The organism is Sphingomonas faeni (assembly GCF_003053745.1).
Lineage (GTDB): Bacteria > Pseudomonadota > Alphaproteobacteria > Sphingomonadales > Sphingomonadaceae > Sphingomonas > Sphingomonas faeni.
The window spans coordinates 57,672-114,127 of record NZ_QAYE01000009.1 but is presented as its reverse complement, the minus strand read 5'-3'; the positions used below and the strand labels follow the sequence as shown (position 1 = coordinate 114,127).

Annotated in this window: 53 protein-coding genes, 2 tRNA genes and 1 pseudogene (1 of these 56 only partly in view); 34 read left to right on the top strand and 22 right to left on the bottom strand. The window is 65.7% G+C overall.

What is annotated here, in order from left to right; translation table 11 throughout:
- Positions 1–451: 451 nt before the first annotated feature.
- A complete protein-coding gene (locus C8J25_RS16360; RefSeq protein WP_167397740.1) occupies positions 452–931 on the bottom strand; it encodes a helix-turn-helix domain-containing protein in 480 nt (159 codons plus the stop codon).
- Between the two features lie 89 nt (positions 932–1,020).
- Here C8J25_RS16360 and C8J25_RS16355 point away from each other — a divergent pair, with 89 nt between their 5' ends.
- The 9 genes from C8J25_RS16355 to C8J25_RS16320 all read left to right on the top strand — a co-directional run bounded on the left by C8J25_RS16355 (position 1,021) and on the right by C8J25_RS16320 (position 5,138).
- The gene (locus C8J25_RS16355) at positions 1,021–1,302 is read left to right on the top strand and encodes a transcriptional regulator (RefSeq protein ID WP_107955451.1); all 282 of its coding nucleotides are present in this window, start codon (positions 1,021–1,023) and stop codon (positions 1,300–1,302) included.
- A 35-nt stretch (positions 1,303–1,337) separates the two neighbouring features.
- Positions 1,338–1,796 carry a hypothetical protein gene (locus C8J25_RS16350; protein ID WP_107955450.1) on the top strand — a complete coding sequence of 153 codons (459 nt, stop codon included), beginning with the start codon at positions 1,338–1,340 and terminating at the stop codon, positions 1,794–1,796.
- Entirely contained in the window at positions 1,793–2,125 is a 333-nt protein-coding gene (locus tag C8J25_RS16345; RefSeq protein WP_107955449.1) for an Ogr/Delta-like zinc finger protein, read from the top strand. The genes C8J25_RS16350 and C8J25_RS16345 overlap by 4 nt, the downstream gene beginning before the upstream one ends.
- Before the next feature lie 111 nt (positions 2,126–2,236).
- A complete protein-coding gene (locus C8J25_RS16340) occupies positions 2,237–2,692 on the top strand; it encodes a hypothetical protein (RefSeq protein ID WP_107955448.1) in 456 nt (151 codons plus the stop codon).
- The gene (locus tag C8J25_RS20810; RefSeq protein ID WP_167397739.1) at positions 2,689–2,841 is read left to right on the top strand and encodes a hypothetical protein; all 153 of its coding nucleotides are present in this window, start codon (positions 2,689–2,691) and stop codon (positions 2,839–2,841) included. Before C8J25_RS16340 ends, C8J25_RS20810 begins: the two co-directional genes overlap by 4 nt.
- Complete coding sequence (locus C8J25_RS16335) at positions 2,841–3,029, top strand: hypothetical protein (protein WP_107955447.1); 189 nt, start codon at positions 2,841–2,843, stop codon at positions 3,027–3,029. The genes C8J25_RS20810 and C8J25_RS16335 overlap by 1 nt, the downstream gene beginning before the upstream one ends.
- 1 nt (position 3,030) lies before the next feature.
- A complete protein-coding gene (locus C8J25_RS16330; protein WP_107955446.1) occupies positions 3,031–3,219 on the top strand; it encodes a hypothetical protein in 189 nt (62 codons plus the stop codon).
- Positions 3,220–3,304: 85 nt separating this feature from the next.
- Complete coding sequence (locus C8J25_RS16325) at positions 3,305–3,637, top strand: hypothetical protein (RefSeq protein WP_146173363.1); 333 nt, start codon at positions 3,305–3,307, stop codon at positions 3,635–3,637.
- A 163-nt stretch (positions 3,638–3,800) separates the two neighbouring features.
- The gene (locus tag C8J25_RS16320; protein WP_107955444.1) at positions 3,801–5,138 is read left to right on the top strand and encodes a site-specific integrase; all 1,338 of its coding nucleotides are present in this window, start codon (positions 3,801–3,803) and stop codon (positions 5,136–5,138) included.
- 21 nt (positions 5,139–5,159) lie between these two features.
- Here C8J25_RS16320 and C8J25_RS16315 read toward each other — a convergent pair.
- Positions 5,160–5,235: transfer RNA gene (locus C8J25_RS16315), tRNA-Thr, on the bottom strand.
- Positions 5,236–5,369: 134 nt separating this feature from the next.
- On the opposite strand from C8J25_RS16315, the gene C8J25_RS16310 reads away from it, so the two are divergent.
- Positions 5,370–6,536, top strand: a complete 1,167-nt coding sequence (locus tag C8J25_RS16310; protein ID WP_107955443.1) for a PAS domain-containing protein — start codon at positions 5,370–5,372, stop codon at positions 6,534–6,536.
- A gap of 97 nt (positions 6,537–6,633) precedes the next feature.
- Entirely contained in the window at positions 6,634–11,229 is a 4,596-nt protein-coding gene (locus tag C8J25_RS16305) for an NAD-glutamate dehydrogenase (RefSeq protein ID WP_425275475.1), read from the top strand.
- 156 nt (positions 11,230–11,385) lie between these two features.
- Here the strand turns inward: C8J25_RS16305 and C8J25_RS16300 are convergent, their stop codons facing one another.
- The 7 genes from C8J25_RS16300 to C8J25_RS16270 all read right to left on the bottom strand — a co-directional run bounded on the left by C8J25_RS16300 (position 11,386) and on the right by C8J25_RS16270 (position 19,796).
- On the bottom strand, positions 11,386–12,492 hold the full coding sequence (locus tag C8J25_RS16300) for a PepSY-associated TM helix domain-containing protein (RefSeq protein WP_107955441.1): 1,107 nt from the start codon (positions 12,490–12,492) through the stop codon (positions 11,386–11,388).
- Positions 12,493–12,682: 190 nt separating this feature from the next.
- Entirely contained in the window at positions 12,683–13,366 is a 684-nt protein-coding gene (locus tag C8J25_RS16295) for a Fe2+-dependent dioxygenase (RefSeq protein ID WP_107955440.1), read from the bottom strand.
- 58 nt (positions 13,367–13,424) lie between these two features.
- The gene (locus tag C8J25_RS16290; protein ID WP_107955439.1) at positions 13,425–15,911 is read right to left on the bottom strand and encodes a TonB-dependent receptor; all 2,487 of its coding nucleotides are present in this window, start codon (positions 15,909–15,911) and stop codon (positions 13,425–13,427) included.
- Between the two features lie 71 nt (positions 15,912–15,982).
- Complete coding sequence (locus tag C8J25_RS16285; RefSeq protein ID WP_107955438.1) at positions 15,983–16,240, bottom strand: ribbon-helix-helix domain-containing protein; 258 nt, start codon at positions 16,238–16,240, stop codon at positions 15,983–15,985.
- A gap of 7 nt (positions 16,241–16,247) precedes the next feature.
- Entirely contained in the window at positions 16,248–18,071 is a 1,824-nt protein-coding gene (gene cobT, locus C8J25_RS16280) for a cobaltochelatase subunit CobT (RefSeq protein ID WP_107955437.1), read from the bottom strand.
- Positions 18,072–18,075: 4 nt separating this feature from the next.
- Positions 18,076–19,080: a cobaltochelatase subunit CobS gene (gene cobS / locus C8J25_RS16275; RefSeq protein WP_056052421.1), complete on the bottom strand. Its 1,005-nt coding sequence runs from the start codon at positions 19,078–19,080 to the stop codon at positions 18,076–18,078.
- Between the two features lie 191 nt (positions 19,081–19,271).
- Positions 19,272–19,796 carry a J domain-containing protein gene (locus tag C8J25_RS16270; protein WP_107955436.1) on the bottom strand — a complete coding sequence of 175 codons (525 nt, stop codon included), beginning with the start codon at positions 19,794–19,796 and terminating at the stop codon, positions 19,272–19,274.
- Between the two features lie 122 nt (positions 19,797–19,918).
- Between C8J25_RS16270 and C8J25_RS16265 the strand changes: the two genes are divergently transcribed.
- The 6 genes and pseudogenes from C8J25_RS16265 (at position 19,919) to C8J25_RS16240 (ending at position 24,193) form a co-directional block, all read left to right on the top strand.
- A complete protein-coding gene (locus tag C8J25_RS16265; protein ID WP_093398431.1) occupies positions 19,919–20,206 on the top strand; it encodes a BolA family protein in 288 nt (95 codons plus the stop codon).
- On the top strand, positions 20,206–20,913 hold the full coding sequence (locus C8J25_RS16260; RefSeq protein WP_107955435.1) for a glutathione S-transferase: 708 nt from the start codon (positions 20,206–20,208) through the stop codon (positions 20,911–20,913). The genes C8J25_RS16265 and C8J25_RS16260 overlap by 1 nt, the downstream gene beginning before the upstream one ends.
- A gap of 148 nt (positions 20,914–21,061) precedes the next feature.
- Positions 21,062–21,511, top strand: coding sequence for an NUDIX hydrolase (locus C8J25_RS16255; RefSeq protein WP_107955565.1), 450 nt, complete (start codon positions 21,062–21,064; stop codon positions 21,509–21,511).
- Between the two features lie 4 nt (positions 21,512–21,515).
- On the top strand, positions 21,516–22,415 hold the full coding sequence (locus tag C8J25_RS16250; protein ID WP_107955434.1) for a pirin family protein: 900 nt from the start codon (positions 21,516–21,518) through the stop codon (positions 22,413–22,415).
- A gap of 141 nt (positions 22,416–22,556) precedes the next feature.
- Positions 22,557–23,426 (top strand): annotated as a pseudogene (locus tag C8J25_RS16245) (alpha/beta fold hydrolase); the annotation flags it as partial.
- A 287-nt stretch (positions 23,427–23,713) separates the two neighbouring features.
- The gene (locus tag C8J25_RS16240) at positions 23,714–24,193 is read left to right on the top strand and encodes an RcnB family protein (protein WP_107955433.1); all 480 of its coding nucleotides are present in this window, start codon (positions 23,714–23,716) and stop codon (positions 24,191–24,193) included.
- Positions 24,194–24,254: 61 nt separating this feature from the next.
- On the opposite strand, the gene C8J25_RS16235 is transcribed toward C8J25_RS16240, so the two are convergent.
- Positions 24,255–25,355: a DUF2332 domain-containing protein gene (locus C8J25_RS16235; RefSeq protein WP_107955432.1), complete on the bottom strand. Its 1,101-nt coding sequence runs from the start codon at positions 25,353–25,355 to the stop codon at positions 24,255–24,257.
- Between the two features lie 46 nt (positions 25,356–25,401).
- Here C8J25_RS16235 and hisG point away from each other — a divergent pair, with 46 nt between their 5' ends.
- The 13 genes from hisG (at position 25,402) to C8J25_RS16170 (ending at position 37,961) form a co-directional block, all read left to right on the top strand.
- A complete protein-coding gene (gene hisG / locus C8J25_RS16230) occupies positions 25,402–26,070 on the top strand; it encodes an ATP phosphoribosyltransferase (protein ID WP_244187161.1) in 669 nt (222 codons plus the stop codon).
- A gap of 133 nt (positions 26,071–26,203) precedes the next feature.
- A complete protein-coding gene (gene hisD, locus C8J25_RS16225; protein WP_107955430.1) occupies positions 26,204–27,499 on the top strand; it encodes a histidinol dehydrogenase in 1,296 nt (431 codons plus the stop codon).
- 211 nt (positions 27,500–27,710) lie between these two features.
- Complete coding sequence (gene nusB, locus C8J25_RS16220) at positions 27,711–28,166, top strand: transcription antitermination factor NusB (protein ID WP_107955429.1); 456 nt, start codon at positions 27,711–27,713, stop codon at positions 28,164–28,166.
- Positions 28,167–28,280: 114 nt separating this feature from the next.
- The gene (gene thiL, locus C8J25_RS16215) at positions 28,281–29,174 is read left to right on the top strand and encodes a thiamine-phosphate kinase (protein ID WP_107955428.1); all 894 of its coding nucleotides are present in this window, start codon (positions 28,281–28,283) and stop codon (positions 29,172–29,174) included.
- A 91-nt stretch (positions 29,175–29,265) separates the two neighbouring features.
- Positions 29,266–31,422 carry a sodium-translocating pyrophosphatase gene (locus tag C8J25_RS16210; protein WP_107955427.1) on the top strand — a complete coding sequence of 719 codons (2,157 nt, stop codon included), beginning with the start codon at positions 29,266–29,268 and terminating at the stop codon, positions 31,420–31,422.
- Between the two features lie 242 nt (positions 31,423–31,664).
- Entirely contained in the window at positions 31,665–33,620 is a 1,956-nt protein-coding gene (locus C8J25_RS16205; protein WP_107955426.1) for an alpha/beta hydrolase family protein, read from the top strand.
- A gap of 102 nt (positions 33,621–33,722) precedes the next feature.
- A complete protein-coding gene (locus C8J25_RS16200) occupies positions 33,723–35,201 on the top strand; it encodes a DNA methyltransferase (protein WP_107955425.1) in 1,479 nt (492 codons plus the stop codon).
- 166 nt (positions 35,202–35,367) lie between these two features.
- Positions 35,368–35,586 carry a translation initiation factor IF-1 gene (gene infA, locus C8J25_RS16195; protein WP_031441079.1) on the top strand — a complete coding sequence of 73 codons (219 nt, stop codon included), beginning with the start codon at positions 35,368–35,370 and terminating at the stop codon, positions 35,584–35,586.
- A 48-nt stretch (positions 35,587–35,634) separates the two neighbouring features.
- Positions 35,635–36,201, top strand: coding sequence for a Maf family protein (locus tag C8J25_RS16190; RefSeq protein ID WP_107955424.1), 567 nt, complete (start codon positions 35,635–35,637; stop codon positions 36,199–36,201).
- The gene (locus tag C8J25_RS16185; RefSeq protein WP_107955423.1) at positions 36,194–37,141 is read left to right on the top strand and encodes a ribonuclease; all 948 of its coding nucleotides are present in this window, start codon (positions 36,194–36,196) and stop codon (positions 37,139–37,141) included. The genes C8J25_RS16190 and C8J25_RS16185 overlap by 8 nt, the downstream gene beginning before the upstream one ends.
- Positions 37,138–37,323 (top strand): DNA gyrase inhibitor YacG, encoded by a 186-nt coding sequence (locus C8J25_RS16180; protein WP_107955422.1) that lies wholly within the window; start codon positions 37,138–37,140, stop codon positions 37,321–37,323. Before C8J25_RS16185 ends, C8J25_RS16180 begins: the two co-directional genes overlap by 4 nt.
- Before the next feature lie 53 nt (positions 37,324–37,376).
- Positions 37,377–37,452, top strand: a tRNA-Phe gene (locus tag C8J25_RS16175).
- Positions 37,453–37,586: 134 nt separating this feature from the next.
- A complete protein-coding gene (locus C8J25_RS16170; RefSeq protein ID WP_244187160.1) occupies positions 37,587–37,961 on the top strand; it encodes a hypothetical protein in 375 nt (124 codons plus the stop codon).
- 213 nt (positions 37,962–38,174) lie between these two features.
- Here the strand turns inward: C8J25_RS16170 and C8J25_RS16165 are convergent, their stop codons facing one another.
- From C8J25_RS16165 to C8J25_RS16145, 5 genes are all read right to left on the bottom strand, one after another.
- Positions 38,175–39,242: a 5-(carboxyamino)imidazole ribonucleotide synthase gene (locus C8J25_RS16165; protein WP_107955421.1), complete on the bottom strand. Its 1,068-nt coding sequence runs from the start codon at positions 39,240–39,242 to the stop codon at positions 38,175–38,177.
- Between the two features lie 13 nt (positions 39,243–39,255).
- A complete protein-coding gene (purE, locus tag C8J25_RS16160; RefSeq protein ID WP_107955420.1) occupies positions 39,256–39,711 on the bottom strand; it encodes a 5-(carboxyamino)imidazole ribonucleotide mutase in 456 nt (151 codons plus the stop codon).
- A 263-nt stretch (positions 39,712–39,974) separates the two neighbouring features.
- A complete protein-coding gene (gene gpmA, locus C8J25_RS16155) occupies positions 39,975–40,661 on the bottom strand; it encodes a 2,3-diphosphoglycerate-dependent phosphoglycerate mutase (RefSeq protein WP_107955419.1) in 687 nt (228 codons plus the stop codon).
- 123 nt (positions 40,662–40,784) lie between these two features.
- Positions 40,785–41,903, bottom strand: a complete 1,119-nt coding sequence (locus C8J25_RS16150) for a M14 family metallopeptidase (protein WP_107955563.1) — start codon at positions 41,901–41,903, stop codon at positions 40,785–40,787.
- 11 nt (positions 41,904–41,914) lie between these two features.
- Complete coding sequence (locus tag C8J25_RS16145; protein WP_056063889.1) at positions 41,915–42,541, bottom strand: DUF4136 domain-containing protein; 627 nt, start codon at positions 42,539–42,541, stop codon at positions 41,915–41,917.
- 157 nt (positions 42,542–42,698) lie between these two features.
- Between C8J25_RS16145 and ykgO the strand changes: the two genes are divergently transcribed.
- Both ykgO and C8J25_RS16135 read left to right on the top strand, forming a co-directional pair.
- The gene (gene ykgO, locus C8J25_RS16140; RefSeq protein WP_003046794.1) at positions 42,699–42,824 is read left to right on the top strand and encodes a type B 50S ribosomal protein L36; all 126 of its coding nucleotides are present in this window, start codon (positions 42,699–42,701) and stop codon (positions 42,822–42,824) included.
- 4 nt (positions 42,825–42,828) lie between these two features.
- Positions 42,829–43,443 carry an HAD family hydrolase gene (locus C8J25_RS16135; RefSeq protein WP_107955562.1) on the top strand — a complete coding sequence of 205 codons (615 nt, stop codon included), beginning with the start codon at positions 42,829–42,831 and terminating at the stop codon, positions 43,441–43,443.
- A 110-nt stretch (positions 43,444–43,553) separates the two neighbouring features.
- Here C8J25_RS16135 and C8J25_RS16130 read toward each other — a convergent pair whose 3' ends face one another.
- The gene (locus tag C8J25_RS16130; RefSeq protein ID WP_244187159.1) at positions 43,554–44,168 is read right to left on the bottom strand and encodes a L,D-transpeptidase family protein; all 615 of its coding nucleotides are present in this window, start codon (positions 44,166–44,168) and stop codon (positions 43,554–43,556) included.
- A gap of 204 nt (positions 44,169–44,372) precedes the next feature.
- Between C8J25_RS16130 and C8J25_RS16125 the strand changes: the two genes are divergently transcribed.
- Entirely contained in the window at positions 44,373–45,077 is a 705-nt protein-coding gene (locus C8J25_RS16125; RefSeq protein ID WP_056063892.1) for a murein L,D-transpeptidase catalytic domain family protein, read from the top strand.
- Positions 45,078–45,096: 19 nt separating this feature from the next.
- On the opposite strand, the gene C8J25_RS16120 is transcribed toward C8J25_RS16125, so the two are convergent.
- The 6 genes from C8J25_RS16120 to C8J25_RS16095 all read right to left on the bottom strand — a co-directional run bounded on the left by C8J25_RS16120 (position 45,097) and on the right by C8J25_RS16095 (position 55,372).
- Positions 45,097–46,173, bottom strand: coding sequence for a glycosyltransferase family 2 protein (locus C8J25_RS16120; protein WP_244187158.1), 1,077 nt, complete (start codon positions 46,171–46,173; stop codon positions 45,097–45,099).
- A gap of 29 nt (positions 46,174–46,202) precedes the next feature.
- Positions 46,203–48,713 (bottom strand): DegT/DnrJ/EryC1/StrS family aminotransferase, encoded by a 2,511-nt coding sequence (locus C8J25_RS16115; protein WP_107955418.1) that lies wholly within the window; start codon positions 48,711–48,713, stop codon positions 46,203–46,205.
- A gap of 138 nt (positions 48,714–48,851) precedes the next feature.
- Positions 48,852–50,765: a CocE/NonD family hydrolase gene (locus C8J25_RS16110; RefSeq protein ID WP_107955417.1), complete on the bottom strand. Its 1,914-nt coding sequence runs from the start codon at positions 50,763–50,765 to the stop codon at positions 48,852–48,854.
- Positions 50,766–50,854: 89 nt separating this feature from the next.
- Positions 50,855–51,154: a hypothetical protein gene (locus C8J25_RS16105; protein WP_060525867.1), complete on the bottom strand. Its 300-nt coding sequence runs from the start codon at positions 51,152–51,154 to the stop codon at positions 50,855–50,857.
- Positions 51,155–51,201: 47 nt separating this feature from the next.
- On the bottom strand, positions 51,202–54,033 hold the full coding sequence (locus tag C8J25_RS16100; RefSeq protein WP_107955416.1) for a M16 family metallopeptidase: 2,832 nt from the start codon (positions 54,031–54,033) through the stop codon (positions 51,202–51,204).
- Between the two features lie 118 nt (positions 54,034–54,151).
- Positions 54,152–55,372 carry an acetyltransferase domain-containing protein gene (locus tag C8J25_RS16095; RefSeq protein WP_107955415.1) on the bottom strand — a complete coding sequence of 407 codons (1,221 nt, stop codon included), beginning with the start codon at positions 55,370–55,372 and terminating at the stop codon, positions 54,152–54,154.
- Positions 55,373–55,450: 78 nt separating this feature from the next.
- On the opposite strand from C8J25_RS16095, the gene C8J25_RS16090 reads away from it, so the two are divergent.
- On the top strand, positions 55,451–56,456 hold the start of the coding sequence (locus tag C8J25_RS16090) for a TonB-dependent siderophore receptor (RefSeq protein WP_244187157.1). It continues 1,094 nt past the right edge of the window; 1,006 of the gene's 2,100 nt are visible here — the first part of the coding sequence; it begins with the start codon at positions 55,451–55,453; its stop codon lies beyond the right edge, outside the window.

Genomic DNA, 56,456 nt, shown 5'->3' with positions numbered 1-56,456 from the left:
ACGAGAAAGCGCCAAATTTCTTTTTTTGGCAATATGCTTTACTTCAAAAAATAGCATTGACTGATATTCGCTATTTTTGTCTCAACTTTCAGGTTGATCAGGAAGTACACGTCCCGTCATCAGCATATTGCGTTTTCTGTACGTAACAACTGCAGTCACGTTCCGTCGTGCGACGTTGGGTTTGCCAACTTTCCATTCACATCTTTAGTAACTAGATTTTTGCTCACGCTCAGTTGCCCAATCTCACCGCCGCGCGTCTTTGCCCGCACCCTGATAATCATTGCCGCCCCCTCGCTCCCTCGGACTAGATAAACAAAGCTCTATTTTTGTAGGATATCCTGCCTTACGGTTGAGAACGAAACAGGAACAGAATGAGTAGAGCATATGGCGTCAGTCTTCCAGTCACAGCCCGCGTGCGAACGTGGATGCGACCGGTGTGAAACCACCTGTGCTATGCTTGCTGTCGTACGGGACGATCGCCATGACCGTCTTCAGGTTCGTCTGGACGCGCACCGCCGACGTCCGTCTCCTCAAACACGAGTGGCCCTCGAACGAGCCCGAGCCCTTTGGGAAGCAGCCGTGCGAGCTCATGCGCGAGAGCTTCCTGCGACAACCCTTCCGAAGCCTTTAAAACGCCAAGAAACATGCGCTCCAGCGCCCGTATATCCGGGAGCAGGACTTGCATTGTGGCGATCTGCGCGTTCGGCTTAGCGCTCGGTGGCGGCGCATCTTCGCCCGGATCGTCGATCTCACCGGTAAGGTACTCGGAGGTAGTGCCAAGGGCCCGAGCGATCTTGTGGATATAGGTGGATTGCGCGCTGATACCGGCTTCGAGTTTGCCGATCGTCGGTTGAGTAACGCCTACCTGCTTCGCCAGCGCGGCTTGAGAGAGCCCTCGCGCCTTGCGCCGTTCAGTGATCCGCTCGCTCATTTGCATACCGATTGAATATTCCAACAGGAATTAGAGACCAGCAACTATTGCGCATTGACCAATCTATTCTTTTAAGAATATATGGCGGCATGCAGTCTCAACTGACACCCCAGCAAGCGTTCAATGAAGCGCTTCAGCGCGCCGGCTCACAGGTCGCGCTGGCGATAGTCATTGGCAAGAAGCAGCCAGCGATATCCAAGCGTCTTAATGGCTCTTGCCGCGCTGAGCCCGATGAGGCCGTGGCGATCGAACGTAAGCTCGGCGTGTCGCGTCACCTCCTTCGTCCCGATATCTTCGGAGAGTTAGCGGCGGAGATTGGCAGCGTCGATTGTAATCGCCTCGCGGTTTTCCAGTCGAAGGCCGCTCGATGACTAAGCCACGTATTCCCGACAGCTTTCCCGACGCTATGGGCAAGGTCCTCGCGCAACTCGGTCGCGAACGCGCGGCTGCGGTCGTCGGTAAATCGGTAAGCACGGTCTACGAGTGGGCGAAAGAAGACACGCCAACGCTCCCGTCGCTGATGGAGGCCCTCGCTCTCGATACCGCGCATCGGCTTGCTGGGGGCGAGGACGCACCTTTCCGCGACGCCTTCAGCCATCAGCTCGATATCGAAGTTGATCAGCAGGACGCCTGCCGCCGCGCGCTTATCGACGACTCGGTCGAGTTCATTGGCGAGGCAGGCGATCTGCAAGCCGCTCTTTTCATTGCCGTTCAACCCGGCGCTTCCCCGCTCGATCTCCATCGCGCGCTGGTCGAGGTAACGCAGGTTGAAGGCGTCGTGCGCCGCATACGTCGGCGCCTGCCCCGTTTCCTTCGTCCTGCCATGTCGACCGGGCCGGGGAATACCGGGGGGACCCATCAGTGACTAAGACGAAGAGAAACTACACGCCGCGCGTACCCGCAACGGTGTGCCCACACTGCCTGACGCGCTCGATCGCATACGACTCCGTCCAGCTCGACGTGTTCACGCGCGAGATCCGCTACGTCTGCCAAGATGCCGATTGCCTCCACACCTTCGTGGCGCAGCTCGGCATCTTCCGGACGGTGCGGCCGAGCATGAAGCCAAACCCCGCGATCACGGAAGCGATCCTGCCGCACGGGCAGTGGCGCTCGAAGCCCGCGAACGATGACCAGCGGGTGCCTGCCAACGACGATCAGCCTGACGCGGCGGAGGTCCTGCCTTCCCCGACCTGATCCCGTGACCTGATCCCCGCGGCCTCGGCCGCAAACGTCCTGAACCATCCCCCCGCCATCCGGAAGCACCCGCTTCCGGCGCCGCTACCCCCTTGCCGAAAGGAATGCCCAATGATGCACGCTTTCCCGCGTACATTCACGATGCCGATGCAGCGAGGCGAGCGCGCCGCGACCGCCAGCGCCGCGGCCCTGACGCCTGCCGTGTACCTCCGCCTGCGCCGCGAGGCGGCTGGCATGTCGATCAAGGAAGTCGCCGGCATGCTGGCGCGGAACGCCGACGAGGTCGCACCTGCGCTCGACCTGATCTACGTGCTGGAAACGCCCGGCAATACGGCACGTCACCCCGAGACGCTAGAAGCCCTTCGCAGCGTCTTCCCGTTCGATCCGGACGTGTACCGCCAGCTTGCTACCGATCCGGTCGACAGCCACCCCCGCATCTGCCGTGGCTGCGGTTGCAGCCATTGGGATCCCTGCACGAGTGACGAGCATGGCGCGTGCGCCTGGGCAACCGATACCGCTTGCACGGTCTGCCTGCCCGACACCGTGCCGGTGGAGTGCTGCCAGTGATCGCCGTCGAAACCAGCGCCACGCAGCTCGAGCGCGCCATGCGCCGCCGTCGCATCGCCAAGATCGTCCTGGCGATCCTGTTCGCAGTCATCTGGATCCCCGTCGCGATCGTCATGCTCGTCGCCGGCACATCGGATCGGCGTCGCTGATGCTGCACGATGTCCTCACGGGCGTAGCGCTGACCGTATTCGGCAGCGTAGGCGCGACGGCGATCGGCGTGATCGCCGCGACGGTAGCCCCGCAGTGGAGCCGGATCTGCCGGCTGGCACTCGGCAACGTCGAGCCCGCATTCAAACCCCTGCCCGCGACGCCGTTCGCCAAAGCGGCTCGCTCGTGACGTGGGCGACGTCGCAGTCTGTGGCGGCGACCGTGCCCTCTTCCAAGGGCTCGGCCGCACCGGAAAGCAGTGCGACGTCCTCGCCGTCCGCAAGGCTTTCGCCTCGGTCCGCTTCGACGACGGACAGGCCATCCTCTGCCTCGCCAAGGATCTTCACCCGATCCAGCGACGCCCGCCGCCCATGTTCTGACCCGCTCGCCGCTCTTGGCGAAACGCTTTCTACAAGAACGGCCGCTGGCGCGACCGCTCGATCCCCTCGCACCAACAGGATCTCCATGATGATCAGCGCCGCTCCCCCCGAAGCTCGCCAGTCTCAATCATCGCCACAACCGAGCAACTGTTCCCCAATCCGGGAACAGCGCGGCCTCCCAATCGAAATGCCCCGGATGATGGGGCTTCAAACCGCCTACGAGATCTTGGGCGGAAAAAAGGCTTTGGCAGATGTCTTAGGCGTTTGCGTCCGCAGCCTAAATTATAAGCTGAACGCCGATCGTGGCGTGTCGAACCTCGACCTGTTCGTCACTGCGAAGACCCTCGAAACCCGCGGCAACAAGATGCTGGAGCACGCTGCCAAGCTACGCGCCGTGCTTGCCGAGGCGAAGGGCTGATGAACGCCCCCTCACTGATCAAACTGTCCCGCAAGCTGATGCGAGCGGCCGACGTCGGGAAAGGCGTCCGGATCGAGTCTCCCGACCTCGACCTACTCGGAAGCCTCGGGCTCTTCGACATCATCAATCGCGCTGTAGCGGACTACCTGAAAGAACAGACACAATGCCGCGACGCACTCCGCCGGTTTACCAGAGAGGGAAATACTGGCTCGCCCATGACGAACGGGCAGACGGAACCCTTCGGAGCCCCAACCTATACATCTGGTGGTACGACAGTGGAACGCGACGCGAGCGCAGCACGTCGACGGCTACAAGCGACGTAGCAGCGGCCATTCTGGAACTCGACAAGGTCTACCTTGCCGACAAGGGCGAAGCGCCGGCCTTCTGTCACGCATGCGGCCAGCCGCTCGCGCAGGCGCAGGCGTATCTCCTGACGGACGCCATCGCAGATTATAAGATAGAGTGGGGCAACACGCGCGCTTCGGCTGACACGATCTCGGGTCGCCTGGCGCACGCCGTGGCGTTTCTCGACGCTGAGCATGCTCTTGGCGCGGAAGGTCGGTTCGGTCACTCGACGAGCTGCGCGACAGCGTGCGGCACCGTCTTCGTCAACGCCTTCCGCGCCTGGTCCCGGCTGCAGCCAGTCGAATGGCGCAACGGCAAGGGCGAAGTCACCGTGTCGCGTCCGCGCTCACCAGCCGCGACCGAGGCGTCGATCGCGCAGCTGATCGCCGTCTTGAACCATGCCGCGAACGCGGAGCCGGCGCGCTCTGATAAGCGACCGATCTACAAGCCCCTCCCCGCCCGCCAGGTGCAACGCCAGCGCCGCACCCGAATCGGTGTCGAGGAACTGGCGAAGATGTTCGCCTACGCGGCCGAGCCCGATCGCCAGCGCGGTTCGCTTCACGCGTTCCTCGTCGCATCGGTCTGCACGATCGCGCGGCCTGGTGCTGTCGTCGACATCAACGTCGCGCCCGACCGCGAGCAGTGGTGGCCGGGCGCGCCGACGCTCGACCTCAACCCGCAAGGGCGCACGCAGAACAAGAAGCATCGCGCCGTCCTGCCGGTGCTGCCGCTGCTCGATCGCTGGCTGCGCGAGGAATACGAGACGTACATGGCGCTGCCGATACCGGACCGTGCCGGCCGGGGCTGGCTTGTGAACTATCACGGCCGCGCCATCCAGGACGTCGATCGCGCGTGGGATACGATGCTGACGAACCTCGACATGCCTGCCGGCCGCGAGTGGCGTCCATACCTGCTGCGCCACAGCCTCGCGACCCTCGTCCGTAACAACGGCGCGAAGAAGTGGGATCTGGAGGGGTTCATGGGCCACCGCGACGGAAGCCAGACCGAGGTCTACGCGATCGGCGAATTCCCCACCGTCGTGCGCGCCCTGAATCGCATCATCGCCAAGATCGAGAAGCTGGCTCCGGGCTCGACGCACCGGAACCCTACCGGAACCCGCGTTGCCGAAAAGTCGGCTGGAGACAGAAAAATGTGAGTTAAATCAACCACTTGTCGATGGTGCCGCTTACAGGACTCGAACCTGTGACCCCCGCATTACGAATGCGATGCTCTACCAGCTGAGCTAAAGCGGCCCGACGACGGATGCATCCGGTCGAGGGGGCGGCAACTACCAGCGGTTTTGCGGGCTGACAAGCGGTTTGCGAGTTTACTCCGTGTTTACCAAGCGCGGTGCACAAGCACGGTGACGATACGGGGATCTTTGGGCATGACGACGGCGCGCAGCGTAGAGGATGGACGCGCAGTGGGCGCGGATAGCGTGGCGCTAGCGCGGGATGCGTCACGGGCAACCGCGGACGCCGGCGCGCGCGATTCGACCGATGCTGGCGTCAACGACGTGATGTTCGATCTTGGGGGTGACGAGCGGCGTATGCACGTGCGCGCCTACAACCATTGGGTGTCGCTGCTGAAGGATCGGCCCTACCCGTCGATCGCCGATCTCAAGCCCGAGACGATCACCGATTTCGGGCCACACAGCGTGCTGCTCGATTTCAGTCAGGGCATGGGCGATCCGAAGATCGCGTATCTCGGACGGGCGCTGCGCGAGGAGTGCGGGCTGGAGGGGCCGATCGCGACGATCGCCGACGTGCCGAGCCGATCGCTGCTGTCGCGGCTGACCGATCATTATCTCCAGATCATCGCCAATCGCGCGCCGATCGGCTTTGAAGCGGAATTCGTCAGCAGCCGGGGACGGACGACGCTGTACCGTGGGATCCTGATGCCGTTTGCGTCGGGCCCATCTGCGTCGAGAGGCGTGACGATCGATTTCATCTACGGCGTGATCAATTGGAAAGAGCTCGCGGACGCCGATCTTCAGGCGGCGCTGTCCGCCGAGCTCGATGCCGCCGTTCACGCGACGCCGAATGGCTCGGGCACGACCGCGCAGGTGTGGGCGGATGGGCCGAGCGGTGGCTTCGATGTCATGCCTACCGAGCCGGAGCCCGCGGCCTTGCCGGCGCTGGTGCTGGATGACCCTTTGCCCGCCGACTATGTGCTCGTTGGGCGGCTAGGCGAGCAACTGGCGATCGCGCGCGAGAATGCCGCGCAGGTCCGCGCAGCCGAAGCGCGAAGTCGGGCGGCGCTGCACCGGACGCTGGGTCGCGCGCATGATCTCGCAGTCGGGGCCGAGCAGGACGGCGATGATTTCAGCGCGATACTTTCTGCTGCCTGCATGTCGGGTGAGACGGACGCGATGACGCAAATCGTCGCGCTGGTCTTTGGCGCGAATTTCGAGACGGCCCGGTTGGAGACGTTCGCGGCGGTGTTGCGACACGCCCAGCGGCATCAGGTGCCAGCAGGCGGTTTTGCAAGCTTTCTCGGCGGTTTCGACGGAGATCTCGCCGCAATCGCGGCTGCCGAACGGACGGCGTTCTAGGTGCGCTGCAGCATTCGCCTTCGCACCTGCCACAAGGGTTGAGATAGGCGATTAGCGGGCGCATAGGCCCTGACCTATGGCGAACCAATCGTTGAACATGCTCACCGAAACCCTCGCGGGCCGGTTGACCGAACGGGCCCTTCCGGGCGAACTCAGGGACTTCGGTGCGAGCGAGGTCGCGCAGGCCGCGGCGTTCGTGGCCGCGACCGCCGCGCACCGCGACGACGGCGCGCCGGCAATCGCGATCGAACCGATCAGCGGCGACGATACGCGGCGGCGGATGCGCCTCGCGATCGTCAACGACGACATGCCGTTCCTGGTCGATTCGATCGCGGCGGCGATCGGCGCGCAGGACATCGCGGTCGACCGGATCATCCACCCCGTCGTCCGCACGACGCGCGCACCCGACGGCACGCTGCACGCGATCGACGCCGACGGCCAAGGCGCAGGCCGCCCCGAATCGATGATCTATCTTGAGATGGAGCGCGCAGATGCGCGCGACCGTCGCGGACTGATCGAGGACCTCACCGCCGTATTGGCCGACGTCCGCGCGGCGGTGACCGACTGGCGCGCGATGCAGGCGGCGCTCGACGACGATATCGCGATGCTACCCGAGGGCGAAGGCGCCGCTCTGTTGCAGTGGTTCCTCAATGGACATCTGACTCTGCTCGGGCACCAGATCTGGCATCGTGACCGGAGCGGCCACGCTGCTCTCGGTATTGCGCGCAACGAACACCGCGTGCCGATCCTTGCCGAGGCCTCGCGCGCACTCGCGATCAAGTGGTTCGAGGCGGGCAACGATGCGCCGTTGTTGCTGAAGTCGAACCTGATCTCGACCGTGCACCGTGCGGTGCCGCTCGACCTCGTCGTGGTGCCGGTGATGGAAGGCGCGACGGTCGCCGGGCTGTCGATCTACAGCGGCCTGTGGACCAGTGCCGCGCTCGCCGCGATGCCGCGCGACGTGCCGGTGTTGCGCACGCGGCTTGCCGCGATGAAGGCAAAGTTCGGGTTCGATCCGCGTGGTCATGCCGGCAAGGCGCTAACGCATGCATTCACGGCGTTGCCGCACGACCTCGTGATTGCGTTCGCGCCGGATGCGCTGGAGGATCTGGCGCTGACGGCGATGAGCATCGCGGATCGGCCACGGCCGGCGCTCGTGTTGGTCGAGTCCGCGCTCGGGCGGCATCTGTTCGGGTTCGTGTGGTTGCCGCGCGACGATGTCACCACCGGCCGACGGGTCGCGATCGGCGACATGCTGGCCGAAGCGGCGAATGCGAGCGTGCTCAACTGGTCGATCGCGCTGGAGGACGGCGAGGTCGCGATGATCCGCTACACGCTCGATCTGCGCGGCGATGGCCGGATGCCCGATGTCGCGCCGCTCGCGCTCCGGTTGCAGCGAATGGTGCGCGGCTGGGTGTCGGACGTCGAGGCCGCGCTGGTCGAGACGTTGCCGCCCCCGCGTGCCGCCCGTCTGGCGCTAAAATGGGCCGCAGCGTTCCCGCAGAATTATCGCAACCTCAGCACCCCTGCGGAGGCTGCCGAGGATATCCAGCGGATCGCCGCGCTGGCCGATACGGACGCGCGTGGCGTGCGCCTTGTCCCTGGTGAGGCCGGTGCCGATCCACAGCTGAAGATCTACAAGCTGGGTGGCGCCCTACCCCTGTCGGACGCCGTACCGGTGCTGGAGAATTTCGGCTTCCGCGTAATCGGCGAATTGCCGACGCGGTTGCGCGACGACAGCGTGCCGTTCGTGCATGACTTCGTGCTGGAGGCGAATGACGCGGCGCAACAGAGCGACGCGCTAGTGCTCGAAGGCGCGATCGCGGCGGTGCTGGAGGGCGCGGCCGAGAACGACGCGTTCAACCGGCTGATCGTCGAACTCGGGATGCGTCCCGAGGCGATCGTACTGTTCCGTGCGTGGTTCCGGTATCTGCGCCAGGCGGGGCTGCCGTATGGCCTGACCACCGTGGTCGATGCGCTCCGTCGTGCACCTAAGGTCGCCGCGGCATTGATCGCGCGGTTCACTGCGGTCCATCATCCGGAGCACCCGGGCAATGCGATCGAGGCGGACCAGGCGATCGAAGCCGGGCTCGACGCGGTCACCGCGATCGACGACGACCGTATCTTGCGCGCGTATCGCAACCTGATCGCGGCGACTCTGCGCACCAACGCGTTCACGCCCGCACCGTCCGAGGCGCTCGCATTCAAGCTCGACAGCCATCTGATTCCGGGGCTTCCCGCGCCCGTGCCTTGGCGCGAAGTCTGGGTGTATTCGCCCCGCGTCGAAGGTATCCACCTCCGCGCCGGCCCGGTCGCGCGTGGCGGCCTGCGCTGGTCCGACCGTCGCGACGATTTCCGTACCGAAATCCTTGGGCTGATGAAGGCCCAGCGGGTCAAGAACGCCGTCATCGTGCCGACAGGCGCGAAGGGTGGCTTTTATCCAAAGCAACTCCCCGCCCCGTCGAACCGCGACGCGTGGCTCGCCGAGGGTACCGAGAGCTACCGGATCTTCATCCGCACGTTGCTGTCGATCACCGACAACATCGTCGAGGGCAAGGTCGTTCACCCGGACGGCGTGACGATCCTTGACGGCGAGGACCCGTATTTCGTCGTTGCCGCTGACAAGGGCACCGCGACGTTCAGCGACGTGGCGAACGCGCTCGCGCTCGAACGCGGCTACTGGCTGGGCGACGCGTTCGCCTCCGGTGGCTCGGTCGGGTACGACCACAAGGCGATGGGGATCACCGCCAAGGGCGCGTGGCTGAGCGTCCAGCGTCACTTCGCCGAGCGCGGCCTCGACGTGCAGAGCGAGAGCATCACCGTCGTCGGCTGCGGCGACATGTCAGGCGACGTGTTCGGCAACGGCATGCTGCTGTCGAAGACGCTGAAGGTCATCGCGGCGTTCGATCATCGCCATATCTTCCTCGATCCCGATCCCGATCCCGCGACCAGCTGGGACGAGCGCAACCGGATGTTCGCGCTGCCGCGGTCGAGCTGGGCGGACTACGACGCCAGCCTGATCTCGAAGGGCGGCGGCGTATTCGCACGTACCGCAAAGGTCGTGAAGCTGTCGCCTGAGGTCCAGGCAGCGCTCGGCATAACCGCGAGCGAGATGGAGCCGGGCGCGCTGATCTCGGCCATCCTCAAGGCGCCGGCGGACCTGCTCTGGTTCGGCGGCATCGGCACCTATGTGAAGGCGGCATCGGAGGCGAACGTCGCGGTCGGCGATCCGGCCAACGACCGGTTGCGAGTCAACGCCGAGGATTTGCGCGTGATCGCGATCGGCGAAGGCGCGAACCTCGGCGTCACGCAGGCGGCGCGTATCGCGTTTTCGGCACGCGGCGGGCGGATCAACACCGACTTCATCGACAATTCGGCGGGCGTCGACTGCTCGGATAACGAGGTCAACATCAAGATCGCGCTCAACCGCGAGATGATCGAGGGGCGGCTCGACTATGAGGACCGCAACACGCTTCTCGCCAGCATGACCGACGACGTCGCGCACCTGGTGCTGGAGGACAACCGCCTCCAGACGCTCGCGCTGTCGATCGCCGAGGCGGACGGCGCGGTCGCGGTGCCGAGCTATGTCCGCGTGATCGAGATCTTCGAGGGTGGCGGCAGGCTCGATCGCGCCGTCGAGGGGCTAGCGTCGAACGATATCCTGCTGCGGCGCGGCCAGGATGGTCTCGGCCTCACGCGGCCTGAGCTGGCGGTGCTGCTAGCGACCGCCAAGCTCGGGTTGCAGGACGCGATCGAGCATAGCGACATCGCGAATGACGACGCGCTCAAGCCCGACCTGCATGCTGCTTTCCCGGCGGCGATGCGCGAGCGGTTCGGGACGGCGATCGACGAACATCGGCTGCGGCCCGAGATCGTCGCGACCAAGCTCGCCAACCGGATCGTCAACAGGCTGGGCATCCTCTACCCGTTCGAGCTGGCGGAAGAGGAAGGCGCGGCGATGGGCGATATCGCGGCGATGTTCGTCGTCGCCGAGCGCCTGTTCGACCTGCCGGCACTGTGGGCGGAGATCGAGACGGCCGTCATGCCCGAGGCGGCGCGGATCGCGCTGTTCGACGAGGTGGCGGTCGCAACCCGCTCGCAGATCGCCGACCTGTTGCGCGTATCGGCGCCGGGCGCCGTGCCGGGCGAAGTCCTCGCGCGACTGGCGAAGGGCATCACGCAGCTCGACAGCCAGACCGCGGCGTTGCTGCTCGAAGAGGCCAGCGCGCAGAGCAATCGTATCGCAGGGCAGCTCGAAGCGGTCGGTGCGCCGGGTGATCTGGTGCGGAAAGTCGTTCGCCTGTTCGAGATGGACGGCGCGGTCGGCTTGGCCGATCTCGGCGAGCGGATGTCGCTCGACGAGGCGGTGGTGACGCGGGCGTTCACGCATCTCGGGCAGGCGCTGGGGCTCGACTGGGCGCAGGCGAATGCGGCGCGGATCAGTCCGACCGATCCCTGGGAGCGGTTGCTGGTCGCCGGGCTGGCACGCGATTTCCAGCAGTTGCGGCTGGAGTTCCTCGCGCGGTGCGGTGCGCAGGATCCGCAGGGTGCGGTCGAGAAGTGGCTGCTGACGAATGCGGCGCGGGTGGCGCAGTTCAAGGCGGTGATCGACCGTGCGCGCCATGCGGCGGTGCCGAACGCGGCGATGCTCGCGCAGATCGCCGGCCAAGCGCGGGTGCTGCTGGGGCGGTAACTGCTGCCCCTCTCCCCTGAGGGGAGAGGGAGGGGCCCGCGTGCTCTTGCGCGTGGGAGGGTGAGGGGTGTGAGGCTCGGGACTTGAATCCCAACGGCCCCTCTCCCTCCCGTCGCCAAGAGGCTCCTCCTTCCCTCTCCCCGGAGGGGAGAGGGACTAGGCCGTCCGCCGGGCCGCGAGCTCCGCCTTCCACTTGCGTGCGCGCACCCACATGATCACGCCGGTCACCGCCAGTACCGCGGGCAATATCCCGCCCAGAAAAATCACGATCTGCCACAGCGCACCCATGTCGGTGCCATCGTGGATCCGCCGCATCCACCGCGCCACGCCACCCCGCGGCCGCGCCGGTGCCGCAGTCGCGCCGCCGGTGTCGTCCGCCACCTTCACCCCGACCGGCGCGCCGCCGCCCTGAAACGTCACCGTCCAGTCCGCGCTGAGGTCGGTCGGCCACGTGACACTCCGCAACGGCGCATTGTCGACAATACCGCGCGCCTTGCCGATCGCCACCGCCAGCGGCTGCGCGGGCGACGCCAGCGGTTTTGCGCGCATCATCGCGCCGCGATCGGGACCGCCTCTCGGCCGCGACGTCTCGCCGGTGAGCTTCCCGAAAACCTGCGGGAACGAGATCCACGCACCGGTCAACGACAGCACGAACAGCGGCAGCGCGATCCAGAACCCGAACAGGTGATGCAGGTTCGTCTCGACGTCGCGGTTCCGTCGGAACCGCAATCCGCGCGTCCACTTCCCGACGGTCGGCCACCACAGCCACAGGCCGGTAAAGCACGACACCATCATCGCGATACCGATCCAGCCGACGATCGAGCGTCCGACACCGGGCAGTTGCAGGCTTCCGTGAAGGACGTGGAGGAACCGCACGAGCCCGCCGTTCGACGGCGACACCTCCAGCACGCGTGCGGTCGGCGGATCGAGATACACCATCGTCCGCTGGGGAGGCCCTGGCCGGGTCGGTGCGCGGGCCGAACTGGCCGCGACGACCACCGGACCGCCGTCGTCGGGCATCGTCAACGTCGCGATCCGCTCGCCATGCTTCAACGCGGCGCGCGCCGAGGCGACATAGCTGTTGGGCCCGATCACGGTCCTCCCCGAGACCGTATAGCGCGCCGGATCGACGATCCGGTCGAGCGCGTCGTGCCACACCAACGCCGCTCCGCTGAGCGACAGCGGAATGATCAGGATCGCCAGCACCAGCCCGATCCACTTGTGGACCTGGAACCACGCGCGCCGCATCGCCAGCTTGCTCATTATCTACTCCCTGTGTGGGGAGCGTGGCATGGGGGGCCGGCTCAAGTCCACAACCCTTGCCACACAGGCAACATGCTCCCCTCCCTGGAAGGGAGGGGTTGGGGGTGGGTTGGCCCAATTTGGTCGCGGCACTCGATATGCGGAAACCGCCCCCCCCCCTGCCCCTCCCTTTCAGGGAGGGGAGCAGAAGTCAGGCGTCCGCCCAGCGGCGGAGGAGGTTGTGGTACACGCCGGTCAGCCGCACCGTGGCCGGATCGCCTTGCCCTTGCGCGGCCGCGACCGCCTGCACGCCCTGGTCGAGATCGAACAGGATCCGTCGCGCGCCATCATCACGCACCATCGACTGCAACCAGAAGAACGACGCGGTACGCACCCCGCGGGTGACCGGCGTCACCCGGTGCAGGCTGGAGGCGGGATACAGCACCATATGCCCGGCGGGCAGCTTGACCGACTGCGGCCCGAACTGATCCTCGATCACCAGCTCGCCGCCGTCGTAGGTCGCGGGGTCGTCGAGGAAGAGTGTTGCCGACAGGTCGCTACGAATGCGAAAGTCCGTGCCGCGCTTCATCCGGATCGCGTTGTCGACGTGCAGCCCGAAATCCTGTCCGCCGGCGTAGCGGTTGAACAGCGGCGGGAACACTTTCAGCGGGAGCGCCGCCGCGACGAACAGTGCGGACCGGCCGAGCGCATCGAGGACCATCCCGCCAGCCTCGCGCGCGGCGACCGAGTCCTCGGGGAGTTGCTCGTTGCGCTTTGCTAGCGCGCTCTGGGGCCCCGACGTGGCATTGCCGTCGATCCACTCTGCTCGGTCGATCAGCGCGCGGACACGGGCGACGCCGGCAGCATCGAGGACATCGGGGATCGCAATCAACATGGCATCACTCTAGAATGCGGCGGCGACACCGGCAAACTGCCCGCATCGCCGCCAAGCCTCACAAGCTGTAGAAGAGCGTCAGCCGCACCGAGCGCGCCTCGCCCGGCGTCGCCCAGCCATTGTTGCGGATGCCGGTGTAATATTTCTCGTTGGTGAAGTTTTGCACGTTGAGCTGCGCGGTCAGGCCGTTGCCCACGGTGTACGACAGGAACGCGCGATGCGTCAGGTAATCGGCCGAGTGGAAGACCGGCGTCACCACGGTGGTCGGCGCGAGCGGGGTGGCCAGCGCGCTGTTGTTGAGCGCGAACGCCCCCTGATAGGTCAGGCCGTAGCCGAGCTGGAGACCGAACGGCAGCGTGTAGGTGGTGAACAGGCTGCCCGAATGCTTCGGCGTGTTGGTGAGCTGCTGGTCCTTCTGCGTATCGAGGATCGCGGCCGAGTTGCCGCATGGGTTGGTCGTCGTCGTGGTCGTGCCGACGGTCGTACGGACCGGACCCGGATTGGCGAGACAGAAGTTCGAGACGCTCTGGATGACCTTCGCCTTCAGATACGTGTAGTTGGCGAAGATCGAGAACGCGTGCGAGATGCTGCCGCTGGCGCCCAGCGCGATGCCGTCGACGCGCGAACGGCCGTCGTTGACGCCCAGCGTCGTGACGATCGGGTCGTTCGTGGCGACACGGTAGTTGGTACGCTCGTTGCGGAACACCGCCGCCGTCAGTTGCAGCTTGCGCGAGAACAGGTCCGCCTTGGCGCCGAGTTCGTAGTTCACGGCCTTTTCCGGCTTCACGTCGCATGGGTCGAGCTGGCCCGCGGGTGCATTGATCAACGTACCACAGCCGAGCCGGACGGTCGCCGAGGTTGGCGTCGTGGCGTTGCCATACGATGCGTACAAGCTGACGGTCTCGATCGGCTTGAAGTTGATGCCGCCGCGGTACGAGAACAGCGTCTCGTCGCTCGTCTGGTTCAGTCCGCGCGTATAGGTGCCGAGTGTCGCGTCGGGCACGACCGAGAAGGTATCGGCGCGGAAACGGCCCTTGGCATGCTCGTAGCGCAGGCCGAAATTGACCTCGATCTGCGGGATCACCTTGATCGTGTCGAAGGCGTAGACCGCCGCATTGCTCGTCGTGCCCTGCGACCGGCCGGCCTGGATGAAGTTGAACGGGCCGGTGTAGTCGGTGTTCGGGTTGGCGAGGTTGATCGCTGGCTGGGCGACCGTCGCACCGGTCGCGGTACGCAGCGTGTTGCCCGTGACGATCGTGTAATCTTCCTGCGAGACCGACGCGCCGAGGACCAGCGTATGCTCGAGCCCCGCGGTATCGAAGACCGAGCGGAGATCGGTCTGGTTATAGAGGATCTGGTTTTCCTGGTTTCGGACGAAACCGCGCGGGCCGCTTGGGTAATAGGTGCCGGGTATGTTCTGACCCGGAGCGGTTGCCGTCGGGGCAATACAAACCGCCGGCGTCGTCGCGACGTTGGTCAGCGGCTGCGGCTGGAACCCGGTCGACAGGCAGAACACACCCTGCGGCGCGCTGGTCAGCGAATCCTGCTGGACGCGCTGCCACCGGCTGAGGTTGCGGATCGAGACCTTGTCGGAGAAGCTGTGGCTGACCGTGGCGGTCGCCTGGTCGACGGTGATGTCCTGCTTGTCGAGGTTCCGGATGCCGTAATAGGCGGAGTTGTCGGCACCCGGCAGCGGCCCATTGTTCACCGCATTGCGGAAGTACGGCACACCGTAGACGGGGACGTTCTCGTCCTCCTGATGCAGATATTGCAGCGTCAGGCTGGTCGGGCCCTCGACGCCGACGATCAGCGACGGCGCAACCGCCCAACGCTTGTTGTTCTCCACATCGCGACCGGGAATGTCGTTCTTGTGCGCGACCGCGTTCAGGCGGACCGCAACGAGGTCGCTTACGCGGACGTTCGAATCGAGCGTGGTGCGATAGTAATCGTCGGTGCCGACACCGCCCGACACGACCGTCAGCGTCTCCGCCTGCGGGCGCTTGGTGATGAGGTTGATCGTGCCACCGACCGATCCACCACCGCCAAAGACGCTGTTCGCGCCGTTATAGACCTCGACCTGTTGCAGGTTGAACGTCTCGCTGCGGCTGTATTGCGCGCTGTCGCGGACGCCGTCGATCGTGATGTCGTTGTTGGCGGAATAGCCACGCAGGTTGATGCTGTCGCCGTATCCGCCGCCGCCTTCGCCCGCACCGAAGGTGATGCCGGGGATCGTCTGCAGCACGTCGCGCAGGGTGAGCAGGTTCTGCTTGCGGATCGTCTGGTCGCCGATGATCGTCACGGTTTGCGTCGTGTCGAGCAGGCTGCGCGTCGCCTTCGGGCTCTCCAGCGTGGTCGCGGGGACGGTCTTGCCGTTGACGACGATTTCGTCGCGGTTGAGCTGCTTTTCCTGGTCGTCGGCCGCGTGGACCTTTGCCGATTCAGCCGGGCGATCGGCAGCGTAGGCGGGGGCGCTGGCAATGAACCCTACGCACGAAAGCGCAAGAAATGCAGGCGCGGCGGACGAACGCGACGAAGGACCAGACATGCGAAACCCCTTATTGTTGCGGGTTCGCTATTGAGAGTCGTTCTCACTGTCAACGCTATTGCGACTAATTCTCATGGTGGGTTTGAAAACAGCCATGATCTCAATGCGCTAGCGAGGTTCGGGGGAGCATTTGCTTGTATGCGGATAGCGTCGATTTCGGCGACAAGTGCCGACAAGGGCAAGGCGAGGCGCATAGCGGCGGCTTCCAGCGCCTGCCAGAAAACGGGTTCAAGGCTGATCGAGGTCTGGTGGCCGGCGATCGTGATCGAGCGCTTAACGGGTCCGTGAAACCCGCCCGCGGGCGCCGTAATGAGGCCGCCCGCGGTCATGCGCAGATCACTCGGTATCGAACAGCGAGGCCAGCTGTTCGATGATCGTCCCGCCAAGCTGCTCGACGTCCATGATCGTCACGGCGCGCGCGTAGTAGCGGGTAACGTCGTGGCCGATGCCGATCGCGACCAGCTCGACCGGCGACTTGCTCTCAATCCAGCCGATAACCTGGCGCAGATGACGTTCCAGGTATGAGCCCGAGTTCACGCTGAGCGTCGAATCGTCGACCGGCGCGCCGTCGCTGATCACCATCAGGATGCGACGTTCCTCGGGCCGCGCGACCAGCCGCGCATGCGCCCACATCAGTGCCTCGCCGTCGATATTCTCCTTCAGCAACCCCTCGCGCATCATGAGGCCGAGCGAGTTGCGCGCGCGGCGCCACGGCTCGTCGGCGCGCTTGTAGACGATGTGGCGAATGTCGTTTAGCCGACCCGGCTGCGGCGGACGCCCGGCGGCCAGCCACGTCTCCCGGCTTTGCCCGCCCTTCCACGCGCGAGTCGTAAAACCCAGGATCTCGGTCTTAACGCCGCAGCGCTCCAGCGTGCGCGCGAGAATATCCGCGCTGATCGCCGCGATCGAGATCGGGCGGCCGCGCATCGAGCCGGAGTTGTCGATCAGCAACGTCACGACGGTATCGCGGAAATCGGTCTCGCGCTCGGCCTTGTAGCTCAGCGACAGCGTCGGGTTGACGATCACGCGGGCGAGGCGCGCGGCGTCGAGGATACCCTCCTCCTGGTCAAAATCCCACGACCGCGACTGCTGCGCCATCAAACGCCGCTGGAGCCGGTTCGCGAGCTTCGACACGGTCGATTGCAGGTGCACGAGCTGCTGGTCGAGATAGCCGCGCAGCCGCGCCAGTTCGTCCGCGTCGCACAGCTCGGTAGCAGCGATCACTTCGTCGAATTGCGTCGTCCACGGCTTGTAGTCGAACGCGCCGCCCATGTCCGCGAAGGGACGGTTCGGGCGGACCGGCTGCATGCCTTCCTCGCCGTCGTCGCCGGGCTCGCCGTCGATGTCGTCCATCGACTCGTCGCTCTGCTCCTGGCCGTCGCTTTCCTCGTTCTGCTGCTCGGACTGTTCGCCGCGCGCCTCGACTTCGCCCTGGCCGTCCTCGCCCTGGTCGTCGCCTTCGTCGCCCTCGTCCTGCTGCTGTTCGTCGGTGCCCTCGTCCTCGGATCCGCCTTCGTCGCTCTCCTCGGGGACCTGATTGCCCTCGACCAGTTCGAGCTCCTGCAGCATTTTTCGCGCAAGACCCTGGAACGCTTTTTGGTCATCGAGCGCATAGGCCAGCGCGTCGAGGTCGGTCTTGCTCTCAATCCAGTCGCGGACCAGCGCGAGGCCGGGCGCGGCAATCGCGGGCGACTCCTGCCCGGTCAGCCGCTCGCGCACCATCAGGCCAAGCGCGGTCGACAGCGGCACCTCGTCGCGATTGCGCGCGCGTGTGATGGGGTCTGCACGCAAACGAACGTCAAGTGCGCGTTCAAGATTCTCGGTGATGCCAGCATAGCCGCGCGCCCCGAGCGCCTCGACCCGTGCTGTCTCGACCGAATCGAACACCGCACGCGCAACCGCCTCGACCGGCGCCGCACGGTTATGCAGCGCGATGTCGTGATGCTTCAACCGCAGCGCGAATCCGTCCGCGAACCCACGCGCCTCCGCGACCTGCTCCAGCGGCAAGGCGCGAGCGGGCATCGGCACCTTGATGTGCTTGCCGGACTGCGTCGGTGCGTCCGCGGTGAAGGCGAGTTCGACCTCCGGCTCCTCCGAGATCGCACGCGCGGTGCCGGCGAGAACCGCCTTGAAGCGATCGAGAGGGGTTTCGTTGGCCAAAGGTTTAGGCCTTGCCCACCACGCTCTCGGGAAGATCCTTGCCGAACACGCGCTGGTAATATTCGGCGACCAGCGGCCGCTCCGCCTCGTCGCACTTGTTGAGGAAAGACAGGCGGAACGCGAAGCCGACGTCGCCGAAGATCAGCGCGTTCTGCGCCCAGGTGATCACCGTGCGCGGGCTCATCACGGTCGAGATGTCGCCGTTGACGAAGCCCTTGCGCGTCATGTCGGCGACGCGGACCATGTTCTCGACGGTCTTCTTGCCCTCGGGCTTGTCGTATTCGCCGGACTTGGCGAGAACGATCTGCGCCTCGACCTTGGCGGGCAGATAGTTGAGCGTGACGACGATGTTCCAGCGGTCCATCTGGCCTTGGTTGATCTGCTGCGTGCCGTGATACAGCCCGCTCGTATCGCCGAGGCCGACCGTGTTGGCGGTCGCGAACAGGCGGAACCACGGGTTCGGGCGGATCACGCGGTTTTGGTCGAGTAGAGTCAGCTTGCCCTCGGTCTCCAGCACGCGCTGAATCACGAACATCACGTCCGGGCGACCTGCGTCGTATTCGTCGAACACCAGCGCGGTCGGTGTCTGCAACGCCCAGGGCAGCAGGCCTTCGCGGAACTCGGTGATCTGCTGGCCATCCTTCAGCACGATCGCATCGCGGCCGATCAGGTCGATGCGGCTGATATGCGCATCGAGATTGATGCGGATGCACGGCCATTTCAAGCGCGCCGCGACCTGCTCGATATGCGTCGACTTGCCGGTACCGTGATAGCCCTGGACCATCACGCGGCGGTTATGCGCGAACCCCGCCAGCACGGCGAGCGTAGTGTCGGCGTCGAAGACGTACGCCGGATCGAGATCGGGGACGCGCTCGTCGGCTTCGGAAAACGCCGGCACTTCCATGTCGGAATCGATCCCGAACATCTCGCGCACCTTTACCATACGGTCGGGTGCGTCGAGGATCGTGGTCTCGCGGCTGTCGGGCTGGGTATTCGGGATATCGGTCATGTTGGCCTCGTGTTCCCGGTAGCTCTAGGCCAAGCGCGGGCAGTTACTCAACCGCCAGCGTGTGATTGGTGAGGCGATTGACCGGAAGAGTTAGACGAACCGCCGGGATAGCAGCGGGTTCCGGATCGGGCGTGGTGAAATATCGATCAGAGTAAGCATGGGTTACGCGAATACCCGACTGGTGAACGTCTTTACGCGAACGCGGTCGCGCCCTTGAGGTGCTGATACGCGGCGATGACCTTCTGCAACTCGGCCTCATGCGCGCGGTCGCCGCCGTTTCGATCGGGGTGATAGCGCCGGACGAGTTCGCTGTAGCGTTTGCGCAACGCCGTCCGATCGGTGTCCGTGCCGAGCCCCAACACGCGCAACGAGCGCCGCTCGCCATCGGACAGCACCCGACCGTCCTTGCGCGCCGCCGCCATCCGCTCGCCGAACCGCGCACCGATCGCGTCGATCGGATCGGCGAAGTCCGCCCATTTCGGCGGGGTGTCGCCGCCGCCATGCGCGAATGCGCGCGTTTCGCGTTCCCAGCCTGCCATCGGCCGCTGCGCGTAGTGGATCTCGTCCGCGGTCATGCCGTCGAAGAAATTGTAGCCGGAGTTGAACGCGCGGACATGCTCGAGGCAGAACCAGCGGAACTGCGGCGGGCCGCCGTCGCTCGGTCCTTCGAGCGGGGGCGCACGAAATTCGCCAGGCTCCTCGCAGTCGCGCCACATGCAGACGCGCCCCGTCCCTTCCACGCGGCCGTGAAACCGTGGGCTGGGGCGTTCTTTCCGCTCTTTTCGATCGTCGTCCGCCACCGGCTCCCCGCGCTTCCAAAACGGGCTATATAGGGAGCATGACAGACCTCGCCACCGGCTCCGTACAGGACCAGATCACCGCCCGCCTCACCGCGACACTCGCCCCGACGCAGCTGACCGTCGTCAACGAGAGCGGGCTTCACGCCGGCCACATGGGCGACGACGGCACCGGCGAAACGCATTTCCGCGTCGAAGTGGAAACTCCGCAGTTCGAAGGACTTAATCGCGTCGCGCGCCAGCGGCTCGTGAACCAGGCGCTCGCCGAACTGTTGAGCACGAAGATTCACGCGCTCGCCATCAAGGCCCGCGCGCCTGGGGAAATCTGATGGCGTACAAGCTCTGGTACTGGCCCTCCCTTCAAGGTCGCGGCGAGTTCGTCCGGCTCGCACTCGAAGGGGCGGAGATCGCGTATGAGGATTGCGCGCGTGGCGTAGGCGAAGAGGGCTTGCTCGCCGATCTGAACGACCGCACCGGACGGACACCGTTCGCGCCGCCGTATCTGGAGCTTGATGGCCTGGTGATCGCGCAGGTCGCCAATATCCTGATGTATCTCGGCGAGCGCCACGGCCTCGCGCCGTCGAACATGGCGGACCGGCTGTGGCTCAACCAGCTCCAGCTGACGATCGCCGACCTCGTCGCGGAGGTCCACAACGTCCATCATCCGGTCGCGATGATGGACTATTACGACGACCAGAAGCCCGAGGCGGCGCGTGCGGCTAAGCAGTTTCGTGAAGAGCGGATGCCCAAGTTCCTTGGCCATTTCGAGGATGCCGCGCAGGCCAATACCGGCGACTGGCTGATCGATCACAAATGGACCTACGCCGATACGTCGCTGTTTCAGGTGATCGAGGGGCTGCGGTATATGTTCCCGAAGCGGATGAAGACGCTCGAACCCGACTATCCAAACCTGGTCCGCATCCACGATCAGGTCGCCGAGCTGCCCGGCATCAAGGCCTATCTGAAAAGCGACCGTCGCCTCGCCTTCAACACCGACGGCATCTTCCGCGCCTATCCGGAACTCGACGCGGTATGAGGCTTGGCAGTGTTCTAACACTAAGCACCTCGCCAACCAACACCTCCCCGGCGAAGGCCGGGGTCCAGTTGGGGGTCAGGGGTAACGACGGGCTGCCCGCCGCCATATCAACCTTTCCAGCTGGACCCCGGCCTTCGCCGGGGAGGTGCTGGTTGTGAGGACCCCACGCCCAGCCGCGCGTATCCTGCTCGTCGACGGCCAAGACCGCGTCCTGATGTTCCGCTTCACGCCCACCGACCGCCCCCCGCTCTGGTGCACCCCCGGCGGCGCGGTCGATCCCGGCGAGACCTACGCCGCCGCCGCCCGTCGCGAACTCTGGGAGGAAGTCGGCCTAGACATCGATTGCGGTCCCGAAGTCGCGCGCCGCGTTGTCGATTTCCGCACCTTCGAGGGCATAGAGGTGACCGCGGACGAGCGCTATTTCCGGATCGACATCGACAGCCGCGACGTGAAGGCGGGCAAGCTCACCGAACAGGAGAAGCAACTGCTCGTCGGTCACCGCTGGTTTTCCCGAAACGACATCGTCGCGCATGACGAAACGCTCTATCCAGCAGACCTGGTCGAACTCCTCGACGCCACGGAACCTGCCAAGGGATAACGCCATGCTCGATGATTTCGTCCTCCAGACCATCCTGCCGTCGACGCACGATCTCGGCGGGTTCAAGGTCCACCGTACGCTGCCGAACAAGGAACGGACGATGGTCGGCCCGTTCCTGTTCTTCGACCAGATGGGCCCGGCGCATCTCGACGTGGGGCAAGGCATCGACGTGCGCCCGCACCCGCACATCAACCTGTCGACCGTCACCTACTTGTTCGACGGCGCGATCGATCATCGCGATTCGCTCGGCACGCAGGCGCGGATCGAGCCCGGCGCGGTCAATCTGATGACCGCGGGCCACGGCATCGTCCATTCCGAACGCTCGCCCGGCGACGAGCGTGCCGAGGGGCCGAACTTGTCGGGGATCCAGACCTGGCTGGCGATGCCCGAGGCGGTCGAGGAGATCGACCCGGCGTTCGAGCACGTCACCAAGGCGCAGCTGCCGACGATCAAGGCACACGGCGCGCGCTCGCGGATCATCATGGGAAGCCTGTGGGGTCAGACCGCGCCGACCACGACCTATTCGGGGACGATCTATGCCGACATCGCGCTCGATCCGGGCGCGAGCGTGCCGATCGACGCGGCCGCCGAGGAGCGCGCGATCTATCTCGCGATGGGCGAGGCGACGCTGGAGGGCGTAAGCCTCGAACCTCAGGTGCTGTATGTGCTCCGCCCCGGCATTTCTGCGACGTTGCGGTCGGCGCATGGCGGCCGTGCGATGCTGTGCGGTGGCGATGCGTTCACGACGCCGCGCCACGTCTGGTGGAACTTCGTTAGTTCCAGCCGCGACCGCATCGAACAGGCAAAGCGCGACTGGAATGCGGGCAATTTCCCGAAAGTGCCCGGCGACGAGAAGGAATGGATCGAGATCCCGGCGATCCCGAAAACGGTCAGCTATCCCTGACTCCTCCCCTCCCGCATGCGGGAAGGAAGATCACGCCTTCTGCTCCCCTCCCGCTTGCGGGAGGGGTCGGGGGAGGGCATGATCCAAGGGCAGCGCGAACGGGCAGGCCCTCCCCTGCCCCCTCCCGCCAGCGGGAGGGGAATGATGTCGGACCTGCAACGCATCGCGTTATCCACGGGCGTCGAACTCGACGTCGCGATCAGCGGCGAGCCCGCAAACCCGCTCGTCATCCTCCTCCACGGCTTCCCCGAATCGCACCGCACCTGGCGCGACATCGCCCCCGATTTAGCCCGCGACCATTACGTGATCGCCCCCGACCAGCGCGGCTTCGCGCGCTCCTCCAAACCTGAGGGCGTCGACAGCTACACCCCCGACAAGATCGTCGCCGACCTGATCGCGCTCGCCGACCACCTCAAGATCGACCGCTTCACGCTGGTCGGCCACGACTGGGGCGGCGCGGTCGCCTGGATGGCCGCGTTGCGCCACCCCGAGCGCATCGCGAAGCTCGTCATCATCAACGCCCCCCACCCGCTCGTCTTCCAGCGGACCATGTTCGACGACCTCGAACAGCGCGCCGCCAGCCAGTATATCCGCGCCTTCCGCAACCCCGATCTCGAAAAGCATATCGCCGCGATCGGCCTCGAAACCTTCTTCGACACCAGTTTCTCGAAGCACGCCGACCTCGCCGCGATGGCCGAGGACAAGGCCGCCTATCTCGACGAATGGGGCCAGCCTGGCGCGATCACCGGCATGCTCAATTGGTACCGCGCGAGCGCGATCCTCGTTCCCGAAATGGACGAGACGCCGCCCCGCCCCGCCTTCCTCGATGCACCGTTTCCGCCGACCGCGATGCCAGTGCTGGTGATCTGGGGGATGCAGGACAGCGCGCTGCTGCCGAGCCAGCTCGACCTTGGCGATTACGTGCCCGACCTGACGATCGAGAAGATCGATGCGGGGCACTTCGTGCCATGGCAAAAGCCCGACGCTGTGATCGCCGCAATGCGCCGTTGGGGTATTGGAGCGCTCTCGATCCTCCCCCGCAAGGGAGAGGTGGCTGGCGCTTGCCAGACGGAGGGGGCGGAAAGGGAAACCCCTGCACCGTGTCCTCCCCCTCCGTCGCCTTCGGCGCCACCTCCCCCTTGCGGGGGAGGATCGGAAAACTTGCTGGCTGATCCGTATTCGACCGAACCTTCGCCACCTGTCTGAATCCTGACGACCACATTCGGCGATCGTTCAGCGCCGGGGGAGCAAAACCCTCTCCATGCCGTTGATCCGGCGTCGAACATAGGAGAGCAGTCATGCGTAAGATGATCCTTGCGGCCGTAGCCGCCGCCACCCTCGTCCCCACCTTCGCGACCGCACAGAGCTACGGCGAAGTCCGCCGCGACCAGCGCGAGATCCGCGAGAGCCGTCGCGACCTCGATCGTGCACGCCGCTATGGCGACCGCGGCGACGTCCGCGAAGCCCGCCAGGAGCTGCGCGAAGACCGCCGCGAGGCGCGCGAAGATTGGCGCGACTATCGCCGTACGCACGGCAACCTCTACCGCCGCCCGGCCTATGCCGGCCCGCGCGGCTATCGTTATCGCCCGGTGAGCGTCGGCTACCGGTTCGCGCCCGAATATTACGGCCGCAACTATTGGGTGAACGACTACCAGACCTATCGCCTGTCGCGCCCGGCCTACGGCTATCAACGCTGGGTCCGCTACGGCCGCGACGTCGTCCTGGTCGACACACGCTCCGGCCGTGTCGTGCAGGTCAACAACGGCTTCTTCTACTAAGACCTTCTACCAAGTTTGGGAGGCCCGGGAGCGATTCCGGGCCGCACCCGTATCTGGCGCCTCAGTCTTTCTCGTACGCTCCACGCCGCATGATATAATCGCGGGTCTCGTACGGTGGGGAGAGCCCCTCGACCCAGGCGCCATGCGCATGCGTCAGCGCGACCAGTTCCATCGCCCGCTCGCCCGGCCAGCCGCGTACGCGGACCTCATGTCGGTGCAGATCGCGGTTCGGTTCCATCATCACCCAGCCGAGCGGCCTTTCGACCGTCGCCCGCGCGCCTGCCGCCTCCATCGCGACCCGGATCCGCTCGCGGGAGGTCGCCGGCAAATACTGCCACACCACCGAATGCATCAGCACGCGCGTGACCCCCTCGGGCTGCGGCTCGGCCAATTGCGCCTCGACCCAGTCCGCCGCATCGCCTTCCGCCAGATCGACGCCGCCGTCGCGCACCATCGCGATCGCCGCCGCGAGCCGCGCCTGTCGCTCGACCGCGTCGACCCAGACATACGCCGCAAGTCGCGCCGCCGCGACCGGATCGGCGACGTCCACCGGGTGGATATCGACGCCGCGTGTCGACTCGATCGCGACCGGCGCGCTTGGCGGCGGCGCGCCCCGCCATTCGGGGCGGATCGTCACAGGCGATGCCAATGGCCCGACATTCACACCGCCAAGGTCAAATCGATAGCGATCGATCAGCAGGTTGAGCCCAGCACTCGATCCGATTTCCAGCACCTCAAATCGCGGCCCGTACCGCTCGGCCAAATGGAGGATCCCGGTCATCATGCCCGCCGACCGCGCCGCCTCGTTGGTCTGCGGCGGCCCATCCAGCCAAGGCAGCAACGCTGCATCGTGCGCGACGAGCGTCGCCTGCAATGTCGAGGAGATGCATGCCTGATCGGTTTCCGCACCGGAGAACAAGGATGAAAGCTTCGGATCGACGCCCGCGCGGTGCAGCGCATGCAACCCGCCGACCAGCCGCAACGCCAGCGCATCCGCGACCGGCTCGCCCGCCCAGTCGAGCACCCGCCGCCCCGTCTCGCTGTCACGATCGAGCGCCTCCGCCAGCGCGGTGCAGACGCGCGCCGTGATGGGCGCGTCCATCGCGGTGCAATAGCCCGCCTGGATGTCGAAGGCCGAGCGGTTAGCCGGTTCATTTGCCATGCGCAGGTTGTTGCACCCGCCAAGCCCCCCCCGTAAAGCCCGGCGGGTGCCAGAGTCCCAGATCATCATCGCCGTCCCCAAGGGACGTATCCTAGCCGAGGCCCTGCCGCTGCTCGCGCGTGCCGGGGTGCATCCCGAAGCGTCGTTCTCGGACGAGAATTCGCGTGCGTTGCGGTTCGCGACCAACGATCCGGCGATCTCGCTGATCCGGGTGCGCGCGTTCGACGTCGCCACTTTCGTTGCGCACGGTGCGGCGCAGTTGGGGATCGTCGGGTCGGACGTGATCGCCGAGTTCGGATATTCGGAACTGTACGCGCCGGTCGATCTTGGCATCGGCCATTGCCGGCTGTCGGTCGCCGAACCCGCCGAGATGGCGGCGGAGGATGATCCGCGCGGCTGGAGCCACGTCCGCGTCGCGACCAAATACCCGCATGTGACGGCCGCGCATTTCGCGAGCCGAGGCGTGCAGGCGGAGTGCGTGAAGCTCAACGGCGCGATGGAATTGGCGCCGACGTTAGGGTTGGCACCGCGGATCGTCGATCTCGTGTCGTCGGGGCGGACGTTGCTGGAAAACGGGCTGGTCGAGGTCGAGACGATCATGGAAGTCACCAGCCGCCTTGTCGTCAACCGTGCCGCGATGAAGACGCGCAGCCGGGTCGTGCCACTGGTCGAGGCGTTCCGTCGCGCTGTCGAAGCGCAGGAGATCGCAGCATGAGCACGCTCCTCTGCTCCCCTTCCCGCATGCGGGAAGGGGCCGGGGGTTGGGCCTGCGCCATCCTCGACCGAAACGCTCGCGGTGAGCGCGTGCCCACCCCCAGCCCCTCCCGCTTGCGGGAGGGGGGCAAGTCATGATCCGCCTTTCCACATCCGACGCGGACTTCGCGACCCGCTTTACCGCGCTCGTCGAAGACCGCCGTGAATCCGACGCGGGCGTCACGCAGGACGTCGCCGCGATCATCTCGGCCGTCCGCCGCGACGGTGAAACCGCGCTTCGCGAGCTCACGCAGAAGCACGACCGTCACGACCTCGAAACCACCGGCTGGCAGATCGACGCCGCCGACTGCAAGGCTGCGTTCGACGCACTCGATCCCGACCTGCGCACCGCGCTCGAACTCGCCGCAACCCGCATCCGCGCGTATCACGAGAAACAGCGTCCATTAGACAGCGACTCGGTCGACTCCGCCGGCGTCAGGCTCGGCGCGCGCTGGCTCCCCGTCGACGCCGCCGGTATCTACGTGCCTGGGGGACGCGCCGCCTACCCATCGTCGCTGCTGATGAACGCGATCCCCGCCAAGGTTGCTGGTGTCGGCCGCCTCGCGATGGTCACCCCGACTCCGGATGGCCAGATCAACCCGCTCGTCCTCGCCGCCGCACATCTCGCCGGCGTCGATGAAGTCTGGCGAGTCGGTGGCGCGCAGGCTGTCGCAGCGCTCGCGTATGGCGCAGGCCGGATCGAGCCGGTCGACGTGATCACCGGCCCCGGCAACGCCTGGGTCGCCGAGGCCAAGCGCCAGGTCTACGGTGTCGTCGGCATCGACATGGTCGCGGGGCCTTCCGAGATCGTCGTCGTCGCGGACGCGCTCAACGACCCCGAATGGACCGCCGCCGACCTGCTCAGCCAGGCCGAGCACGACGTGACCACGCAGTCGATCCTGTTCACTGACGACGCAGCTTTCGCCGACAAGGTGGCGGACGCGGTCGACCGCCAGTTGCGCGACCTTGCCACCGAAGCCGTCGCGCGTGTCGCGTGGGACACCAACGGCGCGATCGTTGTCGTCGAGACGCTGGCGGACGCGATCCCGCTGGTAGACCGTCTCGCCGCCGAGCATCTCCAGCTGGCGATCCCCGACCCGCAAGGCTTCTTCGACCGCATCCGCCATGCAGGTTCGGTCTTCCTAGGCCGCTACACCCCCGAGGCGATCGGCGATTACGTAGCCGGCCCGAACCACGTCCTCCCAACCGGCCGTCGGGCGCGGTTTGCCAGCGGGTTGTCGGTGCTCGACTTCATGAAGCGTACCAGCTTCCTCGCGTTGGACGAAGCTGCGCTGCGCGAACTCGGCCCAGCCACGGTCGCGCTGGCCAATGCCGAGGGACTGCCTGCACATGCGAAATCGGTCGCGTTGAGGCTGCGGCTGAACCGCTAGAGTTGTTCACGCGAAGGCGCAAAGGCGCGAAGATTGTGCGCTTTCCGCGTAGCGGCTGTTTCACGACGCTAAATACCATTGTGCAGCGGCTGCGCCGCAGGGCGACATCTTCGCGCCTTTGCGCCTTCGCGTGAACAAACTCTTCTCTGCCAACGCGCCCGAAACGCAAAGGGCTGACACACACGCCCCCCGCGCCTACAGGCAACCGCTTATGACTCGAACCGCCCCCCGCACCAAGGCGCGTGCCGCCGCTCGCCTCGCCGCCGTCCAGGCGACTTACCAGCACGAGATGGAGGGCACCGCGATGCCCGTCCTGCTCAACGAATTCCACCAGCACCGGCTCGGCGCGACGATCGAAGACGTCGAATATGCCGAGGCCGATGTCGACTTCTTCGACGACCTGGTGACCGGCGCCCACGCGCGCGCCGGCGAGATCGACGTGCTGATCGAAGGCAAGCTCGCCAAGGGCTGGACGCTGGCGCGGCTCGACAAGCCGATGAAGGCGATCATCCGCGTCGGCACCTACGAGCTGCTCGCGCGCAAGGACGTGCCGGTCGCGGCGGTGATCAGCGAATATGTCGACGTCGCGCACGCGTTCTACGACAAGCGCGAGTCCGGATTCGTGAACGGGTTGCTCGACGGTATCGCGAAAGAGGTTCGCGCCTGACGAACTCCCTCTCCCCTCAGGGGAGAGGGTCGGGGTGAGGGGTCGCCAAGCAGTGCGGCGCCCGGAACAGCCCCTCACCCCAGCCCTCTCCCCTGAGGGGAGAGGGAGCAGAGAGTGACCGAAGCCGAGTTTATTGCTGCCCTACGCTGGCTCCCACTACATCCTGCGGCGCGTGGTCTCGATGACGATACCGCGTTGCTCGACGCAGGCCCGCTTGTCGTCACGACAGACACGCTGGTCGAAGGCGTCCATTTCCTCCCGACCGACCCCGCACAGGACGTCGCGTGGAAGCTGGTCGCGACCAACCTTTCCGATCTCGCCGCGAAGGGCGCTACGCCCGAAGGCATCCTCCTCAACTACCCACTTGGCGACGATGCTTGGGACCGCGCGTTTCTCGAAGGGCTCGCCAACGTCCTGACCACCTTCGACACGAAGATCATCGGCGGCGACACCGTGACGCTGCCCCAGAACGCCCCCCGCGTCCTAACCGTCACTGCGTTCGGGAGCGACGCCGCCGCCCCTGCTCGCAAAGGCGCACGCGACGGCGACGCGCTCTACGTCACGGGCACGATCGGCGACGCGGGCGCAGGGCTAGCCATCGCACTCGGGAAGCAAGGCCCTGCCGAACTTCTGGCCGCGTACCGGCGCCCGCAGCCACGGCTCGCCGACGGCCGCATACTTGCCCCACAGGTCCACGCTATGATGGACGTTTCGGACGGCCTGCTCATCGACGCGTCCCGCATGGCCTCAGCCAGCAACCTCGCCATCAGCGTCGATCTCGCGCGCATCCCCCTCTCCAACGCTTATCGCGCCTTTTCCGGCGACCGGCTTGCCGCAGCCACCGCGGGAGACGACTACCAACTCCTTTTTGCTGCACCGCAAGATTTCGTCGCCGATGCCACGCGGATCGGCGGGTTCTCAGCCGGTTCGGGACTTACCCTTCACGACTGCGGCAAACCCGTCCCGCTCCCGCCAAGTCTAGGCTATGAACACAGCCCCCGAGGATAACTTGCGCAATGCCCCTGCACTGATAAGTTCCTTACATCGGGACTCGGCAAAGCCGGGACCGGAGAGGACCTGACAAGAGGGATAGCGCCGTATGACGACCGTCTATTTGGCCATGATCTGCGGCGTCATCGCCGTCCTATATGGTTTCGTCACCAGTCGGCAGGTGCTCGCGGCATCCCCCGGCAACGAGAAGATGCAGGACATCGCCGCCGCCATCCAGGAAGGCGCGAAGGCCTATCTCGGGCGGCAATATACCACGATCGCGATCGTCGGCGTCATCGTCGCGGCGATCCTCCTCTTTACGCTCGGCTTCACCTCGACGATCGGCTTCGTCATCGGTGCAGTGCTCTCGGGCGTCGCGGGCTATGTTGGGATGAACATCTCGGTCCGCGCCAACGTGCGCACCGCCGAGGCCGCGCGCGCATCGCTGCAGGCCGGTCTGACGATGGCGTTCCGATCGGGCGCGGTGACCGGCATGCTCGTGGCGGGTCTCGGTCTGCTCGCGATCAGCGCGTTCTTCTGGTACCTCACCGGCCCCGCAGGTCACGCCCCCAACGACCGGATCATCGTCGAGGCGCTCACCGCGCTCGCGTTCGGCGCCTCGCTGATCTCGATCTTCGCGCGGCTTGGCGGCGGTATCTTCACCAAGGCGGCGGACGTCGGCGCGGATCTGGTCGGCAAGGTCGAGGCGGGCATTCCCGAGGACGACCCCCGCAACCCCGCCGTGATCGCGGACAATGTCGGCGACAACGTTGGCGATTGCGCGGGAATGGCCGCCGATCTGTTCGAGACGTACGTCGTCACGCTCGGCGTCACGATGATCTCGATCGCGCTGCTGATCCAGGCGAGCGGCGCCGAGCTGATGCGGCTGATGACTCTCCCGCTGCTCGTCGGCGGGGTGTGCATCGTCACCTCGATCATCGGCACGTACATGGTGCGGCTCGGGGGCGGCAGCATCATGGGTGCGCTCTACAAAGGGTTCTTCACCTCGACGATCCTGTCGATCCCGGCGATCTATCTCGCCACGCAGTACGTGCTCGGCGACCTCCACCGCGTGATCGGCGGCGCGGGCTTCCTCGATCCCGCGACCGATGACCTAACGACGCAGGCCGCGCCGTCGCTGACGCAGAGCTTCACCGGGATGGACCTGTTCTGGTCGATGATGATCGGGCTCGTCGTGACCGGGCTGATCGTGTGGATCACCGAATATTATACCGGCACCAACCACCGCCCGGTCCAGTCGATCGCCAAGGCGTCGGAGACCGGCCACGGCACCAACGTCATTCAAGGCCTCGCGATCAGCCTCGAATCGACCGCGCTGCCGACGCTGGTGATCGTCGTCGCGGTGATCGTCGCGTATCAGCTCGCCGGGATCATCGGCATCGCCTTCGCTGCGACCGCGATGCTCGCGCAGGCCGGCATGGTCGTCGCGCTCGACGCGTACGGCCCCGTCACCGACAACGCAGGCGGCATCGCCGAGATGGCGGGGCTGCCCGATGACGTTCGCCAAAGGACCGATGCGCTCGACGCGGTCGGCAACACCACCAAGGCGGTCACCAAGGGCTATGCGATCGGCTCGGCCGGACTTGCCGCGCTCGTCCTATTTGGTGCGTACGCCACCGATCTCGCGACGTATTTTCCCGACGTCACGGTCGATTTCAGCCTTTCCAACCCGTACGTCATCGTCGGTCTGCTACTGGGTGCGCTGCTCCCCTATCTGTTCGGCGCGTTCGGCATGACCGCCGTCGGTCGCGCAGCTGGCGCCGTCGTCGAGGAAGTTCGCGAGCAATTCCGCAACAACCCCGGCATCATGCTCGGCACCAGCCGCCCCGACTATGCGCGGACGGTCGACCTCGTGACCAAGGCGGCGATCCGCGAGATGATCGTCCCCTCGCTGCTGCCGGTCCTGTCGCCACTCGCCGTGTATTTCATCATCACCGCGGTCGCAGGCCAGGCCGCCGGCTTCGCCTCGCTCGGCGCGATGCTGTTGGGCGTGATCGTATCCGGGCTGTTCGTCGCGATCTCGATGACGAGCGGCGGCGGCGCGTGGGACAACGCCAAGAAGTACATCGAGGACGGCCACCACGGCGGCAAGGGTTCCGAAGCGCACAAGGCCGCGATCACCGGTGACACGGTCGGCGACCCCTACAAGGATACTGCCGGCCCCGCGGTGAACCCGATGATCAAGATCACCAACATCGTGGCCCTGCTGCTGCTCGCGGCTCTGGCCGGCGGCGGCGTGGGGTAAGCTGAACAGGATCGCCGATCGGCCAGTTACGCTGGCCGCTCTGCGATCCATTCACTGCCCGGCGGTTCAATATTTGCCATTCATCCCGCGCGATAACAACGCAGTGCGCCGCGTGCACAATTTCCGCTCAGTCCCATCGACCTTGGTGTTGCACTAATCCGCTGCAGCCTCCTCTTGTGCCGGCTACCGAACGCGATACTCTGCGCAAACGGTCGTTGGGGAATGGCCGGGGGGGACTGATAATGACGTGGCGTATGAGCCTGCTGGCCGGTGCAATGATACCGACGATCGCGGTCGCGCAGACTGCGCCGCCGCCCGCCTCCGCGCCGAAGGCGAACGCCACGCTCTCGGACCGGGTGCTGGTCGAAACCTTTGCCAAACTGCCCGGCATCGCCAATCCGAAGCTCTCACCCGACGGCAGGCGTATCGCCGCGAAGATGGCGATCGACGGCGTCCAGGTTCTGGTCGTCGCGCCGCTGTTCCCCGGTGGCAAGCTCGCCGCGATCAAGGTCGGGGCGACGGTCGACATCAATTGGTGGCGCTGGGTCGGTGACGACTGGCTCGCGGTCGGCATCGGATCACAGGACATGCTGTACGGCGAGGACATCTACGTCACGCGCACGCTGGGCGTCAAAGCCGACATGACCAAGATCAACCGGATCGACTGGAAGAATTCAGGTGTCCGCGCGGACGAAATCCTGTGGGCGGCGCGCGACGGCACACCGCGTGTCCTGCTGTCGCGCCAGACCGGGATCGAAAGCGAAAGCCAATGGTATCCCTCGGTCTCCGAGGTGGATCTGTCGACCGGCAAGACCAAGACCGTCGCCGGCAGCCAGACGAACGTCTTCGACTGGTATGCCGATGGCGCAGGCGTCGTCCGGATGGGCTATCGGTACGAGGACGACACCCGCAAAGGCTCGCTTCTGTATCGCAGCGCCAATCGCGATTCGTTCAAGGTGATCGCATCGGCCCGCGGCAAGCAGGACATCGTCATCCCGGTGACGTTCCGCGCCGACGGCACGGCCATCGCGACGGACGATTCGGGCGGTCGCGACGAAGTGTTCGAGGTGTCGCTGCCCGACCTGAAGCTCGGCAAGAAGCTGTACGGCGCCGATAGCTACGACGTCGATGGCGTGGTCGAGAACGCGACCGGCGACGACATCGACGGCATCACCGTCACCGATCGCTTCGGCCATATTGTCTGGCTGAACCCCAAGCTGAAGGAAATCCAGGACGCGGTCGACAAGGCTGTCGGAGAGCGGCGCGCGCGCATCGTCTCCTGGGATCGCACCCGGTCAAAATTCCTCGTGCAGGTCGGCTCGCCATCGCAGGCGGGGGCTCTGTATTTCTACGATCCCGCGAACGGATCGATGCAGCGCTATTCGTGGCAGAACAGCGATCTGAAGGCGCGGACATTGTCGCCGGTGTCGACGATCCGGTACAAGGCGCGCGATGGCGTCGAGATCGAGGCACTGCTGACCCTGCCGCGCGGACACAGCCCGAAGAACCTGCCGCTGATCGTGTTGCCGCACGGCGGCCCGTTCGCGCGCGATTCGGAGGATTGGGACTGGTGGACGCAGTATCTGGCGGAAACCGGCTATGCCGTCGTCCAGCCCAATTACCGCGGGTCGTCGGGGTATGGCACCAGTTTCGCCAAGCTCGGCGAGGGGCAATGGGGCCTGAAGATGCAGGACGATCTCGACGATGCGATCACGCATCTGGCCACGCAGGGGATCGCCGATCCGAAGCGTGTGTGCATGGCCGGCGCGTCCTATGGCGGCTATGCGGCGATGCGCGCGGCGCAGCGGAACGGCACCGGCGATGCGGCGCCGTATCGGTGCGCGATTTCCTATGCCGGCGTGTCCGATCTGCAGTCGATGCAGCGCTATGACGGCAAGTTCCTGTACGGCAAGACGCGTGGTGACTGGCTGAAGAAGCAGGCGCCCGATTATCGCAGCGTCTCGCCGCGCTTCGGTGCGCAAACCTTCTCGATCCCGATTCTGATGCTGCACGGCAAGGAGGACAAGCGCGTGCCCGTAAAGCAGTCGCGGATGATGGCAGCGGCACTCAAAGAGGCGGGCAAGCCGTTCGAGTATATCGAACAACCGCTCGGCGATCATCATTTCACGCGTGGCGAGGACCGCCTCGAATTCCTGAAGGCAATGGGGGCATTCTTGACTAAGTATAATCCAGCATAACGCACGGATACTGCCCGCGAAAACTCCATAACGGAGCATATACGCCGACTGTGGATGCATCTTGTTTGGACGAACGCAGTTTTGTCTCCGCATCATCACCGAATGCGGAACCGTCCTGAGAATCACCTCTTCTACGGCGACAACCTTGCCGTCCTTCGCAAGGAGATCGCCGACGAAAGTGTCGACCTGATCTACCTCGACCCCCCGTTCAATTCGAACGCGAACTACGGCATCTTGTTCAAGGAACCCGACGGCAAGTCCTCCAACGCGCAGATCGAGGCGTTCGAGGACACCTGGCACTGGAACGAGACCGCCGAGGACGCCTTCGACCAGGTTGCCCGTAGCGGCAATACCAAGGCGTTCGACCTGTTGAACGCGATGCGCGGGTTTCTCGGCGACAACGACATGATGGCGTACCTGGCGATGATGGCGGTCCGCCTGCTCGAACTGGACCGCGTCTTGAAACCGACCGGCAGCCTGTATCTCCACTGCGATCCGACCGCGAGCCATTACCTGAAGCTGCTGCTCGACGCGATCTTCGGCAAGCGGCATTTCCAGAACGAGATCGTCTGGAGCTATCGCCGTTGGCCATCGGTCTCGCACCGGTTCCAGCGGATGCACGATTGCCTGCTATTCTACACCAAGAGCGAAAGCGGCAATCTGTTCAACACGCTCACGGTGCCGCCGTCGGCGAGTTCGCTGAAACGGTGGAAGGGATCGATGCAGAAGGTCACGTTCACGGCCGACGGCATGCGCAATCCGACGCGGGAATCGGGCACCTCGCTGGGTGTCGCTATGAACGACGTCTGGGAAATACCGATCATCGCCCCCGTCTCGAAGGAACGTCTCGGCTACCCGACGCAGAAGCCGGTAGCCCTACTGGAGCGCATCATCGCCGCCTCGTCGAACGAAGGCGACGTCGTGCTCGATCCGTTCTGCGGGTGCGGCACGGCGGTGCATGCCGCGGAGAAGCTCAAGCGACAATGGATCGGGATCGACGTAACGCATCTTGCCATCTCGCTGATCGAAAAGCGGATGAAGGACGCGTTTCCCGGCGTCACGTTCACCGTCGAGGGCACGCCGAAGGATCTCGCCTCCGCCTATGATCTCGCGCTGCGCGACAAATACCAGTTCCAGTGGTGGGCGGTCTCGATGGTCGACGCGTTGCCGTACGGCGGCAGGAAAAAGGGTGCGGATGGCGGGATCGACGGGCTGATCTACTTCAACGATCACGACCCGGCGTCGGGCAAGATGGTGACGCACCGCGCGATCGTGTCGGTGAAGGGCGGGCTCAATCCCGACACGGCGATGGTCGAAACGCTCGCCGCGACGATCGCACGCGAGAAGGCACCGATCGGCATTCTCATCATGAATGCCAAGCCGACACGCGAGATGGAGCGCCGCGCCGCCGCGGTCGGCATCTACCGCGCGGGTGTAGACGAGGCGTTTCCGAAGCTTCAGATCCTGATGCTCGCCGATCTGTTCCAAGGCAAGCGACCGCGCATTCCCAACGTCGACCGCGCTGCGTTCCGGCGTGCTGCGCGCGAGGCCACCGCGCTCCAACCGAGCCTGCTGTTATAGCGCCCGAGTCTGTCGCTCTTGTTCAATGGCTGTCGAAGGCCGATATACGGAACACGCAAGCGGGTGCGGGCATAACGTCCGTGTCCGCCTTCGGCTGTGCTTTCCTTTTTCGCGAACCTGCGGTAAGGGCGCTCGTCCCGAAATTCCCCCAATTCAGAGATTATATTTGGCCAAGGAAGAACTGCTCGAGATGCGCGGCCGCGTGGTGGAACTCCTCCCCAACGCGATGTTCCGGGTTCAGCTCGAAAACGACCACGAGATTCTCGGTCACACCGCTGGCAAGATGCGCAAGAACCGCATCCGCGTGCTGGTCGGCGACGAGGTGCTGTGCGAACTCACGCCGTACGATCTGACCAAGGGTCGCATCACCTACCGCTTCAAATAAGCGCCACGCGCCGTTCGTGCGGCGCGTAGCCCAAGCATCGAGGCACCAATGCTGGTCCTGGCCTCTTCCTCGCCCCGCCGCCGCGATCTGCTCGCACGGCTCGGTGTCGTGCCGTCGCGCGTGGAATCCCCCGACATTGACGAGAATCCGCGCAAGGCTGAACCGCCCCGCGCTTATGCGCTGCGCCTCGCGGTCGAAAAGGCCAGCGCCGTTAAGCGTGCCGAGGGTGAGATCGTGCTAGCCGGCGACACGACGATCGCGCTGGGCAGCCGTATCCTGCCGCCCGCCGACACGATCGAAATGCAGCGCGAGCTGCTCGGCAAGCTGTCGGGTCGGCGTCATCATTGCCTGTCCGCGGTCTGCGTGATCGACGCGACCGGCAAGGTGCGGACACGGATCGCCGACACGATCGTCGCGTTCAAGCCGCTCTCGCCTGCCGAGATCGACAATTATCTCGCGTGCGGCGAAGGTCTCGGCAAGGCCGGCGGCTATGCGATCCAAGGCCGCGCGGAAGCGTTCGTTCGCTTCCTGTCAGGCAGTCATTCGGGCGTGGTCGGCTTGCCCCTGTTCGAAACGCGGGCGCTGTTGAAGACCGCTGGCGTCGCGCTTGCCTGAGTGGCTTTACGAAGCTGGTATCGGCGAATCGCGCGCTGCGCTGGTGGAGAACGACCAGATTGTCGAAGCTGCGATCGAACTCGACACTAAGGCACTGAAGGTCGGCCTCGTTGCCCGCGCGCAGCTCGTCGAACTGCTGCCGGGCTGCCGCGGTCGCGTGATGCTCGACGGCGACGAGGCGCTGGTCAACCATCTCCCCCCGGGCATCACGCAGGGCGCGAGCCTGACAATCGAGATCGTCCGCGAGGCCCTACCCGAAGCGGGGCGTGCAAAGCTCGCCAAGGCCGTTCCCAGCGACCTGCCGCCCTGCCCCGCCCCGACGCTGTACGAGCGCCTCGTGGCAACCGGGCTGCCCGTCCGCAGCCCGCGCGCGCACGAACCCGATGCGCTGGAGGCGGCAGGCTGGTCCGAACTGCTCGACGAGGCCGTGAGTGGCGAAATCGTCTTCCCGCTCGGTGCGCTCCGGCTTTCGCCAACACCCGCGATGACGCTGTTCGACGTCGACGGTGCACCACCACTCGATACGCTTGCAGTCGCGGCCGCGCACGCTGTGGCGCGGGCGATCCGCCGACATGGCATCGGCGGCTCGATCGGGATCGATTTCCCGACGATCGCCGGCAAGGCGCAGCGCAACGCCGTCGCTGCCGCTATCGACGAATCGCTACCGCAACCGTTCGAGCGCACAGCGATGAACGGCTTCGGCTTTCTCCAGATCGTTCGGCCAAGGCGCCGCGCGTCGATCCCCGAGATTCTCTGCGCTGATCCGGTTGGTGCCGCGACCCGCGCGGCGCTCCGTACGCTCGAACGCACGCCGCCGACCGCCTCGCGCCGTCATACCCTGCCCGCAGCCGTCCATGCACTTCTGATGACGCGCCCGGATTGGCTCGCGGAACTCACGCGCCGTACGGGCGTCGTCCACGAACTGGAGAGTGCCCGATGACGCCCACCGCCCCCACCATCAAATGCCCGATCTGCGACCAGCCCGCAGTTGCCGAGTACAAGCCGTTCTGCTCGAGCCGCCACCGCGACCGCGACTTGCTGCAGTGGCTCGGCGAAGGCTATCGCATTCCCGGCCGATCAATTGCGCAAACGGGGCTGGACAGCGCCGAAGACCCCGACTAAACGCGCCCTTCCGATCGCAAGGTCGGACGCTTCTCCGGTCCCAGACCGGACGTGCCCGGATAGCTCAGTTGGTAGAGCATGCGACTGAAAATCGCAGTGTCGGCGGTTCGACCCCGTCTCCGGGCACCATTTTTCCTTGAGTTTTAGACGGATGACGCGGCAGGCAGCGCTGGTTGCATTCGTTTCCTTGCTCGCTGCTTACTAGCGGCCGCGGTCTCACGGTGTGGGCCGACTTCAGTAGAGGCTGTTACTAGGCGAGGCACATGCTCGGCATCTTGCGTGACGTTCGTGTTTGTGAAAAATTCGCCTCTTTTATGGGGGAGATGCTCGTGAACGCTTCCAACGAGACGGCCGGACTGCCGCTACCGTCGCAGCGGGTCCTGCTCACACGCATCGCCCTGTGGAGTGCCGCCGCGGGACTGCTCGCTGCACCGGCAATCGCGATGATCTTCACCGATGCGGTGCGATGGGACGCCGCCGACTTTCTTGCCGCCGCACTGCTTTTGGCGGGCATCGGCCTGACGATCGAATGCGCCATCCGGCATATTCACGGCTCGGGCCTGCGTATTCTGGCGATCTGCGCTACGCTTGCCATCGGGCTGCTGATCTGGGCCGATGCCGCGGTGGGCGTTTTCTGAAGAGATCATCCCACTCGATGACGGCGCGATCGCCTTTGCACCGAAAGCTGATTGCGCCCGGCGTTTTCTGCAGATGTTGAGGAACCCGAGGATACCGTAACACGACCCTATGCGCGAGTTGCCACGCCAGCCGTTACTATGCAGCAGTCGTCCTCAGTCGCCGCGATTTCGTACCGCAGCTTTGCACATCGATCGAACGACCCGATCCCGCGCCTAGCGCGTCACGCGCGTTACATGGCCCATCTTTCGCCCCGGCCGTGCGGTGCCCTTGCCGTACAGGTGCAGGTGCGCGCCGGGCTCGCCAAGCAAGTCCGCCCAGCGATCCGCGTCGTCGCCGATCAGGTTCTCCATCGTCCCTTCGCGCCCGGTCAGCGTCGTCGCGCCGAGCGGCAGGCCGCAGATCGCGCGGATGTGGTTTTCGAATTGCGAGCACTCGGCGCCCTCGATCGTCCAGTGGCCGGAATTGTGCACGCGGGGGGCCATCTCGTTGAACACCGGGCCGCCGGCGCCGACGAAGAACTCGCACGCCAGCACGCCGACATAGGCGAGTTCGGCCGCGATCCGTTCGGCCAGTGCGGCGGCCTCGTCGGCCTGGGCCAGTACGGCGGCGGGTGCGGGGACGGTGGAGTGGCGGAGGATCGCGTCGCGGTGGACGTTGAGTGGCGGATCGTAGCGCGCGATGGTGCCGTCGAGGCCGCGGGCGATCAGGATCGAGAACTCGTTGTCGAACGGGACGAAGGCTTCGAGCACCGCGGGGCCGCCGATCGTGTCCCAGGCGGCTCGCGCGTCGTCGGGAGTGTCGATCTTGACCTGCCCCTTGCCGTCATAGCCGAAGCGCGCTGTCTTGAGGATGGCGGGGGTGCCGATCGTCTTCAGGCCCGCCTGCAGGCTTTCGAGGCTGTCGACCGCGGCCCAGGGTGCCGGGCGGCCGCCGACACTCTCCACGAAGCGTTTTTCGCCGATGCGTTCCTGTGCGACGCGGAGAGCGCGCGGGCTTGGGTGGACTGGGACGCGGTCTGCGAGCCATTCCACGGGCTCGACCGCGATGTTCTCGAACTCGTAGGTGATGACGTCGCAGGCGTCGGCGAAGTCGGCGAGCACGATGCGGTTGTGATAGTCGGCGCGCGTCATGGTCGAGGCGGACTGTGCGGCGACGCTCTCCTGGTCGGGCGCGAGGACGTGCGTGTGATAGCCGAGCTGGGCCGCGGAGGTCGCGAGCATGCGGCCGAGTTGGCCGCCGCCTAGGATACCGATGGTCGATCCGGGGGGAAGCGGCGTCATATCTCGGCGTCCTTTAGGCGGGGTCGGTGGCGACGGAGTCGGTCTGTGCAGTGCGCCAGGCTTTAAGGCGCTCGGCGAGTGCATCGTCGGAGGTCGCGAGGATAGCGGCCGCCAGAAGGCCGGCGTTGATCGCGCCGGGCTTGCCGATCGCGAGCGTGCCGACCGGGATGCCGCCGGGCATCTGGACGATCGAGAGCAGGCTATCCATGCCCTTCAGCGCCTTCGATTCGACGGGGACGCCGAGCACCGGGAGGTGAGTCATCGAAGCGGCCATGCCGGGGAGGTGCGCCGCGCCGCCTGCGCCTGCGATCACCACCTTCAGGCCGCGATCGGCGGCTGTGGTCGCATAGTCGTAGAGGCGTTGCGGGGTGCGGTGCGCGGAGACAACCTTCGTTTCATGCGCGACGTCGAGCGCGTCGAGCGTCTCGGCGGCGTGGCGCATCGTCTCCCAATCGGAGGTGCTGCCCATGATGATGCCGACTAGAGCCACGATCGCCCCCCTGATTCAAGGAGCGCCGTGCCTAGCGACGTGGGGGGGCAAGGGCAACGGTGTTGGTGGAGCCGGCAGCGACCAGCCAGCGAGCGCCATCGACATTGCCCCTGCCGCACCTCCCCGGCGGAGGCCGGGGTCCAGTTGGGGAACGTCGCTAACCGCGGACGGCGTTCCGTTATTGCCACCTTTCCAACTGGGCCCCGGCCTTCGCCGGGGTGGTGTGACTTGCCCGGAGGAAGTCAGCGCTCGCTGAGGTAGTAGCGGTCGGTGGCGTTCAGGTCGGCGTCGAGTTCGTAGACGATCGGCTGGCCGGTCGGGATCTCCAGGCTGGTGATCTCGTCGTCGGGGATGTTGGACAGGTGCTTGACCAGCGCGCGGAGCGAGTTGCCGTGCGCGGAGATCAGGATGCGCTGGCCGTCCTTGAGCGCGGGGGCGATGCGCTCGTCCCAATAGGGGAGGACGCGAGCGATGGTGTCCTTGAGGCTTTCCGTCTTGGGGATGGCGATGCCGGCGTAGCGGCGGTCCTTGGACAGGTCGAACTCGCTGTCGTCCTCCAAGACCGGGGGCGGGACGTCGAAGCTACGGCGCCAGATATGGACCTGCGCGTCGCCGTGCTTGGCGGCGGTCTCGGCCTTGTCGAGGCCCGTGAGGCCACCGTAATGCCGCTCGTTGAGGCGCCAGTCCTTCTCCACCGGGAGCCAGAGCCGGCCCATCGCCTCCAGCGCGATGTTGAGCGTCTTGATGGCCCGCGTTTGGAGGCTGACGAAGGTCTGGTCGAAGTCGAGGCCCTTGGCGGCCATCAGCTCGCCGGCGGCCTTGGCCTCGGCCTCACCCTTGGCGGTCATGTCGACGTCCCACCAGCCGGTGAAGCGGTTCTCGAGGTTCCAGGTGGACTGGCCGTGGCGGATCAGGACTAGGGTCGGCATTCGGGCTCCTGGGGTGGCGGGACTGAACGGAAGGGTTCAAAGGTTAGGATAAGGTTAGGCCAACGCACGGTCCGCAGCGCTTGAACCCAAGCCTCCGAACCGTGCCAAGTCGTTGTTATTAGGTCAAATCTCGTCGATCATACCGGCAAGCGTCTCGAGCATCGCGTGCGCAAGCTGTTTCGAGCGCTCGGGCGACCAGCCGAACTCGGGATCGGCATTGGCGTCGTGATCCTTGAACGGCATCTCCAGCGTCATCGACACCGCGCCGAAACGCTCGGCAAGCTGGTTGGTCGACATCGACAGGTTCGCGGTCCCAGGTGCGGACTTCGGATAGCCCTTCTCGGTCTGGAAATCGGGCGTGTGCGCCGCGAGACGACGGCCGTAGTCGTAGAATTTCTCACCGTGCGCGTCGGTCCAGGAGGGGATGCCTTCGAAACCGGCGATGAAGTTCGCCGGGATCGCCTCGTCGCCGTGGATGTCCATCGCGACATCGACGCCGGTCAGGTCCATCGCATTGCGCACGCACAGGACTTCGGGGCTCTTCTCGGGCGTCGGCGTGTGCCATTCGCGGTTGAGGTTCACCCCCACGGCATTGGTGCGCAGATGACCGCGGCGCGTGCCATCCGGGTTCATGTTCGGAACGACGTTGAAGGTCGCCTTCGCCAACAGCGCGGCAGTGATCGGATTGGCCGAATCGGTCAGCCGCTCCAGCGCGCCTTCCATCCACCATTCGGTCATCGATTCGCCGGGGTGCTGGCGACCGTAGATCCAGACCTGCTTCGGGCCCGAGCCGATCCTGAAGCAATCGATCGCCTGACCATCGAGCGACTGGCCGAGTTCGCGGTGCGTGACGCCCGGCAACAGCGCGGTGCGTGCTACCAGAGCTTCGTGCATCTCCATCGTGTACGGCGCAAAATACGCGAACCAGGCGAGATCGGTATCGGCGGTGAAGTCGAATTCGAGCACGCCATTTTCATAGCGTGTCTCGATCATCCGCCACGCCTGCCGATCGGTGCTGGCACGCGTCTTGTAGCCCGGCCAGCCGAACGGATAGGCCGACTTGCCGGCATTCAGGATACGGTAGGTCAGCGTGCGGCCGGCCGCGCCCGCCACGCGGAAGTAGAACCACTGGAAGAAATCGGACTGGAAATCGGTGACGATCTCCAGATCGATTCGGTCTCCCTCGATGGCAACAACACGGATGTTGCCGCCATCGAAGGCTGCGTTGACGGTCGGGCTCATGGTTTGCGCGTTCATTTCACCTGGATAGTGCGACCGGACTCCCCGGGGAACCCCATGAACAATGCGCGGGCAAGCTTGTCGGCCTGGATATCGGTCCGGGCATCCTCCTTGCGGGCATCGGCGAACGACTGTGCGCGACCTTCCCAGACGGGCGACTGATCGGCGGTGCGCTTGATCGTCACCGACAGTTCGGAGACGAGGATCGCGGTGCTCCCGCCACCGCCGATCGGGAAGCCGACCCCGCCGCCGAGCCCGACGCCACCACCGCCACCACGACGACCGCCGCCACCGCTGAAGCCGCCGCCACCGATGCCGATGCTGATCGGCGACTGCTTGGGTGGCCCTGCCTGCGTGGTGCGGGTGAAGCCGACGGTCGCCACCAGCAGCGGCTTGGCGCCGGGTGCGGGGACGCTGTAGCCGGCCTGGAGCAGCTGCCCCTGCACGGCAGCTGCATAAGTCTTGAACTCGATGCTGGCCGGGCCGCCGGCGGTCAGCGGCTGGACGGCGATGGTGCCGCGGTCGATCGGCTCGCCGAGATGATAGCGCAGCACCTCGGTCGGCGGCAGCGACGGGCCGGTCGCGCACGCGGTGAGGGATGCGCTTGCCAGCGCCAGGACCAGGATCGAACGAACCGCCATCGGGACTTCCTTAGAATGTTGCGCTATAGTAACGCTCCGACCAGCCGAGTGGGTTCCCGGATGGTAGGAGCGTGTCCGTTGCTTGACTTGGACACACCCCGCCATTAGGCGATCCCGTCTTTCCGCACACCTAGATTTGAAAAGAAGCGAATCGATCATGAAGATCCGCAATTCCCTGAAGTCGCTCAAGGATCGTCACCGCGATAACCGCGTGATCCGTCGTCGTGGCCGTACCTACGTCATCAACAAGACCAACCGTCGCTTCAAGGCACGCCAGGGCTAACACCCTGATAACGGCCGTCATCTTCGACGTCGGTCGTGTCCTTTACGACTGGGATCCCCGGATCCTGTACGAGCGCCTGATCGACGACGATCGGGCGCTCGACGTGTTCCTGCGCGACGTCGTGACGATCGATTGGCACTTCCAGCACGACGCTGGCCGCGACTTCGCCGACACCTCGGCGGAGCTTGCCGCGTTGCATCCGCAGCATGCCGACTTGATCGCTGCCTGGGGGCCGCGATTCAACGAGAGCATCGGTGCGCGAATCGCCGGGATGCAGGAGATCGTCGAGGAGCTGGACGCAGCCGGCATACCGCTGTTCGCGATCACGAACTTTAGCCACGAGTTCTGGCCACCCTTCCGCACGCGTGAAGCGCATCTGTTCGACCGGTTCCGCGACGTGGTCGTGTCGGGCGAGGAGAAGATGGTGAAGCCCGATGCGGCGATCTATCGGCTGGCGCTGAAGCGATTCGGGCTGGCGGCGGAGGAGGCTGTGTTCGTCGACGATAACGCGGCGAACGTCGCGGGCGCGCAGGCGTTGGGGATCGAATCGGTGCTGTTTACCGATGCGGCGGATTTTCGTGCGCGGTTGGTCGAGCTTGGACTCGCGATCGCGAGCTGACCCGCCGACATCTGTACAAAGATTGTTTCCCCGCGAAGGCGGGGACCCAGACTGGGCTCCCGCCTTCGCGGGAGAACAAGGAAGGGATTACTGCCCTCGCCTATCGGCAATCACTGCTCCAGCGAGATCGACTGGCGCAGATTCGCTACCGCCGTCTCCTGATCCGCGACAGGTGCCTCCGGAATCATCCCACCCTCGAAATCGTCCGTCACCGTCACGGTCGTCCCCAGCGTGGTCACCCCGAACAACTGCTTCGCAAAGCCGAGCGGCACGCGGATGCAGCCGTGCGACGCGGGGAAACCCGGGTTGCGGCCTGCATGGATCGCGATGCCGTCCCAGGTCAGCCGCTGCATGAACGGCATCGACGCATCGTCGTACAGGCTCGATTTGTGGACCGCATTCTTCTGCAGGATCGGATAGGTGCCGGCCGGCGTGTCCTTGCCATCCTTGCCGCTGGAGATCGTGGTCGCCGCGATCATTACCGACCCGCGATAGACGAACGTGCGCTGCTCCATCAGGCTGACGACGATGCTGACGGGCTCGCTGGAGCCATTGTCCTTCCAGACGAACTGGTTGGGCGAGAGTTCGGTTGCGGCCTGTTCGATCGGCATCGCAGCGATGGCGGCAGCCGATGCGGCCTGCGCGGGATTTGCGCCCGCAAGGATCGCAAAGGTCAGCCCCATTGCCATGAAAGACCGCGCCATCCCGTTCGCCATCTTGCCCATTGTCGCGTCCGTCCTCGAATCCCGATATTTCCGCCCAACGCGCGATTCTCGAAAACGTGCCGTCGGAGGATTGAGTCGACGAACCGACCCCAAGCCGGGGTAGTTCGAGGGAACGGACCCACAACCAGTGGAAATGGTTGCAGAATATTCACGGAAAATCGGCTATAGGATGTTCTAAGAAACGGGGCAATTTCGGGAAAATCGATGCACGACGAGCAAGGTCTTGTGCGCGAACGACGCGCGCTTCTGAAGAATGGTTTGGTATTGGCGGGGGCTTTGGTGGTGCCGGGGGCAGTGTCGGCGACGACGCGTCTCGGACGTCCACTGACCGCACGTGATTTGAAGCCGATGACGCAGCCACCGCTGCCGCGCACGACGGTCGCACTGACGTCGCCCAAGGTAGTCCGTCCCGACCTGCTGCGTCAGGCGATGGCGTCGCTCAGCCGCCACGGCAGCCGCATCCAGCATCACGACCGGATCGCGATCGCAGATTTCGCGGCACCGTCGGGCAAGCCGCGCTTCCACTTCATCGATCTCGCCAGTGGGCGCAGCACGTCGCTGCTGGTCGCGCATGGCAGCGGCTCGGATCCGGCGCACACCGGGTATCTGGAGCGCTTCTCGAACCGCTTCGGCTCGAACGCCTCGTCCGAGGGTGCTTTCGTCACGGACGATTATTACGTCGGCAAGCATGGCCGTTCGCAGCGCCTGATCGGGCTCGATCCGACCAACGACAACGCGCTTGACCGTGCGATCGTCGTGCATTCGGCATGGTACGCGAACAAGGACATGATTGAGAGCCACGGCATGCTCGGTCGCAGCCAGGGGTGCTTCGCGGTCGGCGAGCGCGATCTGGACCAGGTGTTCGCACGGCTTGGTGCCGGCCGAATGATCTACGCCGCCAAGGTCTGAAATACCGGCCCGGACCGCGTTACTCCGCGGTCTGGGCCATGCGGCTTTGCTGCATCCTCCGGCGGGCGCGACGTACGCCGCCGATGAGCCCCGACCACAACAGCGCTTCGACGCCGGCATAGCCGAGCCCGAGATGATCGGGGCGCACCGCCAGCACGTCTTGCAGGCTGACCGTCCCGGCACGCAGCCCTGCCCGGCCGATATCGCCCCAGCGCCGCGCGGTCTCCCAGCGGATCAGGCGGATGTCGTGTGCCGAGCAGTCGTGCGTCGCCAGAAAGTCCGCCTGGATGACACTCAGCGCACTGCCCAGCGTCGCCAGTGCGGCGCGATCGGGCACTGGGCGCTTGGCCATGTTGTGCAGCATGATCAGGCGCGCGATCCGCTCCGCGCGATCGTCGAACAGCCGGGCGTAGCGTTCGGTCAGGACACGGACCGAGGCCGCCTCCATCGTATCGACGAACCGCTTCGAGACGCCTCCGGGGTGGACGCGGTACAGCACCAGCGCCTCGTCCAGCCGCGCGATCGCGCCGAAATGCTGGATCCGCTGGTACAGGTCGAAATCCTCGGCATACAGGAGCTCCGGCCGGGTCACCGGGTCGAGCTGTCGCGCCACCTCCGTCCGCATCATCGTCGACGACCAGACCAGCGGGTTCTCGATACAGGTCAGCCATGCGACCAGCGCGGGCGTGGTGGTCGGCGCGTAGCTGGACGGACCGACCACGCCGGCGGTCAGGAGTTCGGCGGCGGTGCCCAGCAAGACGGTGTCTGGATGCGCGTCGAGATACGCGACCTGACGGGCGAAGCGATCGGGGCGGCAGATATCGTCATGGTCGAGCGCGGCGATGTAGCGGCCGCGTGCCTCGGCAAACCCGCGATTGCGCGCGAGTACCGGGCCGCCGTTTTTCGCCATCTGGACCAGTCGCACGCGCGGATCTGGCCAAGCGCGCACCACCTCGCGCGTGTCGTCGGTCGAGCAGTCGTCGACGACGATCACCTCGAAATCGGTGAAGGTCTGGGCTTGCAGGCTGGCGAGCGTCTCCTCGATCAACCCGGCGCCATTATACGCGGCCATGACCACGCTAACAGCGGGGCTCACGACGGGATCAGCCGTTCGGTCGTCCGACGTCACGCTGCTGCCAGTGCCTTCGATGCCATCACCTGATCGATTATCATCAACCCCACGTCGTTCTGCCAGAGCCATAAGCCATTGGCCTGCCCGGAGAAACTGGATTCGCCACCGAGAGCACCCCAGGGCACGAAGCCGGCGGCGAGGCCAAGACCGTAGAGGCCGGGGATCGGTCCGCCCTGATCGTCGACGATCCGGCAGTGGCGGTCGACCATCGGCTTTCCGTCATGCGCGGCGAGCGGCATCTGCGCGCCGTCGCGGTCGGCGAGCGGCATCGCGATCGGTCGATAGCCCAGCGCCGCGATGACGAGGTCGGCGTCCGCGATCGCCGCCCGTGCGACCGCATCGTCGTCGCCCGTGATCCGGTGCAGCGCCACGCGGGGATCGGGCACGCGACCGTCGATGGCGAGCATCCGCAGCACTAGGTCGCGCGCTTCGAGGCGGAAACCCGCGAGGCGGTAGACGAAGCCGGACACCGGGCAGATGTCGTTGGGGCCGAAATCGGTGAACCCCTCGGCATGCGCAGCCTCGACCGAATGATAGAAGGGGCGGAGCGGCTTGCGGTGCAGGAGCGTGATAGCCCCTGCCCCGAGCGGCAGCGGCGGCTGGCTCTTCAGCAACAGCGCGATCGTGGTAAGCGCGCTGGTCGAACCGCCGATCACCGCGATCTTCGGCGCCCGCTTGCCGGTCAGGATATCGGCGACCTTCTCGAACCCGCCGGTCGTCAGCACGTCGTCGGACTGGAGCAGGCGCCCGCTCGCCAGCTCGATCAGGCCGGCCCCCGCGACCTGCTGCGTGGCGAGCCGGTCGAGCGGCTGGTGACCGCCGGTCGCGACGACGATGTTGCGCGCGAGTTGCTCGAAGACGTGGCCGTCGGCGAGGCGGCGGACCTGTACGCTCCACAGGCCTTCGCCGACGCGCTTTGCACCTAGCGCCTCGTGCCCGGTAAGCACGACGCCGCCATTGCCGCGGACGATATCGGTCAGCCGGTCGCCGGTCGCGCGCAACAGCGGCCCGACCTCGGTCAACGGTACGCCCAGTGCGCCCTCGTGCGCCGCGACCGCGCGTCCGGCGGGATGATCGACCAGCCGGGCGAGTTCGGGATGCACATTGTCTCGGACCGCGGTCAGGAAGGTCTGCGCGGTCGAATCCGACGTAATCGCATAGCGACCGAGCCGCCCGCCGCCGATCGCATTGCCGCGCTCGATCACCATCAGCCCCGACGCGGCGAGATCGGGGAGCAGGCCGCGCTTGGTCGCCGAGGTGAGCATCGCCGTCCCGGCGGGACCGCCGCCGATCACGATCACCGAGGCGATCTTGCCGTTCGCGCCGCGCACCGACGCACGCCGGTCGAGCGGCCGGACGATCGCGGCGCAGGCGTTCGCGAGCGCTTCGGCGGCACGTCGCGCGTCTGCGACCGACATCGCATCGGTGATCGGCAGCGACAGCATCCGCCCGGCGATCCTGTCGGCGACCGGGGTCGGCTCGATCATCGCGGTCGCCTGGAACCAGGGCTGTTCACCGAGATGCGGGCTGAAATAGCGACCGCAGCCGACACCGTCCGCCTCGATCGCCTCGACGATCGCATCGCGGTGGTGCGCGATGTGCTCGGGAAGCAGCACCGGCATGAACTGCATCGAGCGACGCCGGCCCGATACCGCCTGGAACTGGAAATCGGGGAGCGTGGCGCGATAGGTTTCCTCGAGCGCGGCGCGGTGGTCGGCGATTCCGTCGATCTCGGCCAGCTTGGTCTGCGCCATGATCGCGGTGATCTCGGGCAGCTTGGCGTTGATGCCGGGCAGCGTCGCGTTGCGGCTGCCTTCGAACCCGAAATTCCCCATCGAGCGGAGCGTCGCGATCAGGTCGACGTCGCCGCTGTGGATCAAGCCGCCCTCGCCGACTGCGAACGTCTTGGTCGCGTGCATCGAATGGACCACCGCGAACGGCGCGCGCGCACCGAAGCCGAGCCCTGCATCGTCGAGCGTGCCGAGCGACGAGGCCGCGTCGATCACGATTCCAACGCCGTAGCGGCGCTGGAAATGCACGTAGCGGTCGAGGTCGATCGCGTTGCCGAACGTTGCGTACGGCACGACCACGCCGATCCGCTCGCCGTGGCGCTGGAGCAGCCGCTCCTCCTCGAGCGCGCACGCACCCCAATCGTTTGCGTCGATGTCGCATACCAGCGGCGTCAGCCCCGCCCATGCCGCCGCCTGCGCGGTCGCGGCGAAGGTGAGCGCGGGCATCAGCGCAAGCGTGCCCTGCTTTGGGTTCAGACCACCGGTCCGCATCCCCGATGCGTGGCGGATCGCGAGCATCAGCCCGAGCGTGGCATTGCCGACGGCGAGGCTGGCACCGTGGCCGCCGAAGAGCTTATCGGTGACGCCAGCCTCGAACGCGCGAACCTCGGGGCCGTTGTTGCTGAACACGCCCGACGCCTCGACGCGGCGCAATGCATCGAGGTGCTCGCTCAGCCGCGGCGGGTTCGGCGCGATCAGGGGGAGGCGTTTCATCGGCGATCCGGTCTGTTGTGCCGCAGACCTATGATCCACGGCCTCCTAAGAACCAGTAAAGCTGCCACATTTCGACCGATGAAGGGCGATGTTTTCCTTACATCATCCCGGCACATGTCCGGGATGATGCAAGACTAATCAACGTATTAGCGGAAGGCTGATGTAACTTTCGTCGGGTCCGGCGACCGTCACCTTCTGCGTCGCCTTCACGTAATCCTTGGGTTGCGCGAAGAAGATGTTCGGGACGAAGGTCTGCGGATTGCGATCGTAGAGCGGGAACCAGCTCGACTGCACCTGCACCATGATCTTGTGACCGGGCAGGAAGACGTGGTTGGTGGTCGGCAGCGCGAACTTGTATTTCAAGGGCACGTTCGCCGCGATCGGCTTGGCCACGGCGAGGTCCTCGCGGTAGCGGCCGCGGAAGATGTCCATCGCCACCGATAGTTGATAGCCCGCCATCGCCTTGTCGCCGGGATAGACGTCCGGATACACGTCGATGAGCTTCACCACCCAGTCGCTGTCGGTGCCGCTGGTCGAGGCGGTCAGGTTCACCTCCGGCACGCCCGCGATCGTGGTCGGCGTGGTGAGCGCATCGGTGATGAAGGTCAGCACGTCGGGACGGCCCGAGACGGCGCGCTGGTCGTCGACCAGCCACTGTTTCCACGTCGATCCGCTTGCATAGGTCGGCAGCGTCGGGCGCACGCGGTAGCTGACCGGCGTGGCCGGATCGGAGATATAGTCCGCGGTCGTCGCCGCGCCGCCCGTGGCCTGGAAGCCGAGCGTGCCACCGGGCTTGAGGTAGAGTGGCGTGCCCGCGGTCGGCGCGGTCGGCCACTTGTCGAGCCCCTGCCATTCGTTGCGGCCCGACTGGAACATCGTCACCGGGGCGACGTCCATCGCCGGTTGGTCGCTCTTCAGATAATGCGCGAGGAACGGCGCGAGGACGTGCCAGCGCCACCATTTGGCGGTGTCGGCATCCCATTTGATCGCGCCCAGCGCACTGCCGTTGCCGACTTCCTGCCCGTGATACCAGGGGCCCATCGACAGGTAGACCATGTCGTTGGCGGTGTCCTTGGACTCCAGCGCGCGATAGACCGCGGGCGCGCCGTAGATGTCCTCCTGATCCCACAGGCCACCGACGATCAGCGTCGGCACCTTGAGCGGCTGGCCGGCGAGCACGGTGTCCATCGCCTGGGTCGACCAGAACGAGTCGTACGCAGGATGCTGCGTGATCTTGCGCCAAAAGCCGAGCTGTTCGAGCCCCTGCGCCTTGCCGATCGCGCCGGCCGAGCCGCCCTTGAGATAATAGTCGTAATCGTCCGCGGTGTCGGTGATCCACGGCGTGCCGGCATCCTTGGTCGCTTCCTGGCCGAGGACGTACGGCATCATGCCCTCGCGGAACGCACCGTTGTGAAACCAGTCATCGCCGCGCCAGCCATCGACCATCGGGTTCATCGGCACCGAGACCTTGAGCGCGGGATGCGGATTGATCAGCGCCATCAGCGGCAGGAAGCCGTCATAGCTGATCCCGCTGATCCCGACGCGCCCGTTCGATTCGGGGACGTGCTTCACCAGCCAGTCGATCGTGTCGTAGGTGTCGGTCGAATCGTCGGTCTTGGTCGGGTTCTGCGGCGTGCCGGCGCGTGCGGGGTTCATCATGTAGATGCCCTGCGATCCGTGCATCCCGCGGACGTCCTGGATCACGCGGATATAGCCCGCCGCGGCGATCACGTCGCCCGCGCCGTCGCCGTGTTCGAGGATGCCGGCATAGGTGCCGCTGTCGACCTTGGTCTGGCCGTCGGCATCATAGGGCGTGCGCGTCATCAGGATGCCCGCGTCCTTCGCGCCCTTCGGCACGATGATGACGGTGTGGAGCTTCACTCCGTCCCGCATCGGGATCTCGACCACCTTGCGCACATAATCGTAGCCGACGTCGCGTGGCGCCATCTTGGCGGGACGTTCGTCGTAATTCTGCGCGGTCGCGGGGGCGGTTGTCGCGGTAGCCAGCGCGGCGATGGCGCAGGCGGCAAACAGACGGGTCGTGGATTTCATTTTCTTCTTCCTTCCCTCCCGGACCGAAAAAGAAAAAGGCCCGCCTTTCCGTGTGGAAAGACGAGCCCCTCTCGTAGCAATTCAGGCGATCAGGCCGTCCGCGTGCCGGTCAGCGGGAAACTGCCGAAGGCGCCGGCCGCGACGCTGCCCTTGAGGACGTCGTCCTCGACGGTCGCCTTGCAGTCGAGCGTCATCGGCATCGGCACGGTCATGCTCTGCTTCCAGGTGATCGTGTCGCCATCGACGTCACCGGTGACGTCCATGCCGCCCATCGCGCCCGACACCGCACCGGTGAAGGTGCTGCCGGCGCTGTTGACGGTCAGCGTCATTTTCTGGTCGCCCAGCGGCGACTTGACCACGCAATCCCAGCTGCCATCGACGTTTGCCATTGCTCTCTCTCCTGAAACACCGCCCGGCAACGCCCGGGCTCTTGAACCTAATTGGCGCCGGCAACCGACGCCGCTGGGATGACCTCGACCGGGAGGCCGATGCTGTCAAGCTGCGGGCGCACCGTCTTCGCATCGCCGACAACGACCCAGATCGTCTTCCGCGGATCAAGCGCCTGCTGGATCGCGGTGTTGAGTTGCGGCAGGTTAAGGCCCTGGTATCGCTGCGTGATCGTCGCATAGTAATTGTCGGGCCGCTTGAGCAGATCGTTCTGCTGCATCGCGCCCAGCACCGCGTCGGACGTCTCGAAATTACCCGACAGCGAGCGGATCGCGCCGTTGATCGCACGGTCGAACTCCGCCTGGGTCATCGGCTCCTTGCCGAGGAACGCGCCGACATCGTTGCGCAGCGCCGTGATCGACGGGCCGGTCTGGTCCGCCTGCACCGGTGCCGACAGGATGTACGGCGCGGCATTCTCCGACTGCTGGAAGCGACCCGAGACGCCGTAGGACCAGTGCTTGCTCTCGCGCAGGTCCATGTTGACGCGGCCGAGAAAGCTGCCGCCGAGCGCATCGTTCGCGGTCGCGATCGGCAACAGGTCCTGCGTGCCCTTCAATCCAGTCGGCACGCCCGCGATGATCAGCGACTGCGGGCTGTCCGGCCGGTCGATCAGGACGATCTTCGGCGCGAACGGCGTCACGGTCGCCGGGAACGCCTTCACGCCCGCCGCGCCGGTCGGCCGCCATGTTCCGAAGCGCGCATCGAGCGCGGCCTTCACCTCGGTGAGCGGACGATCGCTGACGACGAAGATCTTCGCCTTGTCGGGCCGCAGCCATGCCTGCTGGAACGCGACCAGATCGGCGCGGGTCAGCGCCGCCACCGCCTTCGGATCGCCGCTGCCCTGCGCCTTTGCATAGGGCGAGTTCGGCCCGAGCAGCGGCGGCAGGACACGCGTTGCCAGACCCTGCGGGCTGGTCAGCTCCTGCGCGATCTGTGCGAGCTGCTGGTTCTTGACGCGCGCTACCTCGGCATCGGCGAATGCCGGGTTCTGCGCGATGTCGGCGAACAGGTCGACCGCGGGTGCGAGATTGGCGCTCGGCACCTGCAACGACAGGAAGGTCCGGTCGTTCGACGCGCCCGTGCCGATCTCCGCGCCGAGCCGCTCCTTGGCTTCGGCGAGTGCGACCGAATCGCGGGTCGGCGTGCCCTCGTCCATCATCGACAGCGTCAGTTGCTGCGTACCGAGCTTGCCGGGGACGTCGGCCGCGACGCCCGCATCGAAGCTGAGCACTGCCTGCGTTACGGGAACGGCGGTGCGCTGTGCGTAGACCAGCTCGATACCGTTCGCGAGGCGGGTACGCTGGACCGCCGGGAAGCTGAGGCCGGCAACCGTGCCGACGCCGGGCAGCGGCCCCCGCGTGCCCTTGAACGGCACGTCCGCGGCGGGCGGCACGTCGACCTTGGGCGGCACGACCGCGTTGGCATAGGCATCGCGCTGACCCTGCACGACGGTCAGCGAATAGGCCGGGCGCGACAGCCACTTCGCCGCGGCGGCCTTCACGCTCGCCGGCGTTTCGGCGGCGAGCTGCAACAGCTGTTTCTTGTAGAAGCCCGGATCGTTCGAATACAGCGCGCCCTCGGCCAGCGTCACCGCCTTGCCGCCGAAGCCACCGACGGACTCCAAGCCCTCCATCGTGCTGGCCGCGGTGGTCGTCGCGACACGGCTGACTTCGTCGGCGGTCGGCCCGTTCTTGATGAAGTCCGCCATGATCTCGTCGATCCGCTTCGACACGAGCGCGGGGTCGACGCCCTGCCGGACGATCGCGCGGATGCCGAACATGCCGAGCTGGCTGAAGCTGCGATTATAGGCGGAGATGCTGACGACGAGCTTCTCCTTCTTGACCAGCGCGGTGTCGAACCGGCTGCTGGCGAGGCCGCCGAGCACGCCCGCCGCGACGTCGAGCGCCGTGCCGTCCTTGTCGTTCAAGCCGGGGACCACCCAGTTGCGGCTGATCATCACCGCCGCGACCCGGTCCTTGATCGTCTCGTTCACCGGCGCAGGCAGGGTCGGGATCGGCGCGGGCGGGACGATGCTCTCGGGGCCCTTTGGAATCCCACCAAAATACTTCTCCGCGAGCCGCTTGGCGGTCGCCGCATCGACGTCGCCAGCGAGCACCAGCACGGCGTTGTTCGGGCCGTAATGATCCTTGAACCAGTCCTTCACCGTCTGCAGCGAGGCGGCGTCGAGATCCGCCATCGAGCCGATCGTGGTGTGGCCGTACGGGTGATCCGCGGGGAACAGGCCCTCGGTGATCTTGTACTGCGTCAGGCCGTAGGGCTGGTTGTCGCCCTGTCGCTTCTCGTTCTGAACGACGCCGCGCTGCTCGTCGAGCACGCCTTGGGTGATCGCGCCGGTGAGATAGCCCATGCGATCGGATTCGAGGAACAGCGCGCGGTCGAGCGCCGCGGTCGGCACCGTCTCGAAATAATTGGTGCGATCGAAATAGGTGGTGCCGTTGAAGTCGGTCGCGCCGACCTGCTTCAGCGGCTCGAAGAAGTCGCCCGGTGCATTCTCGGAGCCGTTGAACATCAGATGCTCGAACAGATGCGCAAAGCCGGTCTTGCCCTTGGGCTCGAACTTCGACCCGACATTGTACCAGACGCTGACCGCGACGACGGGCGCCTTGCGGTCGGTATGCACGACGACGCGCAGGCCGTTCTTCAGCGTGAACTGCTGATAGGGGATATCGACCGACTTCACGAGATCGGCAACCGGCGCAGGCTTTGCCGCAGGGGTCGTCGGGCGCTGGCCTTGACCGTATGCGGGCGCGACGAGGGCAATTGCGGCGACGCCGGCAAGCGCGGTCATTTTCAAAGCCATATGCGAACATTACCCCGTGTTTCAGAATGATATCGTCGCAGCATAGCCACGCTTTGTCGCCGGGCAACAGATAGATATATCGAATTTCGAGGAGGTTCTCGACGGTACATCGTACGCCTTACAGGTACCGCCACCACCAGCCGGTATGGGTCCGTTTGAACCGTCCGAACCACCGGCACGCGAACCAGCACGGCACGGCGGCGGCGGCGGCAACGAGCCAGATCGACGCGACGTTCGGGACGCTGACCAGCCCCTTGATCGCACCGCCCGTCACCGCACCGGTCAGGCTGTTCACGCCGTGGAGCAAATAGAGGTGTAGGATGTAGAAGAACAACGGCGCCGATCCGAACACCACCAGCACGCCGTTCAACCGCGCCGATGTGCGCTCGAACGCCGCCAGAAGCAGCATGCCGATGCCGAGCGTGAGCAGGATGAAGTCCGCGGACGGCGGATATTTGGTGAGGTTGAGAACGCTCATGACCGTTGCAAGCGGCGTCGTGCCGACCTGCCACGGCAGTGGTTCGCCGTAGCCGCTGAGCGCGCGCAGCACCGCGAACAGCGCGAGCGCCGCAGCGCCGGTCATCATCAGGCGGCGGCGACGGACATCCCGGTCGACACCGCGCGCGAACCACGGCCCGATCGACCAGCCGAGCGCGATGACGCCGATCCAGGGCAGCAACGGATAGGACGTCCGCGCCCTTGCGCCGAACTGCAGGTCGATGAACCCGCGGTCGTGCAGCACGCTCCACGCGACATACCCAGGCTGGTCGGGTGTGAACGTGATCGGATCGAGCAAATTGTGGCCCAGCACGATCGCCAGCCCTAGGACGAGCACGGCGATGCGCGGAAGATGGATTAGCGCCGCCAGAGCGATCATCGACAGCCCGATCACCCAGATCACCTGGAGATAGACGATCGCGGGGGTGAAATCGAACGACCAGGCGAAATTGACGACCGTCACTTCGAGCGCGACGAGGAACAGCCCGCGCTTCAGCAGGAACGACGACGCCGCTGCCCTGCCGCCGCCAGCATCTCCGCCGCGCGAGTCCGCGTATAACGATGCCGCGAGCCCGGTCAGCAGCACGAAGACGGGCGCGCACAGATGCGCCGTGAGCCGCGTGAAGAACAGGGTCGGCGGCGTCGCGGGCAACGCCATCGGGTCGCTCACCTGCATAGGGTAATAGAAGAGTTCGCGGGTGTGATCGACGAGCATCAGCAGCATGACGAACCCGCGCAGCGCATCGACCGAGACGATCCGCGACCGCTTGGCCTGCGCGCCCGTCGGAGCTTCCACATGGGTATCGGACGCCGCGGCCGGCGTTCCGGCGACGTTGGGCATTGGACTGAAAACGGTTGACAAGATCGAAGCACCTCCGCCAATCGCGATGTTACATCATCACAGAGAAGGCAACATTTTTTGTCGACGCGTCCACGATCGATCGCCTTCGCCAGCATTTTTCTGCTGCTCGCCTGCCCCGTTACTGCCGAGGCGCAGGACAAGACCGACCGCGAGCCGGAGCGCGAGGAACGACGGGTCGATGACGAGGCCGAGACGATCGTCGTTCTCGGTACGCGCAGCACGCGGGCGGATCGGACCCTGTCGTCCGACCTCGCCACCGAACGCATGTCGCAATCCAGTCGCTCGCTCGAACGCGACCTGCTCACCGCGGCGGGGACGTACCGGCTCGGCGACGCGCTGGAGCTCGTCAGCGGCGTCAGCAACCAGAACAACCGCGGCGGCTTCCTCGACAATTTCGCGATCCGCGGGTTCCTCGGCACGCCCGACGGCGGCGCCGAATATTATGTCGACGGGTTCCTCGCCAATCGTGGCCTCGCGCCACCGCGCGATCCGGCGACGACCGAGCGGATCGAGGTGTTGAAGGGTCCGGCCGGCGCGCTGTTCGGCGACATCGATCCGGGCGGTCGCGTCAACATCGTCAGCAAGACTCCGCGCTTCACGCCTGGCGCGACCGCGACGCTTACCTATGGCTCGTTCGATACGCGCCGCGTCGAGATCGATGCAACCGGTCCGCTGTCCGACACGATCGCGGCGCGGATCGTCGTTGCCACCGAGGACAGCGATGGCTGGCGCGATTTCGTGCCGTTGCGTCGCCGCGTCGTCGCGCCTTCGCTGACCTGGGCGCCGCGCGATGGCCTTCGGCTGACCTATGTCGGCGAGATCACGCGGTTCGACGCGCCGTTCGACCGCGGCATCCCGGCGATCGGCGGCGACGCCAACGCGCTGCCAAGATCGCGCTTCTACGGCGAGCCCGGCGACGGGACGACGCGGTTTCGCAACCAGCGACACCAGCTGACCGGCGAGGCGCGGCTCGACGACCGTATCTCGCTCAACGGCGGCGTGGCCTGGCGGACGGGATCGCTCCGTGGGTTCTCGTCCGACCAGTCGCGGCTCGTCGGCGGCC

What these genes read in the sequence shown, in the direction of transcription:
- C8J25_RS16360 (WP_167397740.1), bottom strand. Translation starts at nt 931, where the DNA reads ATGAGCGAGCGGATCACTGAACGGCGCAAGGCGCGAGGGCTCTCTCAA.
- C8J25_RS16355 (WP_107955451.1), top strand. Translation starts at nt 1,021, where the DNA reads ATGCAGTCTCAACTGACACCCCAGCAAGCGTTCAATGAAGCGCTTCAG.
- C8J25_RS16350 (WP_107955450.1), top strand. Translation starts at nt 1,338, where the DNA reads ATGGGCAAGGTCCTCGCGCAACTCGGTCGCGAACGCGCGGCTGCGGTC.
- C8J25_RS16340 (WP_107955448.1), top strand. Translation starts at nt 2,237, where the DNA reads ATGATGCACGCTTTCCCGCGTACATTCACGATGCCGATGCAGCGAGGC.
- C8J25_RS16335 (WP_107955447.1), top strand. Translation starts at nt 2,841, where the DNA reads ATGCTGCACGATGTCCTCACGGGCGTAGCGCTGACCGTATTCGGCAGC.
- C8J25_RS16325 (WP_146173363.1), top strand. Translation starts at nt 3,305, where the DNA reads ATGATGATCAGCGCCGCTCCCCCCGAAGCTCGCCAGTCTCAATCATCG.
- C8J25_RS16320 (WP_107955444.1), top strand. Translation starts at nt 3,801, where the DNA reads ATGCCGCGACGCACTCCGCCGGTTTACCAGAGAGGGAAATACTGGCTC.
- C8J25_RS16310 (WP_107955443.1), top strand. Translation starts at nt 5,370, where the DNA reads ATGACGACGGCGCGCAGCGTAGAGGATGGACGCGCAGTGGGCGCGGAT.
- C8J25_RS16305 (WP_425275475.1), top strand. Translation starts at nt 6,634, where the DNA reads ATGCTCACCGAAACCCTCGCGGGCCGGTTGACCGAACGGGCCCTTCCG.
- C8J25_RS16300 (WP_107955441.1), bottom strand. Translation starts at nt 12,492, where the DNA reads ATGAGCAAGCTGGCGATGCGGCGCGCGTGGTTCCAGGTCCACAAGTGG.
- C8J25_RS16295 (WP_107955440.1), bottom strand. Translation starts at nt 13,366, where the DNA reads ATGTTGATTGCGATCCCCGATGTCCTCGATGCTGCCGGCGTCGCCCGT.
- C8J25_RS16290 (WP_107955439.1), bottom strand. Translation starts at nt 15,911, where the DNA reads ATGTCTGGTCCTTCGTCGCGTTCGTCCGCCGCGCCTGCATTTCTTGCG.
- C8J25_RS16285 (WP_107955438.1), bottom strand. Translation starts at nt 16,240, where the DNA reads ATGACCGCGGGCGGCCTCATTACGGCGCCCGCGGGCGGGTTTCACGGA.
- cobS (WP_056052421.1), bottom strand. Translation starts at nt 19,080, where the DNA reads ATGACCGATATCCCGAATACCCAGCCCGACAGCCGCGAGACCACGATC.
- C8J25_RS16270 (WP_107955436.1), bottom strand. Translation starts at nt 19,796, where the DNA reads ATGTGGCGCGACTGCGAGGAGCCTGGCGAATTTCGTGCGCCCCCGCTC.
- C8J25_RS16265 (WP_093398431.1), top strand. Translation starts at nt 19,919, where the DNA reads ATGACAGACCTCGCCACCGGCTCCGTACAGGACCAGATCACCGCCCGC.
- C8J25_RS16260 (WP_107955435.1), top strand. Translation starts at nt 20,206, where the DNA reads ATGGCGTACAAGCTCTGGTACTGGCCCTCCCTTCAAGGTCGCGGCGAG.
- C8J25_RS16250 (WP_107955434.1), top strand. Translation starts at nt 21,516, where the DNA reads ATGCTCGATGATTTCGTCCTCCAGACCATCCTGCCGTCGACGCACGAT.
- C8J25_RS16240 (WP_107955433.1), top strand. Translation starts at nt 23,714, where the DNA reads ATGCGTAAGATGATCCTTGCGGCCGTAGCCGCCGCCACCCTCGTCCCC.
- C8J25_RS16235 (WP_107955432.1), bottom strand. Translation starts at nt 25,355, where the DNA reads ATGGCAAATGAACCGGCTAACCGCTCGGCCTTCGACATCCAGGCGGGC.
- hisD (WP_107955430.1), top strand. Translation starts at nt 26,204, where the DNA reads ATGATCCGCCTTTCCACATCCGACGCGGACTTCGCGACCCGCTTTACC.
- nusB (WP_107955429.1), top strand. Translation starts at nt 27,711, where the DNA reads ATGACTCGAACCGCCCCCCGCACCAAGGCGCGTGCCGCCGCTCGCCTC.
- C8J25_RS16210 (WP_107955427.1), top strand. Translation starts at nt 29,266, where the DNA reads ATGACGACCGTCTATTTGGCCATGATCTGCGGCGTCATCGCCGTCCTA.
- C8J25_RS16205 (WP_107955426.1), top strand. Translation starts at nt 31,665, where the DNA reads ATGACGTGGCGTATGAGCCTGCTGGCCGGTGCAATGATACCGACGATC.
- C8J25_RS16200 (WP_107955425.1), top strand. Translation starts at nt 33,723, where the DNA reads ATGCGGAACCGTCCTGAGAATCACCTCTTCTACGGCGACAACCTTGCC.
- C8J25_RS16190 (WP_107955424.1), top strand. Translation starts at nt 35,635, where the DNA reads ATGCTGGTCCTGGCCTCTTCCTCGCCCCGCCGCCGCGATCTGCTCGCA.
- C8J25_RS16180 (WP_107955422.1), top strand. Translation starts at nt 37,138, where the DNA reads ATGACGCCCACCGCCCCCACCATCAAATGCCCGATCTGCGACCAGCCC.
- C8J25_RS16170 (WP_244187160.1), top strand. Translation starts at nt 37,587, where the DNA reads ATGCTCGGCATCTTGCGTGACGTTCGTGTTTGTGAAAAATTCGCCTCT.
- C8J25_RS16165 (WP_107955421.1), bottom strand. Translation starts at nt 39,242, where the DNA reads ATGACGCCGCTTCCCCCCGGATCGACCATCGGTATCCTAGGCGGCGGC.
- purE (WP_107955420.1), bottom strand. Translation starts at nt 39,711, where the DNA reads ATGGGCAGCACCTCCGATTGGGAGACGATGCGCCACGCCGCCGAGACG.
- gpmA (WP_107955419.1), bottom strand. Translation starts at nt 40,661, where the DNA reads ATGCCGACCCTAGTCCTGATCCGCCACGGCCAGTCCACCTGGAACCTC.
- C8J25_RS16150 (WP_107955563.1), bottom strand. Translation starts at nt 41,903, where the DNA reads ATGAGCCCGACCGTCAACGCAGCCTTCGATGGCGGCAACATCCGTGTT.
- C8J25_RS16145 (WP_056063889.1), bottom strand. Translation starts at nt 42,541, where the DNA reads ATGGCGGTTCGTTCGATCCTGGTCCTGGCGCTGGCAAGCGCATCCCTC.
- ykgO (WP_003046794.1), top strand. Translation starts at nt 42,699, where the DNA reads ATGAAGATCCGCAATTCCCTGAAGTCGCTCAAGGATCGTCACCGCGAT.
- C8J25_RS16130 (WP_244187159.1), bottom strand. Translation starts at nt 44,168, where the DNA reads ATGGGCAAGATGGCGAACGGGATGGCGCGGTCTTTCATGGCAATGGGG.
- C8J25_RS16125 (WP_056063892.1), top strand. Translation starts at nt 44,373, where the DNA reads ATGCACGACGAGCAAGGTCTTGTGCGCGAACGACGCGCGCTTCTGAAG.
- C8J25_RS16115 (WP_107955418.1), bottom strand. Translation starts at nt 48,713, where the DNA reads ATGAAACGCCTCCCCCTGATCGCGCCGAACCCGCCGCGGCTGAGCGAG.
- C8J25_RS16110 (WP_107955417.1), bottom strand. Translation starts at nt 50,765, where the DNA reads ATGAAATCCACGACCCGTCTGTTTGCCGCCTGCGCCATCGCCGCGCTG.
- C8J25_RS16105 (WP_060525867.1), bottom strand. Translation starts at nt 51,154, where the DNA reads ATGGCAAACGTCGATGGCAGCTGGGATTGCGTGGTCAAGTCGCCGCTG.
- C8J25_RS16100 (WP_107955416.1), bottom strand. Translation starts at nt 54,033, where the DNA reads ATGGCTTTGAAAATGACCGCGCTTGCCGGCGTCGCCGCAATTGCCCTC.
- C8J25_RS16095 (WP_107955415.1), bottom strand. Translation starts at nt 55,372, where the DNA reads ATGCCCAACGTCGCCGGAACGCCGGCCGCGGCGTCCGATACCCATGTG.